The organism is Streptomyces sp. NPDC051561 (assembly GCF_044454195.1).
In the GTDB taxonomy this organism is placed as follows: Bacteria; Actinomycetota; Actinomycetes; order Streptomycetales; family Streptomycetaceae; genus Streptomyces.
On the sequence record NZ_JBITDM010000007.1, the window covers coordinates 278,326 to 334,551 of the forward strand.

A 56,226-nucleotide genomic window follows, 5' to 3' on the forward strand; every position below is an offset into this window, starting at 1 on the left:
CCGGCCATGAGTCCGACGAGGACCGTGGAGAGGAGGAGCAGCACGGTCGAGAGCTTGGTGGCCCCGGTGGGCGGGAGCGCGGGCGCGGCGTCAGGGGCAGGCGGCGACGGCTGGTACCGCTGCGGGGGTAAGGAAGCGGTGGGGCGCGGCGGTACGGGTCCGGCGGGGTGCGGGGGTACGGGCCTGGCGGGGTGCGGGGGCCGGCTCCCGGCCGGGGGGTGGCTCATGGCGGATTCCTCAAGTGAGTGGTCGGGGTACTGCTTGCCCTTGGCGCGGACGCCTGATCCTGGCACTCCCCCGGGTACCGCGCCACGGTCCGGACCACCCTGTTTCAGCAGCCGCAGTCGGCGGCGTCGACCGGTGCGGTCAGCGGGTCGGCGTCGCGGGTTTCGCGGCCCTCCCAGGTCTCGGTCTCGAAGCCCTCGCGGATCCAGTACTCGATGCCGCCGAGCATCTCCTTGACCTGGTAGCCGAGTTGGGCGAGGGCGAGCGCGGCACGGGTGGCGCCGTTGCAGCCGGGGCCCCAGCAGTAGGTGACGACCGGCACGCACTTGTCGAGGAGGCGGACGGCCTGCTCGGGGATCAGAGCGGTGGGGAGGTGGAGGGCGCCGGGGACGTGGCCCTGGTCCCAGGAGGCGGTGGAGCGCGAGTCGATCACCACGAAGCCGGGGTCCTCGCCCGTGGCGCGGGCGTCGGCCAGCGCCGAGGCGACGTCGGAGACATCGGCGTGGAAGGCGAGGCAGGCCCCGAAGTACGCGGCAGCGGCCTCGGGGGACGCGGGCGGCACCCGCAGCACGGAGTTGGCGGCGGCGGAGACGGCGGGTGCACCGGGAGCGACAGGAGCGGCTGCGGAAGTCGTGTTCGTCATGGCTCAAAATCTATGAGCGGTGATCGTTTCTCTGAAGTGGATTGCCCCGGCACTTCTCTTGATCTGCCGGTGATTCCCCTGTTGTCTGTGCCCATGACCGGATATTCACCGGACGCCACGGACTGGCGCATCCTGGAAGCCCTGCAGCGGGAAGGCCGCGCGACGTTCGCCGAGTTGGCGCGCACTGTCTCGATGTCGTCGAGTGCGGTGACCGAACGGGTCCGCAGGCTGGAGGAGGCGGGGGTGATCTCCGGGTACTCCGCGGTGGTCGAGCCCCATCGGCTGGGGATGCCGATCCTGGCGTTCGTACGGCTGCGTTATCCGCACGGCAACTACAAGCCGTTCCACGACCTGCTGGACGCCACGTCCGAGGTGCTGGAGGCGCACCACGTCACGGGCGACGACTGCTTCGTACTGAAGGTCGCGGCCCGCTCGATGCAGCACCTGGAAGAGGTGTCCGGCCGGATCGGGGCACTCGGTTCGGTCACCACCAGCGTCGTCTACTCCTCTCCGCTGCCGCGCCGCGCCATCAGCCCCTGAACCGCGGAGCACCGGACCCACCGCCGCAGCCTCCCGCTCACAGGTGGTGCCGCACCGCCGACCCGTCCCGCCCCTTCACCACCTCCAGCCGGGTGCCGATCCGCTGCCGCAGATCGACGACATGGCTGACGATGCCGACGCTGCGGTCCCGCTCGCGCAGCGAGTCCAGTACGTCGATGACCTCGTCCAGGGTCGCCTCGTCGAGGCTGCCGAAGCCCTCATCGATGAAGAGGGTGTCCAGGCGGACCCCGCCCGCCTCCTCCGTCACCACATCGGCGAGCCCCAGCGCGAGCGCGAGGGACGCGAAGAAGGTCTCGCCGCCGGACAGGGTGGCGGTGTCCCGCTCGCGTCCGGTCCAGGCGTCGACGACATGCAGTCCGAGTCCGGCGCGGCGCCCGCCGGTTCTGGCGTCGGAGTGGACGAGGGTGTAGCGGCCCTGCGACATGCGGTGGAGGCGGGCGGTCGCGGCGGCGGCGACCTGTTCGAGCCTGGCGGCCAGGACGTAGGACTCCAGGCGCATCTTGCGTTCGTTGTCGTGGGAGGTGCCCGCGGTGAGTCCGGCGAGGCGGGCCACCCGGTCGTACTCCTCGCGCAGTGGTCCGAGCCGCCGGGTCTCCTCCTCGGCCTGCCCAGACAGCCGGGCCAGCGCCGCGCACCGTTCCTGTGCCGCGTCGTACGCGGAGGCCGCGTCGCGCTGCTGCCGGTCGGCGGCGGTCACCCCGGCGAGCGCCCCGTCCAGGTCGGCGGCCGGCCGGTCGGCGGCTTCGGCCGCGTCGGTCTCCCGCAGCCGTTCGGCGACCGCTGCCCGTTCGGCCTGCCAGCCGTCGATGCGGCGCTGCAACTCGCGCTGCCGTACGTCGTCCAGGAGGGCCGAGGCCGCTTCCTCCGGTGTGGTGAACCCCGCTTTGAACGCGGCGTCCGCGAGCCGGTCGTCGGCCGCCTTCAGCTGCGTGGCCGTCCGCTCGTACTCCCGTACCGCCTCGGCCGCCTCGGCGAGGATGGAGACCCGCCGCTCCAGCCGTCCCGCCTGCTCGGCGACGCTCCCCGCATCCCCGCGCACCCGCTGCAACTCCTCGTCCAGTACGGCGAGTTCGCCGTCCATGGCTTCGCGGCGGGAGACCCGGGCGGCACTGCGCCGCTCGGCCTGCTGCTGGGTGTCGACCCGTCGACCGTGCTCGCGTTCGGCCCGGTCCAGGGTTTCGCGGGCGGCGTGCATGTCGGACGCCCGCTGGTGTGCCTCGGCGTGCTCGCCGCGCAGCTCTCCGGCCAGTGCGGCGAGTTCGGTGACGGTGGCGTCCGAGGCCGCGGCCCCCGCGGCGGCGTGGGACTCCCGCAGCCGGGACAGTGCGGTCTCGGTCCGGGACCGCTCCTCGTCCGCCCGGACGTACGCCGACTCGGCCCTTTGCTCGGCATCCCGGTCGACATGTCCCGCTCCGGCCCGCGCGGGGGCGGGGTGTGCGGTGGCACCGCACACCTTGCAGGCCTCGCCGTCGCGCAGGCCGTCGGCCAGCTCGGCGGCGATTCCGCTCAGCCGCCGCTCGCGCAGGTCGTGCCACCGCTGGCGGGCGTCGGCCGCCGTGTCGCGGGCCGCCCGCAGCCGGTCCTCGCCGACCGCGACCCGCTGTTCCAGTTCGTCCCTGCGGCGGGCCGCCTCCAGCCTGGCCCGTGCGGGTTCGAGCTGGGACTCCAGATGTCCGGCCCGGGTGGCTGCCTCCTGAGCGGCCTCGATGCGCTCCTGGTGCCGCCTTCGTACGGTGTCCCAGTCGGCCAGCCACTCCGCGGCCTCCTGGAGGAGGTCGTCGTCGGCGCGGGCCTGCCGGTCGAGGTCGGTGCGCTCGGCCCGGACGAGGGCGCTGCGCTGCTCGGCCCGGCGGGCGGAGTCCAGGCCGCCGAGTTCCTGCCGTATCCCCCGTTCCTGCTCGGCCAGTTGCTCGGCGCCCGCTTCGACGAGGTGGGGCGGCAGCTTGGCGCGGGCCGCCTCGTGGGCGCGGTGGGCGTCGCGGTGCTCCTGTTCGGCGGCGTTGCGCAGCCCCAGCGCGGGGGCGACCCGTTCCGCGGCACGGGCCAGGTCCTGCCGGCGGCAGAGCCCGTCGAACTCCTCGTGGTGTTCCTCCAGCACCTCGGCCCGCCGCTCGGTCTCGGCGAACCGTGCCTGGAGCCTGGCCAGTTCGCGGGTCTCCTCCAGTGCGCGGCGGGCGGCGGCCCGCCGGCTCTCGGTGGCCAGCGCGGCGGCGGAGGCGATGTCGCGTCGTTCGCGGGCGCCGCTGCGGGCGACGGCGGCCCAGCCGAGCACGGACTCGGCGAGTCCGGGGTCCCCGGGCTTCTGGTCGGGTGCGGGCCAGTCGGCGGCCGCCGCCCCGCCCGCCTGCGCCATCCGCTCGGCGAGCGAGAGCAGCTTGTCGTCCCCGGCCTTGACCTGCTGTTCGGCGGCGCGGCGCAGTGCGGTCAGGCGGTCCTCGACGGCGGCGAAGCGGCGGGTGTCGAAGAGCTTGCCGAGGAGCTTGCCGCGGGCTTCCGCGTCGGCGCGCAGAAAGCGGGCGAACTCGCCCTGCGGCAGCAGCACCACTTGGCAGAACTGCTCGCGGCTCATCCCGACGAGCTGCCCGATCTCCTCACCGATCTCCTGGTGGGAGCGGCTGAGCGCCCGCCATTGACCGCCCTGGACGTGGTACTCACGCAGCCAGCTCTGGGCCTTTTCGGTGGTGAAGCCGTCGCCGCGCTTCTTGGGGCGCTGCTGGGCGGGCTGCCGGGTGATCTCCAGGCGCCGCCCGCCGACGGTGAGGTCGAGCACCACCTCGGTGCGTACCCCAGGGTCCGCGTGGTCGCTGCGCAGGGTGAGCCCGCGCGTCTCTCGGGCGCCCGGCACCGACCCGTACAGCGCGAAGCAGACGGCATCGAGCACGGAGGTCTTGCCCGCACCGGTCGGCCCGTGCAACAGGAAGAGCCCGGCGGCCGACAGGGTGTCGAAGTCGACTTCCTGGACGCCGCCGAAGGGCCCGAAGGCGGTGATCCGCAGGGAGTGGATTCTCATCGGGCCACCTCGTGCAGGGTCTCTTCCACCCGTACGTCGTCGAACGCGCCCCGCAGCACCGCCCGTTCGTGCGCGTCCGCGCCGCTGCCGCCGCGCACATGCGCCACGAAGTCCTCCGCGATCTGCTGGTCGTCGCGCCCCTTGAGCCGCTGGGCGTACGAGACCTGAGGGTCGTCCGGGGCGCGTTCGGGTGCGAAGACCAGGCTGAGGACGTGCGGGAAGCGGGCGGCGAGCCGGGCCATCGGGTCGTCGGGGCGGACCGGGTCGGTGAGGGTGGCCTCGACCCAGGAGTCCTCGTGCCGGTCGAGGGCGGGGTCGTCGAGCAGCTCCTGGAGGTGTCCGCGCAGGCGGGACAGGCCGCGGGGCACCGGGCAGTCGAGCCGTTCGTCGCCGACGACCGTGCCGTCGGGGCCCAGGTCGATCAGCCACATGGTCTTGCGGTGGTCGACCTCGGAGAAGGAGTAGGCGAGCGGCGAGCCGGAGTAGCGGACCCGCTCGGAGACCCGTTGCGAGCCGTGCAGATGACCGAGGGCCACGTAGTCGACGCCCGCGAACACCCCGGCGGGGACTGCCGCCACTCCCCCGACGGTGATGTCCCGCTCGCTGTCGCTGGGCTCGCCGCCCGCGACGAAGGCGTGCGCCAGGACCACTGAGCGGGTGCCCGCCGGCCGTGCGGCGAGGTCGGCGCGGACCCGGTCCATCGCCGCGGCCAGCACGTCCTCGTGCCGTGCCTTCGCGGCACCCAGCTGCTCCCGTACCAGCGCGGGCTCCAGATAGGGCAGCCCGTAGAAGGCGACTTCGCCGTGCGCGTCCGACAGCACGACGGGAGTGGCGCAGCCCGCCGGATCGGTGCGCAGGTGGATGCCCGCGTGCTCCATGAGGCCCGCGCCCACGCCCAGACGCCGGCCCGAGTCGTGGTTGCCGGAGATCATCACCGTGGGCACTCCCTCGGCGGCGAGCCGGTGCAGGGCCCGGTCGAAGAGCTCCACGGCGGCCAGCGGCGGCACCGCCCTGTCGTACACGTCCCCGGCGACCAGCACCGCGTCCACCTCGTGCTCCCGCACGACCTCGACCAGGTGATCCAGATACGCGGCCTGCGCGTCGAGCAGCGCCACCCGGTGGAAGGACCGGCCCAGATGCCAGTCGGACGTATGCAGAAGCCTCATGGTTCACGAGAGTAAAGGGAGGGTCCGACAACCCGTGCGGCAACGGGGGAATCCACCCCACCCCTGACCTCAGGCGTCGCCGTACGCCTCGCCGCCCAGCTCGAACCCGGCGGTGCCTGCCGTCGCGTCCGCGAGCCATCCGCGGAAGGCCTCCACATCGGCGTCCGGCAGCCCGATCTCGATCGTCACGCCCTCCGCGTACCGCACCTCGCGCACCGCCCGCCCGGTGGCCCGCAGGTCGTTCTCCAGCTTGCCCGCGCGCTGGTGATCGACGGTCACGGTGGCGAGGCGGAACCGCTGCCGGGTGAGGGTGCCGAGCTCGTCCAGCGCTTCACCGACGACACCCCCGTACGCCCTGATCAGGCCACCGGCGCCGAGCTTCACCCCGCCGTAGTAGCGGGTGACGACGGCCACGACGTAACGCATCTCACGTCGCATCAGCATCTGGAGCATCGGCACCCCGGCGGTGCCGCCCGGCTCGCCGTCGTCGCTCGCCTTCTGGATTCCGGCGTCGGCGCCGACGACGTACGCGAAGCAGTTGTGCGAGGCGGTGGGGTGTTGCCTGCGGATGCGCGCGACGAAGTCCTGCGCCTCCTGCTCGGTGGCGGCGGGTGCGAGGGAGCAGAGGAAGCGCGAGCGGTTGATCTCGGCCTCGTGCATGCCCGCGGCGGCGACGGTCCGGTACTGCTCCTGCATGCGGCCCACCCTATGCGGCGGCGGAATTCCGCGCCCCACCGGTACGTTCTGACCAGCACAGAGGCCCGGCACAGAGGCCCAGCACATAGGCCCGGCGCAGAGCCATCACGAAGCCCCAGGAGGCACCGCATGTACGGCGAGAAGGAAACCGTCCGCAAGATCCTCACCGAGAGCGGCGACACCTGGGCGGTGGTCGGCCTCTCCAACAACCGCTCCCGCGCGGCGTACGGCGTCGCCGAGGTCCTCCAGCGCTTCGGCAAGCGGATCGTCCCCGTCCACCCGAAGGCCGAGGAGGTGCACGGCGAGAAGGGTTACGCCTCGCTCGCCGACATCCCCTTCGAGGTCGACGTGGTGGACGTCTTCGTGAACAGCGAACTGGCGGGCGCGGTCGCCGACGAGGCGGTGGCCAGAGGCGCGAAGGCGGTCTGGTTCCAGCTCGGCGTGGTCGACGAGCCGGCCTACGAGCGGACCCTGGCGGCCGGTCTGGAGATGACCATGGACCGCTGCCCGGCGATCGAGATCCCCAAGCTGGGCTGAGCCACCGGCCCCCGGGGAGCCCCGCCTACCGTACGGACGGGCACGGCCGTCCGTACGCGGCGGCCCGCGCCTCGAAGCCTGGCGGCAGCCAGCCGTGGGAGAGCAGTCGGGGGTGGGCCGGGAAGGCCGCGTGGGCGGCGAGTACGAAGATCAGGGACGCCCAGAGGCTGTGCAGGCGGACCGTGGTGTAGCCCTTGCCGTGGATGTCGTGGAAGGCGCACTCGAAGGTGTCGGGGGCGGCCAGGTCCATCGTGGCGAGCCCGGACCAGGGGAGGTCGAGCCAGGACTGAGGGTGGCCGAAGATGGCCCGCCGGTCGGTGACGGTGACTTCGCCGTGGCCCTCCAGGACCCAGCGCGACTGGGCGTTGGCCTGTGCCTGGCTTCTGCGTGAGGCGTTGCCCATGGCGTTGACGGCGAGGGCGCCGACGACGAAGCCGGTGGAGCCCATGGCCATGGTGCTGGTCTGGGTGTAGGAGCCGTCGCCGAGGGGGCGGAAGGTGGAGCGGGCGGCCGGGCCCGCGGCCAGCGAGAGTTCGCCCGGGGCCAGGCGGGTGGTGGTCGGCAGGGGCGGGCGGTGCGGGAGGTTTCCCTGCGCGAGGTCGTGGACGACGCCGCAGGTGTAGAGCAGGTGGTCGTCCATCGGGCCCCAGGGCGGGCCGGCCGGTACCGGGGGCTGTCCCTGGTTCTGGGCGGGCAGCTGCCCACCGTGCCGCACCGGGAAGGTGTTCTCGTCCACGGGTCCCCCGTTCCACTGCCGTCTTCAACGTCCGCCATCGTAAAGCTCACCCGGCATCGTAGGGCTCCCCCGGCTGCCTCGCGCCACGGCCGCCCCGACGAGCTCATCTGACCGGCGCGATGGCCACCGCCATCGTCAACTCCACGGGCTGGTGGCCGTCGTTGCGGTACGCGTGCGGGACATCGGCCTCGAAGGACGCCGACGCACCGGCCGGCACCGCGTGGGGCGTGCCGTCGACGACCAGGGTCAACTCGCCCGCCGTGACCCGCAGGAGTTCGGTGCTGCCCGGGGGGTGCGGGTCGGAGAGGCTGGTGTCGCCGGGCATCAGGAGCCAGGTCCACAACTCCAGGGGCCCGCGTTTGTCGGTGCCGACCAGCAGGGTGGCGTGGCTGCCCGCCGCGGTGGACCACATCCGTACGGACTGCTCGGCCGTCATCACCCGGACCTGGGCGCTCTGTTCGTGGTCGAGGAGGGTGCTGATGCTGATGCCGAGGGCATCCGCCAGCTTCACCGTCGTCCCCACGCTGGGGTTGGTGCGGGCCTGCTCGATCTGGATGATCATGCCCCGGCTGACGCCCGCGCGGGTGGCCAGCGCGTCCAGCGTGAAGCCCCGTTCACCGCGCCAGCGCTTGAGGTTGCGGGCGAGCGACTGGGTGAGCTGGTCGAGGTCCGACACGTTCCGTCCGTCTCAGAGAGGGCCAGGAGTCAGCGATGGCCAGGAGTGACTGCCGTCCACTCTCTTGGACGGCCGGTTCACTTTACTGGAGCACCGGCTCCGGAACCGAGGATCGGCCGGGACGGGTGGGATTCAGGATGCCTCGTGGTCCAACTCGGCCAGCGCGACCAGTTGTTCGGGGGTGATGTCAGCCGGTATCGGCACCGGTGCGGGGGTACGCAGCGGAGGCTGCCAGCCATTCTCCTTGTCCCAGCTGCGGACCACCTTGGCGGGCGCCCCCGCCACCACCGAGTGGTCGGGCACCTCTCCCCGTACCACCGCGCCCGCGGCGACCACGACGTTACGTCCGAGCCTGGCACCCGGCAGGATGACCGCCCCGGTGCCCACCCAGCAGCCGGGGCCGATGGATACCGGATCCACCCGGGGCCACTGCTTGCCGATCGGGGTCTCGGGGTCGTCGTAACTGTGGTTGGTGGACGTCACATAGACGTTCGGCCCGAAGTAGCAGTCGTCGCCGATGGTGATGGTGGTGTCGGCGATGATGTGGCTGCCCCGGCCGAGGACGACGCCGTTGCCGAGGGTGAGGATGGGGTCGGGGCCGAGGTCCAGGTCGGGCATCATGCCGGCGGTGAGGGTGACGCTCTCGCCGACGATGCAGTAGTCACCGAGGTGGATCCAGCGCTCGCCGAAGACGGTGCCCTGCGGGAACGCGAGCTTGGTGGCGTGCCCGATGGAGCCGAACCGCAGCCGTCCGGGTCGCTCCGCGCTGACCGCTCCGGCCTGCTTCACCAGCCGCCAGCCGCCCTGCACGGCCCGGGTCGTCGCGCGGCGCCGCGCACCGGAGAGGTCGGCGAGTACCGCGCGGGCGGTCTCGGCGGACCGGGCGAGAGCGGCGGCCCGGGCGGCGAATGAGAACGTGTTTCTGTTCTTCGGCACCCGCACACGGTAGTCGGCGGCGGGCGGGGTGTTCAGTGCGACTTCCTGTGATCTTCACCCCACCGCCTCGGTACGGCGAAGGGCCGTCCGGCGCACTGGGACGATGCGCCGAACGGCCCCACGGTCTTCCGGTCAAGCGGTGGTACGGGCCGGGATCAGAGCAGAATGCCCAGTCCCAGGCCGACGCCGACGCCGACGCCGCCGTGGTGGTGGTGCCACGGGTCGTCCGAGCAGTACCAGTGACCGTGGTGACTCCAGCAGCGGTCCGCCGCTGCCGTCGATTTGGCCGTCTGATCCACCGTGCTTGCCGCAGCGACGCCGGTGAGGGGTGCGAGAGCGATGACGGCCAGGGCCGAAGCCGCCACCGCACGTCCGACTATGGTGCGCATGCCTGTCTCCTGTGTGACGAAGAATGGGACGAAAATAGGCATACCGTGCACGATGCGGGCTATTGCGGGGCTGACCGGGTTACGTCCATTCGGATCTGTGGCGCCGCTGGACGCAGTAGTTCGGGTGGCGGTCCCTGACGATCTGTGCGGGGTGGGCCGTCGCCGGCGGTACGGGAGCGGGGAGGCCGTCCGGGCAAGGTGCGCCAAGGCTTCCGCGCCGGGTGCGCCTGGCCTTTCGGGCAGGTTCCTTTCGGGCAGGCTCCTTTCGGGCAGGCTGGGGCCCGGCCTTCCGCGCCGAGGCGTCTCAGCCCCGCTCGCGGACCGCTTGCGCGTGCTGTGCGGCCAGCTCGCGGTACATGAGGGCGTTGACCTTGATGCCCTCGCGCTCCTCCTCGGTCAGTTCACGCCGCACTTTCGCCGGTACGCCCGCGACCAGCGAGCCCGGCGGGACCCGCATGCCCTGCGGGACCAGCGCCTGGGCGGCGACCAGGGATCCGGCGCCGATCACCGCACCGTTGAGGACGGTGGCGCCCATGCCGACGAGGACGTCGTCCTCGACGGTGCAGCCGTGCAGTACGGCGTTGTGGCCCACCGAGACCCGTTCGCCGACGGTCACCGGGAAGCCGGGGTCGACGTGCACCGTGCAGTTGTCCTGGATGTTGGAGTCGGCGCCCAGCACGATGGGACCGCAGTCGGCGCGCAGCACCGCGTGGTACCAGACGCTGGCCCCCGCCTCCATGGTGACCTCGCCGACGACCACGGAGGTGGGGGCGGCGAAGGCCTCGGGGGCGAGCTGGGGCGTCCTGCTGCCCACGCTCATGATCAAGGGCTGACCTGCTGTCTCTGCCATGCCGTGCTCCTTCGTCGGTACTCGGGTCCGCTGCCGCGCCGCTGTCCTGCCGGGCACCGTAGACGACCTCCGCCGGACGCCGTGGAGCGGGGGTGGCGCGTCGGCCGTCTCCCGAGGCCGGCCTTCGGAGTTACTTGCCGCTGCCGAGGGTCATGCCCTCGATGATCCGGCGGCCGAGCCAGAGGTAGACAAGGAGCAGCGGCAGTACGACCAGACCGATCGCGGCGAACAGCCCACCCCAGTCGGCGCCGCTGAACTGCACCCGGGACATGAAGCCGAGCAGGGCGAGCGAGAGGGTCTGCTGCTGCGGGTCCTGGAGGAAGATCAGGGCCAGCATGCCCTCGCTCCAGTGGCCGATGACGTTGAGGATGACCAGGGTGACGATGCCGGAGCGGGCCAGCGGCAGCATGATCTGCCAGAACGTCCGCCACGGGGACGCCCCGTCGAGCGCCGCCGCCTCCTCCAGCTCCGCCGAAAGGCTGCGGAAGAACGCGGTGAGGAAGAAGACCGCGAAGGGCACGGAGGTCGCGATGTAGACCAGGATCAGCCCGCTGAGGCTGTTGACCAGGCCGATCTGCGACATCGCCACGAACAGCGGCAGCATGATCGCCTGCACCGGGATGCCCAGGCCCATCGCGAGGAACGAGGTCATCGGGGCCGCCGAGCGGGCACCGAACCTGCTCAGCGCGTACGCCGCCGGGGCGGCCACCGCCACCGTGCCGACGGCGGTGGCCGCGACCACCACAAGGGTGCGGACGAGGGCCGGGCCGAAGTCGCCGACCTCCCAGGCGCGGGCCCAGTTCTCCAGCTGCCAGCTCTCGGGCAGTCCGAACGGCGTCGCGAAGATCTCCCGCGCGGTCTTGAACGAGGACAGCGCCATCCAGGCCAGCACCAACAGGTCGAAGGCGACCATCGTCCAGACGAAACCGTGCACGAGGTGTTGGGCGCGCGGCATCCGCAGCTTGCGGGGAGGCCGCGCGTGCAGCACCGGACGGGGCCGCTCGGGGCGGGACGGAGTGGGGCGGGACCGATCTGGCGGGGACTGATCCGGGCTGGACCGTTCCGGGCGGGGCAGGGTGCGGTGGGCCATGGTCAGAACTCCAGGGACTCTCGACGCGTGACCCGCCGGGTCAGCACGATCAGGAGGACGATCAGTACGAGCGTCACGACCGTCGCCGCGGCGGAGGCGCCGAACCTGGCCACACCGGTCGGCTGGAAGGCCTCGGCGAAGGCGTACAGGGACAGCGTCCAGGACTTGGTGGTCGGGGTGGATCCGGCGGCGCCGGCGAAGACGTACACGAACTCGAAGATCTTGACCGCGCTGATCACCCAGAGGGTGGCGCTGACCGCCACGGCGTCCCACATCATCGGCAGCGTGACGTGCCGGAACTTCTGCCAGGCGTTGGCGCCTTCGAGGTCGGCAGCCTCGTAGAGGGTGATCGGGATGCGGTCCACGGCGGCCATCAGGATGGTCGTGTAGAAGCCGGTGTTGATCCAGACGAGGCCGATGCAGATGACGTGGAAGAGGTTGTCGTCGGCGAGCCAGCGCGGCGGGGTGTCGACGCCGACGGCGGACATGATCTTGTTGATCAGGCCGTCCGCCTGGAAGAGGAAGCCCCAGAGGATCGAGATGGCCAGCGCGGAGACGGCGTTGGGGAAGAAGATCACCGCGCGGACGAACTTCCGGCCCGCCATCTCGCGCAGCACCGTGGTGAAGAAGAAGCTGAGCAGGAAGGTGAAGAAGCCGACGCCGAAAAGGATCAGCAGGGTGTTGCCGAAGGAGGACGCGAAGACGTCGTCGTACCAGAGGCGCTTGTAGTTGGCGAAGCCCACCCACTCGACGGGCCCTGAACCGGCCCACTTGGCGAAGGACAGCACCAGGGTGAAGCCGGTGGGCAGGACGATCGCCAGGATGTAGAGGATCATCGCCGGGCCGACGAACGGCAGGAAGAGTTTGCGGCGGGCCCGCTGGAGCGGACTTGCCGTCTCGTCCCTTTCCTTCCCGGTCTCGTTCTTCCTGGCCTCGCCCTTCCTGGCCCCGGTCTCCCCGGTCTCGCTCTTCGCGGTTCTTACGTCGTGTGTGTCGGCCGGGGCCGTGGTGCTCATCAGCCGTTGGCCTTCCACCAGTTGACGGTGCTCTTCTTCAGCTCGGCGACATATCCGGCGGCGTCGATCCGGCCGGACATGAGCTTCTTGCTGAGCGGCTGAGCGATCTTGGTCTCCCAGTCGGACATGCCTTCGGCGCCGTCCTGCGCGACATGGATGGAGCCCGCGTCCCTGAGTGCCTGCTGCGAGCCCTGGAGGTCCTTGACCGCGGGGACGTCCGCGCGGACGGTGAGGGACTTCTCCTCGGTGGCGAGGCGGTCCATCCACTTCTTGCCGAGGAAGAACTGGATGAACTTCTCGGCGGCGCCGCCGTTCCTCGCCTTCCTGGGGATGCCGTAGCCGTAGAGGCTGGCCTGCTCAGAGTCGTGCCCGGCGGCAGTCGTGGGGAACGGGAAGGAGCCGTACTCGAAGTCCCTGCCCGCGATCTCACCGGTCTCGGAGGGGCCCCAGGTGCCCATGTAGAGGAAGTCGGCCTTGTTCTGCGCCCACTTCTGCTGGATCGCCGGAAACTTGCTGGCATCCCAGCCGCTGACGAAGTACCCGCCCTTGCCGATCTTCTCGGCGTTCCGGGCCGCCTTCAGCACCTCGGGCCTCTCGAAACCCTCGCCGGACCGGTCCTCCAGGACCTTCTTCCAGTTCCCCGCACCCAGCTCGCGGATCATCAGGGTGGAGACCCACTGGTCGACATAGGTGAGGATGTCGCCGTCCAGGGCCAGCGGGGCCTTTCCGGCCGCCTTGCGGCTGTCGAGGACGGCGATGAACTCGTCGAAGCTCCGCGGGGGCTCGGCCGCGACCTCCGGGAGCTGCTTCTTGTTGTAGAAGACCTGCCAGGTCTGGACGTTGGTGGGGATCAGATAGGTCTGGCCCTCCTTGTCCTTCACCAGGTCCTGGTACGCCTTGGGAACGGTCTCACCGACGGTCTTGGTCTCGCCGGTGATCCTGGCGTCGTACACACCGGACAGATCACGGGCGTTGCCGGTCGCGGCCAGGGTGTCGCGGATCTTGAACTGGCTCTGGTCGACCAGGTCGGCCGCCACGTTGCCGCCCACCAGGGTCGGCTGGAGCTTGTTGAGCACCTCGCGGCCCTGGAAGACCAGCTGCACCTTGATGCCGGTCTCCTTGGTGAAGGCGGCGACCGCGTCCCTGATGACCTTGGCGCGGGGCTCGTCCTCCTTGTACATCGACCAGTACGTGAACTCCTTGGAGTCGGCGCCGCCGCTGCCGACGCTGCCACCGCAGGCCGTGAGGGTCATGGCCAGAGCGGCTACGGCAAGGAGAGCCGTGCTCCTGGTCGTGGTACGAAGTCTCATGGGACACCACCGTTCTCGGGCGCATGCGCAGCAGGCACCGAAGGAGGACCAGCAGGGGAAGGAAGGAATGACCCGGATTCTGTTGCCGCCGCTGCACTAAGGTCAAGACATTCGTACGAATGAATTTTCCGTGACTCGCTCGATACATACGCTGATACATCCCTTGGAGGCTCGATGACCGCCCCCCGGCAGCCCGCCGCACGCGGGGAGAAGTTCCGCCGCCTCGCCGAGGAACTGCGCCGCGGCGTCGCCGAACTGCGCTGGCCGGACGGCCGTCTGCCCACCGAGCAGCAGCTCGCCAAGGAGCAGGGGGTCAGCCTCAACACGGTGCGCAGGGCGGTCGACCTGCTGGTGGCCGACGGCCTGGTCTACCGGCGGCAGGGTTCGGGGACGTACATCGCGGGCGAGGCGGCGCAGGGCGCAGGCACTTCTTCCGGTTCGTCGCGGCCCGGTCCCGTGGTGGGTATCTGCGTGCCGTCGATGACGTACTACTATCCCCGGATCATCGCGGCCATCGAGGCCGAACTGACGCGCGGTGGCGCCCAGATGATGATCCGCAGCACGGGTTACGACGCGACCCGGGAGCGGTCCGCCGTCGAGGGGATGCTGTCCGCGGGGGCGACCGGACTGCTGCTGGTCCCCGAGCTGGAGCCGGGGGCGGATCCGATGCCGCAGCACGACGCGGTGCGCTCGCTGGGGGTGCCGGTGGTGATGGTGGAGCGGCGCTTCGCGACTGCCGCCGACCACCATGAATTCGTCTGCTCGAATCATTCCGCCGGGGCGTATGTCGCCGTCCGTCACCTGGTCGCGCTGGGCCACACCCGCATCGGCTACCTGCAGCGCCACAGCCCGTTCACGGCGGACGCCGTTGCCGCCGGATTCCGTACGGCGCTGGCGGACTCCGGGCTCGACCCGGCGGACGCCCCGTACGCGGGACGGGCCAGGTGGGACCTCCCGGACGCGGACGCCTTCCTCGACGAACTGCTCGCCGCCGGCGCGACCGCGGTGGTCTGCTTCGCGGACCGGGAGGCGGCCCTGCTGGTCTCGGCGGCCAGGCGGCGCGGGCTCGCAGTCCCCGGGGACCTTTCGCTGGTCGGGTACGACGACGAGGTGGCCGAGCTGTCCGAGGTGCCGCTGACCGCGGTCTCCCCGGCGAAGGCCGAGGTGGGGCGGCTCGCGGCGCGCACCCTGCTGCGCAGGATCGAGAACCCGTCGGCGCCGGTGGTGCAGCAGCTGGTGGTGCCCCGGCTGGTGGTGCGGGACTCCACGGGGCCCGTCGGCGACTAATTCATTCCTCACAATGGGTTGTATTTGAGGGTTGAATTGCAGAGGGTGAGGGCTCAGCTCCCCGGACCAGCGAGGTAGTCATGCCCTCAGCAGTGCCCCCCACAGGTGCCGTACGGCTCGGACTCGTCGGTGCGGGCGGCGCTGCCCGTCTGCACGCCGAGGCTGCCCTCGGCCTGCCCGGGGAGGCCCGGGTGAGTGCCGTCCATGACCTCGCCGACGACCGCGCCCGCTCCCTGGCCGACCTCACCGGCGCCAAGGTGACCCGTGGCTTCACGCAGATGCTGGACGAGGGCCTGGTCGACGCTCTGGTGGTGTGCACCCCGCATGCCCTGCACGCCGAGCCGGCGCTGGCGGCAGCCCGCGCGGGCGTCCCGGTACTGCTCGAAAAGCCGATGGCGACCACCCTCAGCGACTGCGACGAGGTCTCAACAGCCTTTGCCGAGGCGGGTGTTGCGCTCTTTCTCGGACATATTCAGCACTATCTGCCGCTCACTGCCGCCGCCCACCGGGCGGTCCGCGAAGGGCTGATAGGTGCCCCGGTGTCGGTCGTCGACCGCCGGGCCACCGACTACCGGCCCGGCCACCGCCCGGCCTGGTTCTTCGACCCCGCGCTCGCGGGCGGCGGCGCCGTGATGAACATCGGCGCTCACTGCATCGACCGCGTCACCTGGATCACGGACGCCCGCCCGCTGTACGTGGACGCCCGGATCGTTGGCCGGGGCGGCACCGTGGAGACCGAGGGCCTGCTGCACCTGGCGCTGGCGGGTGGCATCCGGGCCACGGTCTCCGTGACGGCCGGGGCGCTCTCCGACCTCGACGAGTTCGAGATCACCGGTGAGCTGGGCACCTTGAGAGCCTCCAAGGCCGAGGGGCTGTGGCTGGCGGACGGCTCGGGCACACCGCGCGAGCTGCGTGCGCCCAGCGACACCAACGACGACGTCGCCCTCGCCTTCAGCGAGCAGCTGCGCGACTTCACCGCGGCGGTACGGGGTGAACGGCCGCCCGCGGTCACCGCCCGCACCGGCCGGGACGTGGTCGCCACGGTGCTCGCGGCGTACGCGTCGGCGGCCGGCGGCACCGTACAGAAGGTCTCCGAGCCTGAGGCCCCTGCGGCGGGTTGAGGAAACCCTCACGGCGACGCCCCCGGTACCGTTCAGGCGCCGGGGGCGTGCACAAGCTCCGTAGAGCTGCCGGAAGTCAGTCGACGGCGACCGGCACGGGATCCTGCCGCTCGGCGTCCGCCTTCTCCGCTTCGGACTTCTCCGCCTCCGCCTTCTCCGCAGCCTTCTTCGCCCGGTTCTTCAGCACCAGCATCGACGCCAGACCGAAGAGCACCGCGGCGACCAGCCCCAGCCAGGAGAAGCGCTTCAGCCATGCCTCCGCGACCACGCCCACCGAGTAGATGACGGCCGTGGTGCCGCCCGCCCAGACGATGCCGCCCAGGACGTTGGCGATCAGGAACTTCCAGTAGGGCATGCGCAGCACACCCGCGAGCGGTCCCGCGAAAATCCGCAGCAGGGCGACGAAACGGCCGAAGAAGACCGCCCACATGCCCCACTTCTGGAACGACCGCTCCGCCATGGCGATCTGGGCCTCCCCGAAGTGTCTGGGGAATCTGTTGCCCATCCAGGCGAGCAGCGGCCGCCCGCCCTTGCGCCCGATGGCGTACCCGATCGAGTCACCGATGATCGCGCCCGCCGTGGCGCACGCACCCAGGATGTACGGGTCGATCTCGCCGTGCTGCGAGGCCAGCAGTGCCGAACTGACGAGGACGATCTCACCGGGCAGGGGAATGCCGAGACTCTCCACACCGATGACCACCCCCACCAGGATGTAGATGCTGACCGCGGGCACGGTCTCCAGCCATTCCTGGACGTGCAAAGCCTGTTCCTCCGTCGTGCGTGGATCTTCCGCTGTCTGGCCCACAGGCAGACTGCCCGGCCCGCGCCGTGTGGCGCACGCCGGGCAGCCTACCCCCGCCGGTCACGCCGTGGCGGCGGCGTCCCAGAGGTCGCACAGGTGGTCGGAACCGACTTTTGAGTCAAAGGTGTTGCCACCGGCCGAATCGGTCTTCAGTGAGAGGACGGTGCCGGGGGTGCGGTTCTGCGTCGGCATGTCCGGCTGCCCGGCGGCTTCGGGTCTGCCGTCGCGGATGAAGGAGCCCCAGTACTCAACCATCTGCCGCGACAGCTTGCGCTGTGCGGCGTTGAGCGGAGTGTCCAGACCGAAGTGCTTGAAGAGGTACTGCACCTCGTTGACGTGCGTCGCGCCGAAGTCGAACGGGACCGGCTGGTTGCGCATCGAGGCGAACGGCGGGGAGGTGCGGTCCGCGAACTCGTAGGTGTGGACGGTGGTGTGGGTGGCGGCGGCCCGGTTCAGCCGCAGCGCGCTGCACGCGAACAGCTGGTCGCCGATGGCGGTGCCGAGCGCGATCGTCGGCGACCGGTGGGCGCTCGCCGGATAGCGGGCGGCCACCTTCTCGCCGAGTGCCGGCCCGAAGTACGCCCTGACGGCGGCCGGGTAGGCCTCGGTGGTCAGCGGCCTGCCTCTGCCCTCGAACGCGCTGAAGGCGAACAGTCTGCCCTCGTCCTTGTTCGCGCCGTTGAGCACCGGCACCCGCGCGGCTTTCCCCTCCTTGAAGGCCGCGAAGGGCTGCACGGGCAGGAACGAGCCGCCGACCACCGGACTCCAGGAGAACCCGTTCTGTGCCTCCAGGATCTCCTTGGAGCTCTTGCCACGGAGACAGGCGAGCGCCGTCCCCGCGTCCTTGCAGCCGAGCTTGGCTGCGAACGCCGTGCCCTGCTCGGCTGCGGTCTTCTTCGGCCTGGCCGCGCAGTCGTTGTACGCGCCGCTCTGGATGATCCCGGCGCGGAACAGTCCGCGTGCGGTGGGCGAGGCCAGCTGCGTACAGACCGAGAGGCCGCCGGCCGACTCGCCCGCGAGGGTCACCCTGGCGGCGTCACCGCCGAAGTGACGGGCGTTGGCACGCACCCAGCGCAACGCCTGCTGCTGGTCCTGGAGACCGAAGTTGCCGGAGGTGCGGTCCTTGGCCTCGGCGTCGAGACCGGGGGTGGCGAGGAATCCCAGCGCGCCCAGGCGGTAGTTGACCGAGACGACGACCGTGCCGGTGGAGTTGGCGAACTCGTCGGGGACGATGTCCTGGCCCGCGCCGGCCGTCAGCCCGCCACCGTGGAACCAGACCATGACGGGAAGCTTGCCGTTCCTCGGCATGCCGTTCTTCCGCACGCCGTTCTTCTGCACGCCGTTCTTCTGCACGCCGTTCTTCGACCCGGCCGGCTGCTTCCTCGGTACGTACACATTGAGCGCGAGGCAGTCCTCGGTGTAACTGGGCTCCTCGTAGCCGGGGTCCCAGCTCTTCGTCTGGACGCACTTGTCTGCGAAGCGCGTCGCGTCACGCACGCCCCGCCAGGCGGGCGCGGGCCGGGGCGCCTTCCAGCGCAGCTCCCCCACCGGCCGCGCGGCGTAGGGCACACCGAGGAACTGCTGACCCTCGCGGGTGCTCTCGCCCCTGATCAGACCGGATTCGGTCCGTACGACCGGCCCCCGGTCACCCAGCGGCGCCGCCTGCGCGGACAGCGGTACGAGGGCGGTGGCGGCCCCCAGTGCGAGGGCGGCGAGTGCCGGCAGGGTCCGGTGTGCGCGTGGCCCGGGTGTATCGATCATGGCCGCTGCCTCTTCGTTGAGGAGATGGGGCGTATACACGTGCCAACTGTGGTGCGGAGTGCAGCCCTTGAAGGCGGGGCACGCCGTGGTTCGCGACTGGTCCGTGAAAGTTAGGGCCGGTCAACGTGACAGTCAATAAGTTGAACGGGAAACCTATGTATGACCCATGCGGTGGACCGGCGAAGGGGCGGCGCCCCACCTCCGCCGAGGTGGAGCACCGCCCCTTCTCAAGAACCGCACCGTTCCCGCAAGAACCGCGCGGCGCCTACCAGAACCGCACTGTTCCTACTTGTTGGGACGCAAGGTCCACACCACCGTCATCTCGCCCGTTACGGCGCCGTCCTCACGCGTGATCGCGATCTCGACGGGGAACTCCGGGCGCTCGCCCGCGTCCAGCTCCGCCACCACATCGGCGATGGGGCGGCCCAGCGTCGCGGTCGCGGTGACCACTCCCATGGCGAGCTTCTTGTAGCCGATCTCGGCCTTGACGGCCAGCGGCACGGCGCGCGTCAACTGATCACCGAACGCAGCGATCACAATCGCGCCGCTCGCCGACTCGGCCAGCGTGAACATGGCTCCGGCGTGCGGTCCGCCGACGTGGTTGTGGTAGTCGCTGTGGTCCGGCAGGCGGACGACGGCCCGCTCCGGAGTGGTCTCCAGGAACTCCAGGCCCAACGTGCGGGCCATCGGCACCGTGGCGGCGAGCATCTCGCCGACGGACATCTGATCTGCGCTCATGGGCAGCGATGTTACCCACGAGTAGGAGTTGTTGGCCATCCCCCGGACGTCAGGGCTGTGTCACAGGAGCCGGACCGGTGGGGGCGGCGGTAGCCCCGATGCCCCCTCCCCTCTATGGTTACTCGCCATGTGGCCAGGACAGCAGCCGCCCGGGGGCGAGCAGAACCCGCAGCACAACAATCCGTACCCGCAGCCCGGGTACCCGAGCACCCCACCGCCCGGCCAGCAGCCGGCCGGTGGTCAGTCGACGCCACCGCCGGGTCCGCCGGCCGGTGGTTACCAGCAGCCCACTCCCGCACCGGGGTACGGCTACCCGGCCGCCGGTTCGGTTCCGACACCGCCGCCCAACCCGTACCAGGACCAGTACACGACTCCGGCTCCGCCCGGACCCGTCGGTCCCGGCGGCCCGAACAACCCGCAGGACGAGCGCAAGAAGAACCTGATCACCGCGGTGGTGGCAGGTGCCGTGGTGCTCGCCGCACTCGTGGGCACCACCGTCTTCGTCCTCAAGGACGACAAGGGCGGTGACCCGCAGCCGGTGGCGAACGGCAAGAACGCCTCGCAGTCGCCGGCCGCTCCGAAGCAGCAGCCGTCTGCTCCGGCCTCAGACCCGGCGGGCTCCGTCACCGGCGACACCGGCAACCCGCGCGGTGGCGCCGAGGCCAAGCCGACCGTTCCGGGCTGGAAGGTCGTCACCAACGCCAAGCACGGCACCGTCTTCGAGGTGCCGCCGGAGTGGAAGGTCGAGTCCGCCGGGCTGATCGTCGGCTTCGAGGACGAGAAGAACCCGACCGGCAAGCCCGTGGTCGGCATGTCCGCTCCCGCCTCCCTCAAGGACAAGTGGTGCGAGGACGACGACGACCACGACGGGAAGATGGAGTCCACGGGCCTGTCCCGGGTCGGCACCAAGGGCGCCAACGGCGCCAAGAGCACCAATGAGGTCGCCGAGATCCAGTCGGGCAACTGGGTCTTCGCCGGGTACGACCAGAAGCGGACCGGAAAGATCACCGTGGGGAAGCCCAAGCCCTTCACCACCACCTCCGGCCTGGTCGGCAGCATTTCGTCGGCGACCGCGACCGGTGTGAAGAAGCCCAACAAGTGCGACACCGACGGCAAGTCCACCGCCTTCGGCTTCAAGAACGCCAAGGGCGACTACGCGGCCTGGGTGCTCTACAGCGCCAAGGGCGTCGAGGACGAGGTCCCGGACGCGACCATCATGAAGATCCTCGGCACGCTGCGTCTGGCGGGCTGACCCCGGCAGGCACTTGCACGCCTGTCTCGGGGCACACACCGGTGACAGGACACACGTCGGCCACAGGACGCACAACGGAAACACCCGTTCGGTTTGGCATCCCGGGGCGGTGGGAGCGATAGTCCCTCAGTGACTTCTCCCGCCGCCCCGCCGTCGTCCCCCGCGCGCCGCCGCCCGCCCTGGGCCGGCCGCAACTACTCGCTGCTCACCGCGGCGGCGGTGGTCACCAATCTCGGTTCCAACGGCGCGCTCATCGCCGCCTCCTTCGCGGTGCTCGCGGCCGGCGGCACCGCGGGAGACGTCGGTCTGGTCGCGGCGGCCAGGACCGTACCGCTGATCCTGTTCCTGCTGATCGGCGGCGCGGTCGCGGACCGGTTGCCGCGACACCATGTGATGGTCGCGGCCAATGTCCTCAGCTGCGTCTCCCAGGGGCTGTTCGCCGTTCTCGTCCTCACCGGCACACCTCAGCTGTGGCAGATGATGCTGCTGGCCGGGCTGGGCGGGGTGGGGCAGGCGTTCTTCGGTCCGGCGGCCGAGGGAATGCTGCTGTCGACGGTCACCGGGGAGCAGGCGGGGCGCGCCTTCGCGGTGTTCCGGATGTCGATGAACGGGGCCGCGATCGGCGGAGCCGCGCTGGGCGGTGCGATGGTCGCCGCCGTCGGGCCGGGCTGGGTACTGGCGATCGACGCGGCCGCGTTCGCGGTGGCGGGGGCGATGCGGTCGTTCCTCGACGTGAGCCACATACCGGAGCGGGTCAGGAGCAGCGGGCTGGTCGCGGATCTCCGGGCGGGCTGGCAGGAGTTCTCCTCGCGGCCCTGGCTGTGGGGCATCGTGGTGCAGTTCTCGGTGATCAACGCGGTGGTCGCGGCGGCCGAGGCGGTGTACGGGCCGCTGGTCGCCCGGGAGCACCTGGGCGGCGCGGCGCCCTGGGGCCTGGCGCTGGCCGGGTTCGGAGCGGGGACGGTGTGCGGTGCGGTGCTGATGATGCGCTGGAAGCCGCGGCGGCTGCTGTTCTCCGGGCTGCTCTGTGTCTTCCCGCTCGCGATGCCGTCGGCCGCGCTGGCGATTCCACTGCCCGCCTGGGCGCTGATCGCGGTGATGTTCGCGACCGGGATCTCGATCGAGGTGTTCGGGGTCTCCTGGATGACGGCACTGCATCAGGAGATCCCGGAGGACAAGTTCTCCCGGGTCTCCGCGTACGACTGGCTGGGGTCGCTGGCCATGGTGCCGATCGCCACGTCCCTGGCGGGCCCGGCTGAGGACGCCTTCGGGCGTTCCGAGGCGCTGTGGGGTTCCGCCGGGCTGATCGTGCTGCTGACGGCTCTGGTGCTGTTGCTTCCGGATGTACGGAATCTTCGGCGGCGAACCCCCGGACCGGTGACCGCGGCCGCCCCGGAGCTCTCCCCCGAGCCGACGCTCACGCCTCTTCCCGCCCCGTCCCCTTCCGCCACGCCCTCCCCAGCCGCCTCACCCGACGCTGAAGGCCCCGTCGGGCGGCACGGGTGAGGGCACCGCGTCGGCGTCGGCCACCGGCGGGGCGCCCTTGACGAAGCGGACCAGCGCCGCCCCGTGCTCGACCCGTGCGGGGAAGGCGTCGGAGGCGGTGCGGCGGGCCAGGGCGGCGGTGTCCAGGGGGTGCTGCGAGGCGACCAGCACCGCGTTGCCGAACCGTCGGCCGCGCAGCACCCCGGGTTCCGCGATCAGCGCGAGTTCCGCGAACTCGCCCCGGAAGGTGGCGAGTTGCGAGCGGAGGAAGTCGAAGGGCGTACCGTCGGCGAGGTTGGCCGCGTAGATCCCGCCCGGCCTCAGCACCCGGGCGGCGGCGCGGACGTAACCGATCGAGGTGAAGGCGGCGGGCACCCGTGAGCCGCCGAAGACATCCGCGATGAGTACGTCGGCGGAGTCGTCCGGCGCCGCCTCCAGCCAGGCCCGCCCGTCCGCCCCGTGCACCGTGATCCCCCTGCCGCCGTCCGGTAGCGGGAGGTGCTCGGTGACCAGGGTGAGCAGCCCCCGGTCCGCCTCGATCACGTCCTGGCGCGAACCGGGGCGGGTCGCGGCGACGTAGCGGGGCAGCGAGAGGCCGCCGCCGCCGAGGTGGGTGACGTCGAGGGGTTCGCCCGGTGCGGCGGCGCTGTCGACGACATGGGCGAGCCGGCGCGCGTACTCGAATTCGAGATACGTCGGCTCGTCGAGGTCGACGTACGACTGGGGTGCACCGTCGACCGTCAGCAGCCAGGCACGGTCGCGGTCGACGTCGGGCATCAGCCGGGCGGTGCCGCCGTCGACTTCCCGGACGACCGGGATCGGATCCTTCATCCGGTCATTGTCCCCCGGCTCGCGTCGTACGTCCTCGGCCGTGCGGGACCTCCGCACGGCTGGATCCGGGCACGGCGTGTTCGGGGTCGCTCGCCGGGGCAGCCCCGGCGAGCGGCACGCCGGGCACGCGGCACCTGAGCGCCCGCGGGGGAACGCCGTCCCGCCGCATCGAGCGGCGGGACGGCCCTCGCCCCAACTGCCTTTCCCCTACAGCACTTCGGTGACCGTGCCGGCCCCCACCGTGCGTCCGCCCTCGCGGATCGCGAAGCCGAGACCCGGCTCCAGCGGGGTGTCCCGGCCGAGCTCCACGGTCATGGTGACCGTGTCGCCGGGCCGGGCGGCGCCACCGGCCTCGGTGAGGTCGATGTCACCGACGACGTCTCCGGTGCGCAGGTAGAACTGCGGCCGGTAGCCGGACACCACGGCGGTACTGCGCCCGCCCTCGCGCGCCGACAGGACGTACACCTGCGCCCGGAAACGGCGTCCCGGCGTCACGCTCCCCGGCGCCGCGACCACGTGTCCGCGTCGTACCGCGTCCCGTGGCATGCCGCGCAGCAGCAGCGCCACGTTGTCCCCGGCCTCCGCGGACTCCATCGGCTTCCCGAAGGTCTCCAGGCCGGTGACGGTGGTCGGCTGCGGACCGCCGTCGGCCCCCAGCACTTCCACCCGGTCGCCGACCCGCACGGTGCCGCGCTCGATCGCCCCGGTGACGACGGTGCCCCGGCCGGTGATGGTCAGGACGTTCTCCACCGGCAGCAGGAACGGCGCGTCCACATACCGCTCGGGCATCGGCACATAGGTGTCGACGGCGTCGAGCAGCGCCTCGACGGCGGCGACCCAGCGCGGGTCGCCCTCCAGGGCCCCCAGGCCGGAGACGCGGACCACGGGGGCCGCGTCGCCGCCGTAGCCGTTGGCGGAGAGCAGGTCGCGGACCTCCAGCTCGACCAGGTCGGTGAGCTCGTCGTCGCCCGCGTCGGCCTTGTTGAGGGCGACGACGATGTGGTCGACGCCGACCTGGCGGGCCAGCAGGACGTGCTCGGCGGTCTGCGGCATGATGCCGTCGAGCGCCGAGACGACGAGGATCGCGCCGTCGAGCTGGGCGGCGCCGGTGACCATGTTCTTGACGTAGTCGGCGTGACCCGGCATGTCGACATGGGCGTAGTGGCGGGTGTCGGTCTCGTACTCGACGTGACTGATGTTGATGGTGATGCCGCGCGCGGCCTCCTCCGGCGCCCGGTCGATCCGGTCGAACGGAACGAACGTGCCGGTGCCACGCTCGGCGAGGACCTTGGTGATGGCGGCGGTGAGGGTGGTCTTGCCGTGGTCGACGTGACCCATGGTGCCGATGTTGAGGTGCGGCTTGGTGCGGACGAATGCCGTTTTGGACATGACGAATCGGTTCCTGTTTCTACGAAGCTGTGTGTCCACGGATGCGCGTACGGATGCGTGGTGGGACCCCGGGGCCGGCCGACCCTCCCCTTTCGGGGTCCGTCGGACGCGATCCGAGGAGGGTCAGCTTCGGGCGCCGTCGAGGGGCGCTGCGGCAGGTGCGACTGCGGGAGGCAGGACTGCGAAGGATTCGAGGACTGCGAGGAGTTCGGTGACGGCAGCCTTCGGCGCGGCCGCGACTGCGGGCCGTGCTGCGAGGAAGGCGTACCGGAACATGTGCTTGATCCTGCCCTGAGGCACGGTCCCGGTCGAACGATTTATTCGGGCCCGGGCGCTGACCGGGACGGCCCCGCGGACCTTGTACGGAGCGGAGGCTGACCTCCGGTCAGAGGTTCTTCAGCGCCTCGCGCGCGGAGAGCGGCGACAGCACGTCCCGGTACTGCCCGACGAAGTCGCGTACCGCCGCCGGATCGGTCTTGGCGTACTCGCGCAGGCACCAGCCAATGGCCTTGCGGACGAAGAAGTCGGGGTGGCCCGCCTGGCGCAGGCAGTAGGCGAAGAGACGGGTGGTGTCGGTGGTGTCCTTGTGGCCCAGCTGGTGCAGGAGGGCGGTGCGGGCCACCCACATGTCCGGATCCTCGATCCAACGGTCCATGACGGACCTCAGCTTCGGATCGGCGCTCACCAGAGGGCCGACGACACGGGCGGCGAGGAGATCGACGGTGTCCCACCAGGAGTTGGTGACGACCAGTGTGCGGATCACGGGCAGGAAGCCGGCGGAGAGGCTTTTCGCATGGCGGCGCAGGTAGTCGACGGCGAAGTACCGGTACTCGCGCTCCTCCAGCGCCCAGCAACGGAGCGCGATCGCCGTGCAGTCCCGCTCGTCGGGGCGCGGTGTGCCTTCCAGCACAGTGCGCGAGAGGGCGCGGCGCTCGGGGGTGGGGATGCCGAGGAAGGGAGAAATGTCCTTCATGTACGCCCTGACCTTGGCAGCCCTGGCCGGATCGGCACCCTTGGGGTACACCGTGGGGGAAATGTCCTTCATGTACGCCCTGACCTTGGCAGCCCTGGCCGGATCGGCACCCTTGGGGTACACCGTGGTGAGCCGGTCCAGGACGGTGTCGGCCAGTGCGCTGTCCGGAACGGACCCGGTGGATCGGCTCATGAGGTGCACATTACGGCGATCACACACACATGTCGGCTACTCTCCCCGGATGCTCGACCCAGTCACCAGGACCACCGCTTCACGCGAAGACACGGACGCCCCGTGCGACGACCGTCGCACCGCAGGGCGCGGCGCGCGCTGCGCGAGAGTGCTGCTGTCGCCCTGGTCGCGGCTGGCGCTGCTGGTGGTCGTACTGGCGTCCGCGGCGACCGCCGTGGTGCTGTACGAGCCGCAGAAGATGCTGGCCGACGGCTGGCCGCCGCAGCTGGGCGGTGCGACGGCGGCGGTGCTTTTCGGGGTGGGGTACGGACTGTGCACGGTGGCCTTTGTCCCCCGGCCGATCCTCAATCTGGCGGCGGGCGCCCTCTTCGGTACGGCGCTGGGCCTCACCACCTCCATCGGCGGGACGGTGCTCGGCGCCGGAATCTCCTTCGCGCTCGGCCGGCTGCTCGGCCAGGACGCGCTGCGGCCGATGCTGCGCGGGCGGATCCTGCTGACCGCCGACGGGGTCATGAGCAGGCACGGATTCCGGTCGATGCTGGCGATCCGGCTGTTCCCCGGGGTGCCGTTCGCCGCCGCCAACTACTGCGCGTCGGTCTCGCGGATGCGGTATCTGTCGTTCCTGGCGGCCACCGGGCTGGGCTCGATCCCGAACACCCTGGCCTACGTCATCGCGGGCAGCGAGGCCTCGTCGCCGATGTCTCCGGCCTTCCTGATCTCGATGGGGTTCATCGTGGTGTCCAGCGTGGCCGGGGCAGTGGTGGCCTGGCGCAAGCGGCACTCGATCGGGCGCCCCAAGGCGCAGCAGGAGGCCGAGGGCACCGACGTGGCGCAAGGCCCGCGTCGTATCCCTGCGCTGTCTCTCTCGAAGCGCTGAGGACTGCCCCTCTCGAAGCGCTGAAGCAAAAGGGGCCGCAGCGGTGAGGCGGGTGGCCCCCGGGGCACGGAAGCGGGGTCGCACGCAGCATGGAATCGGGCCGCCCGGCTGAGCACGGCCGGGTGAACAGCCGGTCCCGACACGGGGTCACGCCGTCCGCCCGTTGATCACCCTCCGGCCATCTTCCGCGGGTACGCTGCGCACCACTCACCCCACCCTCCGCACGGTGCACGGCTGTCGCCAGGACGCACCCAGATCAGGGACGGCGCCCTCCTTCATGAACTGGTTCGAATCCATCATCCTCGGGCTGGTGCAGGGACTCACCGAGTTCCTGCCGATCTCCTCCAGCGCCCATCTGCGGCTGACCGCGGCCTTCGCGGGCTGGCAGGACCCGGGAGCCGCGTTCACCGCGATCACCCAGATCGGCACCGAGGCGGCAGTGCTGATCTACTTCCGCAAGGACATCGGGAAGATCCTCTCCGCCTGGTTCCGCTCGCTGCGCGACAAGTCGATGCGCGCGGACCACGACGCCCAGATGGGCTGGCTGGTGATCGTCGGCTCGATCCCCATCGGTGTGCTCGGCGTGACGCTCAAGGACCAGATCGAGGGCCCGTTCCGGGATCTGCGGCTGATCGCGACCACGCTGATCGTGATGGGCATCGTGCTCGGAGTCGCCGACCGGCTGGCCGCGCGGGCCGAGCAGGACTCCGGCCGTCACACGGCGGGCAACCACCGCAAGACCCTCAAGGACCTGGGCATCAAGGACGGTCTGATCTACGGCTTCTGCCAGGCGCTGGCCCTGATCCCCGGAGTCTCCCGCTCCGGCGCGACCATCAGCGGCGGCCTGCTGATGGGCTACACGCGTGAGTCGGCGGCCCGCTACTCCTTCCTGCTCGCCATCCCGGCCGTACTGGCCTCGGGGCTGTACGAGCTGAAGGACGCCGGCGAGGGCCATGTCGCCTGGGGGCAGACGGCCCTCGCGACGCTGATCGCCTTCGGGGTCGGCTATGCGGTGATCGCCTGGTTCATGCGGTACATCACCACCCGCAGCTTCCTGCCGTTCGTCTACTACCGGATCGCGCTGGGCATCCTGCTGTTCGTGCTGGTCGGCACGGACGTCCTGAGCCCGCACGCGGGCGAGTCGGCGGGTTAGACGTACGGAGCCCGGGTCGCCACCCCACGGGCTCTCGGGGGCTACTTCTTCGAGGCGACCGCGGCGGCCGCGTCCACGACGCCGAGGCCGAGCTTCGGCAGCTTGTCCGGGTTGCTGGCCGTGCTGCGGATGGCCGTCATGATCTGGTCAGGGGTGCGGTCCTGCTGGTGCAGCAGGGCGGCCACCGCCGAGACATAGGGGGCGGCCATCGAGGTGCCGTCCAGTGCCCCGTAGCCGCTGGTGTTGCTCTTGGTCTCCGGCGTCGTGTACGTCGGCAGGGTCGACAGGATCTTGACTCCGGGCGCCGTCACCGCCTGTTCGGCGCCGAAGTTGGAGAAGGCGGCCGGCTTGTTCGCCGGGCCGCTCGCGCCGACCACCAGGACCGGAGTCAGCGGCTTGTACGGCTGGAGGGCGGTGCCGTCGTTCCCGGCAGCCGCGACGACGACCGCGCCCTTGGCGTGGGCGGCGGTGATGGCCGCGTTGAGGACGCCGCCCTTGAGCAGACGGGCCATCAGGCCGGACTCGCCGAGGGACAGATTGATGACGTGGGCGCCATGGTTGGCCGCCCAGATGATGCCCTTGGTGATGTTGGCGTCGGTACCGCTGCCGTCCGCGCCGAGCACCCGTACCGGCATGATCTTCGCGCCGGGAGCGCCGCCGGCGATGCCGATGCCGTTGTCGGTCGCGGCGGCGGCGATGCCGGAGACATGGGTGCCGTGGCCGTTCTGGTCGGTCGGGTCGTCGTCGTTGTCGACGAAGTCGTGGCCGTCGACCAAGCGGTCCTTGAGGTCGGGGTGCTTGAGGTCGGCGCCGGTGTCGACGACGGCGATGACCGTCTTGTCGCCGTCGGCCGTCTTCCAGGCGTCCGGCAGCTTGAGCGAGTCGAGCGCGTACTGCTGGTCGCGCATCGGGTCGGGCTTCTTGTCGTCGCTGCCGCAGCCGGTGGCCAGGACCGCCGTGGCCACGACGGTGGTGGCCAGCAGAACGGATGTCGTACGCCGCATACCCATGTGAGCACCTTCGGGAGTGACTGAACGGTGACCGAGAACAGCTGCCGCAAATAACGTCCGATTGATTACGGAATGTGCACTTCGGTCGATCGTAGGAGCGCCGCACGCAGGCCGCACTGCGAGCACCTCGTGCCCCACGGGCCCTTGGCGGCACGCTTCCCCTGCCCGAGACTGTGCCGATGACCCAGCGTGTGGAGCTCGCGACCGTAATCGACCGGCTGGCCATCGACGCGGTGATCACCGGTTACGCCGTGGCCGTCGACGATGCCGACTGGTCGGCGTACAAGGCCCTGTTCACCCCCTCCGGCCGGGCCGACTACCGCTCGGCGGGCGGCATCGAGGGGCCCGCGGTGGAGGTGGCCGGGTGGCTGGAGGAGATGCTCGGGCTCTTTCCCGTACGCCAGCACCTGATAGTGAACCGGCGCCTCCATCTGGAGGAACTCGACGGATATACGGGGGACAGTGCCGAGGTCCAGGCGGACTACTGGAATCCGATGCGGCTGGACCGGGCGGCCGGTACGAAGGGGTCCACGGCGCCGAACTTCGTCACCGGTGGTCGCTACACCTTCAGCCTGCGGCGCTGCGACGACGGCTCCTGGCTGGTGGACCGGGTCACCGTCCACGAGAAGTGGCGGCAGTCGGACGTCGGCGCCGCGTCGCAGGCAGGCACGGGCTGACGGCACGCGACTCCCTCGCCGCAATCGGCTCCATCGGCTCCCGCGTCTCCCTCGTCTCCCCTGTCCACCGGCGCCGGCTGACGCCTCCCGTCCTCCCCGCACCCGGGCACCGCTGACGCCCACTGTCCCCGGCCGCCCGCCTCCCTCACACTGGAGGCAACACTCCGGTGGTGAGGAGGCGCGGATGCCGAAGTACGGGGTGTCCGGCGGGCCCGGGGGCGGTGGCGCCGCCCTGTCGTGGCGGCGGCGGCTCGCCACTTCCCCGTGGCGGCGCGGGCCCGGCTCTCCCTGGTGGCGTGGGTTCGCGGCGGTCCTGGCCGGGGCGCTGCCCGCGCTGGCCTTTCCCGCCCCCGGTCTGTGGTGGTTCGCTTACGTCGCCCTGGTGCCCTGGATGCTGCTGGCCCGCTCCGCGCCGACCGGACGGCGGGCGGCGCTGGACGGGTGGCTCGGTGGAATGGGCTTCGTGGTGGCGGTGCACCACTGGCTGATGCCGAGCCTGCATGTGTTCATCGTGGCACTGGCGGCGCTGGTGGGTCTGCTGTGGCTGCCGTGGGGGTGGCTGGTGCGGCTGATGCTGGGCGGCCGGCCGGCCGTGTCGCGGGCGCTGGCCGCCGTGGCGGTGCTGCCCTCGGGGTGGCTGATGGTCGAACTCGCCCGGTCCTGGGAAGGGTTGGGCGGCCCATGGGGGCTGCTGGGGTCCTCGCAGTGGGATGTCACGGCCGCGCTGCGGCTGGCCTCGCTCGGCGGGGTGTGGCTGGTGACGCTACTGGTCGTGACCGTGAACACCGTGCTCGTGGTCCTGCTGACGCTGCCGTACGCCCGTACCGCGGCCGCCTTCGCCCTGCTCGCCACCGCCGTGCTGGCCGGGGCCGGCTGGCTCTGGGCCCCACGCCCGGCACCGCAGCACACCGCCCGCATCGCCGTCGTACAGCCCGGGATCTTCGACGGCATCGGCTCCACCGAGCAGCGGCTGGCCCGCGGCGAGGAGCTGACCCGCGCCCTGGCCGGGCAACCGGTCGACCTGGTGGTGTGGGGCGAGAGCAGCGTCGGCGAGGACCTGACGGCCCGCCCGGACGTGGCCCGGCGGATCGCCGCACTGTCCCGGCTCGTCGGTGCGGACATCCTGGTCAATGTGGACGCCCGGCGCTCCGACCGGCCCGGAATCTTCAAGTCCTCGGTGCTGGTGGGGCCGCAGGGGCCGACCGGGGCGCGCTACGACAAGATGCGGCTGGTCCCGTTCGGCGAGTACGTCCCGGCGCGCGCCCTGCTCGGCTGGGCGACCTCGGTCGGCAAGGCGGCGGGCGAGGACCGGATGCGGGGCACCGAGACGGTGGTGATGCCCTTGCCGAACGGGCTGCGGCTCGGCCCGCTGGTCTGCTTCGAGTCCGCGTTCCCCGACATGAGCCGCCGTCTGGTGCGCGACGGCGCCCAGCTGCTGATAGCCCAGTCGGCGACCTCCACCTTCCAGGACAGCTGGGCGCCCGGGCAGCACGCCTCGCTGGCCGCGCTGCGGGCCGCCGAGAACGGCCGGCCCATGGTGCACGCCACCCTCACCGGGGTGAGCACCGTGTACGGACCCGACGGCGCCCGGCTCGGCGAACCGCTGGGCACCGAGCGGAGTGCCGCCGCCGTCTACGACGTACCCCTGGCGACCGGCCGGACCCCGTACACCCGGTTCGGGGACTGGGCCCTCTGTGCGGCGATGGCCGTGCTCGCGCTGCTGCTGGCGTCGGAGGGCCTACGGAGCCTCAGGAAGCCTGCTCCCGAACCGTCCGTACCACCCGCTCGCACAGTTCATGAGTCGCCAGAGCGTCCCGCGCGCTCAGCTGCTTCCCCGCCCGTACGGCGTCCAGGAAGCCGGTGACGGCCTGCTCGATGCCGCGCTGGCGGGCCACCGGGACCCAGTCGCCGCGACGGCGGACGCTCGGCTGGCCCTTGTGGTCGATGACCTCGGCCAGGTTGACCACCTGACGCTTGGTGTCCTGGCCCGCGACTTCGAGGATCTCCTCGGTGGAGCCGCTCATCCGGTTCATGGTACCGATGGCGGTGAAACCGTCGCCGGAGAGCTGGAGCACGACGTGGTGCAGCAGCCCGTCGACCGTGCGGGAGCGGACGTCGACGTGGTCGATCTCGCCGGGGGCCAGGAAGCGCAGGGTGTCCACGACGTGGATGAAGTCGTCGAGGACGAAAGTGCGGGCGTCCTCGGGCAGGCCGACCCGGTTCTTCTGCATCAGGATCAGCTCGCGCGGGTGCTCGGCGCACTGTGCGTAGCCGGGTGCCAGGCGGCGGTTGAAACCGACGGCGAGGCTGACCCCGCGCTGCTCGGCGAGCTCCACCAGCCGTACGGAGTCGGCCAGTTCGTAGGCGAGCGGCTTGTCGACGTACGTCGGGACGTCCGCCTCCAGGAGGCGGGTGACGATTTCGGGGTGGGCGATCGTCGACGCGTGCACGAAGGCGGCGTCCAGTCCCTGGGCGAGCAGCGCGTCGAGGGTGGTGTGGGCCCGCTCGGCCGGCACCCGGTGGGCCTCGGCGACCCGGGCGAGGGTGGCGGGGGTCCGGGTCTGGAGGTGCAGCTCCGTCTCCGCCAGGGTGGCGAAGACCGGCAGGTAGGCCTTCTGCGCGATGTCGCCGAGCCCGATGACGCCGATCTTCACGGGTGTCTCCCTCTGTGGCGCTATGCCTGGTGCGCCTGTCGTGCCTGGTGGACGGGTGTCCGGGCAGCATACGTGCGCTGCGGAGGCTGCCAGTCGCAGACTCCGTCGAAGGCCCGCAGGGCGAGTGCCGAGGGGCCGAGGCTCGCCAGCCTGAGCAGGGTGTCGCGGACGGCGGCCGCGGGTGCGCTGTCCAGCATCGCCAGCTTGGCGATCTTCGCGGACTTGGCGACGATCCCGGTGGTACGCGGCAGCCGGTCGGCGGTGAACGCGGCCAGTGCGGCGCCCAGTTGTGCCTGCGAGGCGGCCGGGTCGAGGTGCTGGCCGAGGACGACGCCGTCCTCGATGGACTGGTTGCCGCCCTGGCCCATGGTGGGGCACATGGCGTGCGCGGCGTCGCCGATCAGCACGGTGCGGCCCTTGTGGAAGGTGTCCAGCGGGGTGCTCATGTGGAAGACGTCGTGCCGCAGGACCTTGGCGTCCTCGGCGGCGGCGAGGATCTGCGGCACGGGGTGGTGCCAGTCGCCGAAGCGGCGCAGGAGTTCCGCCTTCTCTCCGTCGGTACTGCGACCGCCGACGGCCGCGTGGGCGGCGGCGTAGGCGTAGATCCGGCCGTCCTTGAGGGGCTGGGTGCCCCAGAGCCGGCCGCGCCCCCAGGTCTCGTGCGGCGGGAAGGGCTCGGCGGGGGCGGGGACGACGACCCGCCAGGTGGTGAATCCGGCGTAGACGGCTCCGGGGTACGCCGGGAAGAGGACACCGCGCACACCCGACCTGACACCGTCGGCGCCGATGACCAGGTCGGCCTGGAGGTCGCCCGCTTCGGTACGGACCACGGCGGGCCGCCCGCCGGGCTCGCCCGCGTCCACCAGGGTGGCGGCGGCCCCGGTGCGGACGATGTCCCCGGGCAGTGCGGAGCGCAGGACGTCCACGAGGGTGGCGCGGTGCAGCAGGACCAGCGGGCCGCCGAAGCGTTCGCTCGCGGCGGCGCTGTCGGTACGGGAGAGCCAGCGGCCGTTCGGAGCGCGCATCCCGCCCTCGCCCTGCCAGGCGGCCAGGTCGCGGACCGTGCCGCCGAGACCGATGACGTCCAGGGCGCGCAGCGAGTTGGGGGCGAGGCCGATTCCGGCGCCCACCGGGTCCAGCGACTCGGCCCGTTCGAGAACGGTGACCTGCCAGCCCCGCTGGTGCAGGGCGACGGCGGCGGTGAGGCCGCCGATGCCGCTGCCGACGACCACCGCACGGGCTTGCTTCTGCTGGGACATGGTTGACCCCTCCAGGGAAACTACATCTGTAGTGACGTGCTGCACGCTACTACAGATGTAGTTCAGACGGTAGATTGGCCTCATGAACGCACGCACCGCACCCCCGTCGAGCTTTGCGGCCCCCGCCCCGACCCGGGCCGAGCGGATCGCGGACGCCGCGCTGAAACTCCTGGTGGAACGGGGGATGCGCGGCCTCACCCATCGGGCGGTGGACGAGGTGGCGGGGCTTCCGCAAGGGTCGACGTCGAATTACGCACGCACCCGGCAGGCACTGCTGGAGGCGGCCGTGCAGCGGCTGGCGGTGCTGGAGTCGAAGGCGCTCGGGCTGGGCGAGCTGCCCGGGGCCGGGACCGAAGCGGGAGCGGGTGCCGGCGCGGATGCGCGGCCGGACCTGGAGGAGCTGCTCGGCGTCCTCGCGGGCCTGCTGCACCGGCATCTCACCGGACACCGGGACATGCTGGTGGCCCGCTACGAGCTGGGCCTCGAAGCCACCCGGCGGCCAGAGCTGCGGAAGGTCTACGACGCGGCGGGGCGGAGCAGGTTCAACGAGCCACTGGTGGCGATGATGACCGCGGCCGGTTCGCGGGAGCCCGAGCGGCACGCGTTGTCACTGGTCGCCTGGGTGGAGGGGCTGATGTACGCGTGCGCGGCGGGCTCCTACCACTCGGCGGTTCCCTCCGAGGAGGAACTGCGCACCGGATTCGGCGAGTTGCTGCGCGGCATGCTGGGGTCGCGGTAAGAGCCTGTGTCTAAACCCCGGTCGGATCAGCGAACGTCGTCTGGTGCGTGCGATCGCAAGGCGCTGGAAGGTCCTCGTAGCGGAGCTACTAGGGCATTTCGGCAACGCCGCGAGCGTGCGTGCCAGACGGCGGGCGCCCGGCCGGGGTTTAGACACAGGCTCTAAGCACGGACGGACCCCGTCACTCGTGTGGGCCAATATCGGTCCCTCGGCTTCCCCAATCGGGGCCGGGATCAGCAGAGTTGCGCGGGTGCACCGAACAAGAACCGTGACGAGAACCGCAGCGACGTTCCTGGTGGGGGTGGCCGTGACGGCCGCCTCGGGCTGTATGGCCGCCGACCGGGGCGAGCCCGACGCCGTACCCCGGCAGCCATCGGCACCCCGGTCCCCCGCTGCTCTGCCGCCACAGCCCGCCGGACAGGGCGGACAGCCGGAGCGGCTCGTCGAGGCGCCCGTCCACGAGGTGCTGGAGGCCGCCCTGCTGCCGTCCGAGCTGACGCCGCCCACCTCCGAGCCCCGGCAGCCCGCCGCCGGACCGCAGCAGAAGCCCCGGCCCGCCGCTCCCCCGAAGCCGCGCCGGACGGGCCACCGCACCGCCCCCGAACCGGACGGGCCCCGCCCCCCTCACCGGCCGCCGCACCACGAGGCGGACCCGCCGGCCGCCCTGCCGGAGGTGCCGGTCAGCGCCGCCGACGTCTGCGCACTGGGCACCGGATACGGCGGCTGGAGCCCGAACAGCCCGAAGGCCCGCATCTGCCGCGACACATACGGGAAATGAGATACGGGGCGGACGGAGGGGTGCCGGGGTGATTGGCCCCAGCCCCCAGCCCCCAGCCCCCAGCCCCCGCACTCCGCCCCTACTCCCCCGCCAACCGCTCCTCCAGCCGCCCGATCTCCGCCCGCACCCCGTGCCCGTAGCTGTCCTCCACCAGGACGGCACAGGATTCCCGCGCCCGTCGCAGATGGCTCCGCGCGGCCTCCGGGCGCCCCAGTTTCGCGTAGTCCCTCGCCAGACCGAGGTGGAGCGACGGATGGAATCCGTCCAGCCCTGCCGCCGCCGCTTCCCCCGCGGCGCCTTCTGCCGCCGCCAACGCCCGCAGGTCCCAGAGCAGTTCGTCGCGCGGGTCGTCCTGGGCGTCCGCCATGTAGTGCGCCAGCAGACACCGGTGCCCGGGGTCGCCCCGGGCACCGATCTCTTCCCACAACGCGCCGAACCGGCTGCGCGCCTCCTCCCGGTCACCTGCGTGGAGCAGCATCGCCGTCTGCCCGATCCGGGTCATCACGGCATCCTCCGACGCCTCCTGCTGCTCCACCACTCCGGCCGCCCTCCGCTGAGCTGCTCCCGCACGGCCCGGACGCTCCGCTGCGCCCGTCCGCCGTGGCCGCATACGACGAGGTATCCGACGTAACGGAAAGCTAGCCGCAGCCACCGGCAATCGGGCTCAGGCTCAGCCCAGGTCCGGGACGGTCCAGTCGATCGCCTCGTGGCCCTGCTCCGCGATCGCCGCGTTGATCCGGGTGAAGGGCTGCGAGCCGAACCACTTCTTGGCGGACAGCGGCGAGGGGTGCGCGCCCGCCACCACGGCGTGCTTCTCGGTGTCGATCAGCGGCAGCTTCTTCTGCGCGTAGTTCCCCCAGAGCACGAAGACCGCCGGGTCCGGGCGCTCGACGACCGCGCGGATCACGGCGTCGGTGAACTTCTCCCAGCCCTTGCCCTTGTGCGAGTTCGCCTCGCCCTTGCGGACCGTGAGCACCGCGTTGAGCAGCAGGACGCCCTGCTCGGCCCACGGCATCAGATAGCCGTTGTCCGGAATCGGGGTGCCCAGCTCGGCCTGCATCTCCTTGTAGATGTTGCGCAGCGACGGCGGAGTCCTGACGCCGGGCTGCACGGAGAAGCACAGACCGTGCCCCTGGCCCTCGCCGTGGTAGGGGTCCTGGCCGAGGACCAGGACCTTCACCTTGTCGTACGGGGTGGCGGCGAGGGCGGCGAAGACGTCCTCACGCGGCGGGTAGACCGGCCCCTTCGCCCGTTCGTCCTCGACGAACTCCAGGAGCTCCTTGAAGTAGGGCTTCTGCAGTTCCTCGCCGAGGACGCCGCGCCAGGACTCGGGCAGCATCTGGGTGTCGGTCACGTCAACAACCTCCGGTAAACGATCCGTTCTCTGTTCCGAGAACCTACCGGCCACCACTGACAACGCCGTCCGCGAGCCCCGGCGCCCCCTCCGGGCACCGCCGGTGCGGCGCCGCCCCGCCTAGTCCCAGCTGGTCTTGCGGTACAGCTCCCACACCTGCATCACCGTCTGCGGGTCGAGCGCCCGCTCGGTGCCTCCGATGTCCTCGGAGGCGGCGACGTACATCTTGCCCTGCCAGAGCGGCAGCAGCCGGATGTCCTTCTCCAGGACCTCCTGGGCCCGCACGAAGTACGGCAGGGCGCGCTTGCGGTCGGCCTCGCTGCGCGACTTCGGGAGCAGCCGGCCGGTGATCTCGGGCGAGAGGTACGGCGTGGAGATCGCGTTGCGCTCCCCGACGAAGGGGGAGACGAAACTGTCCGGGTCCGGGTAGTCCGGCGCCCAGCCACGGCCGAAGACCGGGAACTCGCCCTTCTGCACACCCTCCTGGAAGAGTTTCCAGGGACGTCCCTGCACAGTGACGCGGAACAGCCCGGATTCCTCCAGCTGCCGCTTCAGTTCGGCGAATTCCAGCGCGGTCGCCGAGCCGTAGCGGTCGGTCGGGTACCAGAGGGCCAGCGGGACGACCCCGCGGACACCGGCCGCGCGCAGGGTGCGCTTCGCCGCCTGCGGGTCCGGTTCGCCGTAGCTGTCGAAGAAGTTGGTGGTGTGGCCCGCGATGCCGGCCGGGACCATGGAGTACAGGGGTTCGGCGGTCCCCTTGTAGACCTTGTCGACGAGCGCGCGCCGGTCGACGAGCTGGGCGATGGCCCGCCGGACGGCCGGCTTGGCGGCGTTCGGGTCCTTGGGGTTGAAGACCAGGTAGTGGATCTCCGAGCCGGGCGACTCGGTGACCTTGACCGGGCCGTTCACCTGCTGCTGGAGGGCGACGACCTGCTCCGCGGTGAGACCTCGGAAGGTGGCGTCGATCTGCTTGGCCTTGAGTGCCTGGACCATCTTCGCGGAGTCGTCGAAGTAGCGGATGGTGACGTTCTTGTTCTTCCGGTCGGCGAAGCCCTTGTACGTCTCGTTGCTCACCAGGTCCGCGCCGGAGTCCTGGCCCTCGGGACGGTAGGCCTGCACGGTGTACGGCCCGGAGCCCGTCACCGTGTCGCCGGAGCGCAGCCCGTCGGCCGGGTAGGCGGCCGGGCCGACCAGCGACATGCCGGGGGTCGCGAGGACGAACGGGAAGGTGGCGTCCGGCTTGTTGAGGCGGAAGACCACCTTCACCGGGCTCTGTACCTCGACCTTGTCCAGGCTGGAGAGCAGTTCCCGGGGGCCGCCCTCGGCCTTGATCCGGACGATCCGGTCGAAGGTGTGCTTGACGGCCGCCGCGTCCAGCGCGGTGCCGTCGGAGAAGGTCAGTCCTGGCCGGAGCTCGCACTCGTACACGCGGTGCGTCCGGTCGGCGAAGTCGCACGCCTTCGCCGCGTCCACGGTGGGTTCCGAGCTGCCGGTGGGGTAACTCAGCAGGGTCTGGTAAACGTTGCGGTAGAGCTCCCAGGAGCCGTCCCAGGCCCCGGCGGGGTCGAGGGTGCTCGGTTTGCTGGTCGTACCGACGGTGATCTTCCCGTCCGACCCGGCACTGTCATCGGTCAGCACCCCGCAACCTGCCAGCAGGGATATGGATATCAGGGCTGCGGCCGTCCGCATTCTCCTGGCCCGGTAAAGCACGCGCGCACACTCCTAGTTCGGCCGAGGGATCGGCAGAACATACCGCAACGGCCCGCCGGGGCAAGGGGGTTGTCCGGCGAGCCGTTCACAACTCGGGAACGATCAGTTCCGTCAGCCCACACCGGCGTTGAGGAAAATCCCCCCATCCACCACAAGTGTCTGTCCGGTGACCCAGTCGGACTGGGCGGAAGTGAGGAAGGCCGCGGCTCCGCCGATGTCGGCGGGCACGCCGAGGCGGCCGAGCGGGTAGGCTGCGGCGGCTTCCTCCTCGCGGCCCTCGTACAGCGCCTGGGCGAACTTGGTCTTGACGACCGCCGGGGCGATCGCGTTGACCCGTACCGCCGGCGCGAACTCGTGCGCCAGCTGGACCGTGAGGTTGATCATCGCGGCCTTGCTGATGCCGTACGCCCCGATGAACGGCGAGGCCGAAACCCCGGCCACCGACGCGATGTTGACGATCGCGCCGCCGTTGGCGCTCTGCCAGGCCTTCCAGGTCTGCTGGGCGAAGCCGAGCGCCGAGAGGACATTGGTCTCGAAGACCTTGCGGGCGACGTTGAGGTCCATCTCGGCCATCGGGCCGAACACCGGGTTGGTTCCGGCGTTGTTGATCAGGTGGTCGACCCGGCCGAAGGCCTCCATGGTGCGCTCGACGGCCACCGCTTGGTGGGCCTCGTCGTGTGCCTTGCCCGCGACCCCGATCACCCGGTCCGCGCCGAGCTTCTCGACGGCCTCCTTGAGGGCGTCCTCGTTGCGCCCGGTGATGCACACCCGGTCGCCACGGGCGACCAGCGCCTGGGCGATGCCGTAGCCGATGCCCCGGCTGGCGCCGGTGATCAGCGCGACCTTGCCGCTTTCCTGCACTTCTTCCGCCATGTGTGAAGTCCCTTTGTGGTGAGAGCCGATGTCCGGGGGGGGTCAGTTGAGCGGGCCGCCCGCGACGTACATGACCTGACCCGAGACGAAGCCTGCCGCGTCGCCGGTGAAGAAGGCGATGGCGTTGGCGATGTCCTCGGGGAAGCCGACGCGCTGCACCGGGATCTGGGTGGCCGCGGCGGCCTGGAAGTCCTCGAAGCCCATGCCGACGCGCTCGGCGGTCTGCGCGGTCATCTCGGTGACGATGAAGCCGGGGGCCACCGAGTTGGCGGTGACGCCGAACTTGCCGAGCTCCTTGGCGAGGGTCTTGGTGAAGCCCTGGAGTCCGGCCTTGGCGGCGGCGTAGTTGACCTGGCCGCGGTTGCCGAGCGCCGAGGAGGAGGACAGGTTGACGATACGGCCGAACTTGGCGTCGACCATGTGCTTCTGGCAGGCGCGGGACATCAGGAACGCACCCTTGAGGTGAACGCCCATGACCAGGTCCCAGTCGGACTCGCTCATCTTGAAGAGCAGGTTGTCGCGCAGTACGCCCGCGTTGTTCACCAGGATGGTGGGCGCGCCCAGCTCGGTGGCGACCCGGTCCACGGCGGCGGTGACCTGCGCCTCGTTGGAGACGTCGCAGCCGACCGCGAGGGCCCTGCCGCCGGCCGCGGTGATCTTCTCGACGGTGTCCTTGCAGGCCGCCTCGTCGAGGTCGAGTACGGCGACGGCACGGCCCTCGGCCGCGAGCCGGATGGCGGTGGCGGCGCCAATGCCGCGCGCCGCACCGGTGACGATCGCTACGCGCTGCTCGGTGGTGGACATCCTGTGTTCTCCTCGCGATGGGGGACCGCTCGACCGCTGAGCAACCGCTTAGTAGGCCCAGCAGACGAGACGCTAGAAGCCACGGCACCCGGTGTCAACGGCCGCTCGGCCACCCGACGAAGATCACACGTGTGAAGCGCGGGGCCCGCGTGCGCGCAGGCGGAGGCCCGCGCACGCGCACGAGGCCCTCAGCGCACCAATACCTCGAACAACCGGGCCAGTTCCGCCTCGGGATCGGCGGTCAGTCCGGTGTGCACGGGCCCTGGCTGTACGACGGCGGAGCGCGGCGCACTCAGCCAGCGGAATCGCCGCCCCGGATCGTCGCCCGCCGCCTGACCCGCCGGGTCTCCGCCACCGCAGACCCTTGCGACGGCGCCGAGCGCGGCCCGTACTCCCCTCACGTCCGCCTGCGGGTCCAGCACGAGGAGCTTGGCCTCGTCCAAGTGGGTGAGGGCGGCGGCGTACGACTTGGCCCGGCAGTAGACCATCACCCCGGCGTTGAACATCTCGCCACGCTCGACCCGGGGCACCACGCGGACCAGGGCGTACTCGAAGACGTACCGCTGGACGGGGGCCCTCCCGGTGCCGCTCTGCTGCTCACTCACTTGGCGCCGCCGTCCTGCTGGGCCTGCTCGGCCTGCTTCTGCTGGTCCTTCGTGGGGTGCGGCCACGGCTTGACGTGGTCCGTCAGCCAGCCCGGCGCCTGCGAGGGGCGGTCCTTGGTCGGCGCTTCGAGGGTGATCCGCTCGTGGATGGTCGCGGCGCGCGGCAGCAGTGCGTCCACATAGGCGCGGCGCAGCTGGTCGGGGCTGTCGAAGCCGGGCTCGTCGGTCAGCCATACGTCGGGCACCTGGGCGGCGACCTCGGTGAGGAGTTCCTCGGTGACCAGGGGGGCCAGGTCGCGGGCGGCGGTCGCGATGTCGGGGCGGAAGCGGGCGAGTGCGTGGTCGGAGGCGTTGTAGGGCTTGGATGCGGCGGCCTGGGCGGTGGGCCAGTTGTGCTGCCAGATCATGGTGGCGCCGTGGTCGATGAGCCACAGGTCGCCGTGCCAGACCATCATGTTGGGGTTGCGCCAGGACCGGTCGACGTTGTTGATCAGTGCGTCGAACCAGACGACCCGGCCCGCCTCGGCCGCACTCACCTCGTACGCGAGCGGGTCGAAGCCGATCGATCCCGGCAGGAAGTCCATCCCGAGGTTCAGCCCGCCGCTCGCCTTGAGCAGCTCCTGCACCTCCTGGTCGGGCTCGCCGAGCCCGATGACCGGGTCCAGCTCCATCGCGACCAGCCGGGGCACTCGCAGCCCGAGCCGGCGGCCCAGTTCCCCGCAGACGACCTCGGCCACCAGGGTCTTGCGGCCCTGGCCGGCGCCGGTGAACTTCATGACGTACGTTCCCAGGTCGTCGGCCTCGACGATTCCGGGGAGCGAGCCGCCCTCACGCAGGGGCGTGACGTAGCGGGTCGCGATGACTTCGGTCAGCATTTTCTCAGGCTATACGGCACTGCATCCTGCACATCCACGGAGCACCACCGAGCACCTTCGACCGGGCCAGGCTGCCCCGGACGCCCCCCGCCACGGCGGGGCGGCGGGGCGCGTCCGGGGAGGTGGTTCCGGGGCTCACTGCTGGGCGAGATCCAGGATCCGGATGTTGTCGTGGTGGACGACGCGCGTGGGCACGTCCCCCTTCTCGATCGACTCGTCGGGACGGTAGAGACCCCACTTGAGGTAGCCGAAGTCGGTCGGGTTCTCGGGGTGGAAGGTCTGCACGTCGTCGTACGTCTTGCGCAACGTGAAGTCCGGTTCGCCCGGCATCCGGGTGGAGATCCTGTAGTAGCCGGTCTTGTCGTCCGTCCAGCTCACGTCCACCCGGAAGCTCATCCACTTGTTGACGTACGGCCGGAAGTCGTCGACCACCGTGGCCTGCAGGCCAAGGATCGGCGACCGGAAAGCGATGCTGTTCCGCTTGGTCATCAGGTAGAAGGACGGCTTGTTCCCACCGGCGTGCTTCCCCTGGAAGAAGATGTCGCCGGTCTGCGAGTCGCCCGGTTCGTACGTCTTCCAGTCCTTCAACAGGACGTCGAACTCGTACCGGTGCTTGTCGCCGACGTGGATCTGCCCCGCCGGGAGAGCGTTGGTGGCGCTCTCGCTGCGCGGGGCCCCGTCGGACACGTAGTCGGGGTTGCCGAGCGTCACCTTGTGGGCGATCGCGTGGTCGTCCCCCGACTTGACGACGTACGAGGCGTCCTTCGCCTTGGCGTGTGTCGTGGTCAGGCCGGGAATGCCCGAATTCAGGCTGCCGTCCTTGTAGTTGACGTCCAGCAGGGGCGCGGCGCTGCGGGCCTCATCCGTCGCGGGCCGGGCCGTCTCCTCCTGGCCTGCCTGGGCGGTGGCCAGACACACGAGGGTCAATGTCCCTGCCAGCCCTGCGGCGGCAGCGATCCTCGTCTTCCTCTTCCGCGTCGACCGGTGCGTCGTCCTGCCGTGTGCGTTCGCCATGTTCAGCTCGCCTTCCGGTCGTCGATGCACACGAGGTCGTGCCCGCGCAAGGTGTAGAGCCTGCCGTCACTGTCTGTGTTCACGTGCGGGCCGCTGTACCAGGCGCCGTTGATATCGGGTACGACCGTGCTGACGGCGAAGGTCTTCGGGTGGAAGCGGAAGAGGGTGGTGTCGGAGACGCCGTAGACCATTCCCCGGCTGGTGACCATGGCCGCGAATCCGGGACAAATGTCGCCGTGATCGGCGGTGTGGACCACCTTGCGGGTCTTCAGGGCGATGACGAAGAAGCCGCCCTGCCTGGTGAGTCCGTACAGGTTGGCGCCCTGGACCGCCAGCGCGGCCACGCCCGCGGGCAGGGACGTGGGCAGGTCGGTGCGCCACAGCTCCTTCCCGGCGACCGGGTCGAAGGCGACGATCGTGCCGCGCGGCCCCTTCGTGGTGGGGTTGTCGCCGCCGAGGTAGGCGACGCCGTCCCGGGTGGTGACCGCGCGCACGAGCTGGATGTCGTCGACCGGGTTGATGAAGGCCTGCTTCTTGCCCGTCTTCGGCGCATACGTCCACAGCGAGCCGCCGCCCTCGGTGTCGGACTGCGCACCGACGAGGAGCAGCCGGTTGACCGGGTCGTGGCAGACGTCGAGCGGCCGGTTCTGTTCGCTCGGGAACGAGGCGAGCTGGTGGGGCTGCTTGTCCGCAGAGGGGTCGTACGTCCACATGCCCTGCGAGCTGTACTGGCCGGTGTAGAGCACTCCGGCCAGCAGCTCGGCGTCCTTGGCCTCACCGGGCGCCCGGAGGTTGAGCACCTTGCCGGTGCGCGGCTCATGGCGTGCGATGACGTTGTTGCCGCCGACGAAGACGTACCTGTCGTCGGAGGCGATGCCCATCGCGGTCTGATGGCTGAGCGGGGCGCCCGCCTTGCCGAGCTCGGTGATGACGGAGGTACGGGCAGCCAGGTCGATCTCCCCGACGAAGCCGTAGCCGGAGACGACGCTCAGTTTCCCGTCGACGTGGTCGAGGCCCCAGATCTCGCCGAGGTCGGGGCCTTCGAACTCGACGGAGGCGAGCGCCCTGGTCGCCGTCGAGTAGGAGTGCAGACCGGCGTCGGACGCGAAGTAGATCGTGTCGCCGTCCGCCGTCAGGGTCTTGGCCACCTTGCCCTCGGTGGTTTTCACCGTGTACGAGGAGAGGTCCGCCAGGTCCATGACGGCGAGCTTGGCGGGCTCGGTCGATCCCGACGTGCTGACGACGAGGTGGTCGCCGACGACGGCGAGTTCACGCACGCTGGGGTCCTTCTCCAGCTCCGTCGGCGTGACGTTGCTGAACGTGCCCTTCGCCCGGTCGTACGCGTACAGCGACGCCTTGCTCGCATCGCCGCCGCCGGCCAGGAGGCTGCCGGCCCCGAAGAAGACGGTCGTGTCCGTGGCCGCGACGGCCTTGGCCAGACCGGCCTTGGGGTCGGGGATGCCGAGGCTGGTCGTCCTGCCGTCGGCCGGGTCGTACATCCACAGGGCGGGGGCCTTCCCGGGGACGCCGCCCACGGCGTACACGGTGCCGTCGGGGGCGACGGCCAGTTCGCGGATGTCGCGGTCCCCGGTCCGGCCGACGCCCACGGCGGGCTTGTCCGGGGTGCGCAGGTCCCACTGGTAGAGGTTGGGCTTGCCCTCGTCGCCCTTGGTGAGGATGCCTGCGTACAGGTACCTGCCGTCCTTGTCGGCGGCGAGTGCCTGGATCGAGTGCCCGTAGCCGAGTTCGGTCCGCGAGACCACCTTGCGGGTCGGCAGGTGGAACGCGATCACCTGGGTGGGGGTGATGTTGCGTGATCCGATGTAGACGGTGTCACCGACCTGGATCCCGCTCATGAGCGCGAACTGGGTGAGGGCAGGACCGAGGTCGGCTATGCGGGTACGGAAACCGTCCGGCGCGGCCTGGGCGGGTGCGGTGAGCAGCGGTGACGCCATCGCCGCGAGGCCGATGCCGCCGCCTGCCCACAGTACGCTGCGCCTGCTGATCGGCTTTGAATGGTGCACGTGAACTCCTTTGGTCGTCCGTGCGGGACTTGTGGGGGGGGTGAGCGCACAAAGGGTGAGCGGAGCTCACGGGAAGGCGCTGCTGGCCGGTGGGTGGGAGCGGTGCGTGGGGGCACCGCTCCCACCCGTCAGGCCGACGTCGCCAGGGCCGCCTGGTGCACGGCGTGGGCGAACGGTCTCTGTGCGCAGTAGCGCTCGACCTCGTCGAGGGCACTGCGGGTGATGCGCCGGAGCTCGCCGCCGAGCGAGCCCGCGATGTGGGGGGTCAGCAGAACGTTGGGCAGGGAGTAGAGGGGTGAAGTGGGGGGCAGCACCTCCGGTTCGGTGACGTCGATGACCGCGTGGATGCGGCCGGTCGCGGCCTCGGCGGTGAGCGCGACGGTGTCGACGAGCGAGCCACGGGCCGTGTTGACGAGCGTGGCGCCGTCCTTCATCGCCGCCAGCCGGCGCGCGTCCATGAGGTGACGGGTCTCCGGCAGGGCGGGTGCGTGCAGGGAGACGACGTCCGAGTCCGCGACCAGTCGGTCCAGGCCGACATGGCGGGCGCCGAGCTCCGCGGCCTGCGCCGCGTCGACGTACGGGTCGGCGAGCAGCAGGTCGAGGTCGTACGGCCGCAGCAGTTCGAGCACCTTGCGGCCGATGAGCGAGGCACCGACCACGCCCACGGTCCTGCGGTAGTTGCCGAACCCGGGGAAGCGCTGCGACCAGTCGGACACGTCACGGTGCTCGCGGTAGAGACCGCCGATCTCCAGGACGCGCTTGTTGGCGAAGAGGATCGCGGCGACGGTGTACTCGGCGACCGGTACGGCGTTGGCCGCGGCCGCCGACGACACCACGATTCCGCGGTCCCAACAGGCTTGCGTCACATGGTGCTTGACGCTGCCCGCGGCGTGCACGACCGCCTTCAGGGCCGGTGCGCGGGCCAGTACGTCCTCGTCCAGGACCGGACAGCCCCAGGAGGTGATCAGGATTTCGACCTCGTTCAGGGCCGGCTCGTCGTCGAAGTCCTCGGCCAGATGGTCCGGATCGATGTCGGCGTACGCCGTCAGACGCTGCCTCTCGGCGGGCGGGAACAGTGCGTCGCGGTGCCGGCGGCCCATGGCGAACAGGGCGCGGGGCCGGGGGGCCACGGTCGGGTACATGGGGAAATTCCTCACGGTCGTGGCCTACTTGACGGCGCCGGCCGTCATGCCGGACTTCCAGAACCGTTGCAGCATCAGGAAGACGATGATCAGCGGGACGACGGACACCAGTGAGCCGACGACGGCCAGCAGGTAGTCCTCGGGGTGGCCCTGGGAGAGTGCGGAGGAGTACCAGACGTACAGCCCGAGGTTGACCGGGTAGAGGTCCTGGTCGGACAGCATCACCAGGGGCAGGAAGAAGCTGTTCCAGATCTGGGTGAACTGGAAGAGGAAGATGGTCACGAAGCCGGGCGCCATCATCGGGAGGGCGATCCGGCAGAAGGTCTTGAACTCCCCGGCGCCGTCCATCCGCGCGGCCTCCAGGACTTCGTCGGGCACATAGGCGCCGCTGAAGACGCGGGCCAGATACACGCCGAACGGGAAGACCAGACCGGGCACGAACACGCTCCAGAACGTGTTCACCACGCCCGCCTCGGCGGCGAGCAGGTACAGCGGGATCGCCAGGGCCGTGCCGGGCACCATCACGCCGAGCAGCACGAGGGAGAACAGCCGCTCCTTGCCGGGAAAGGCGAGCTTGTCGAAGGCGTATCCGGCGGCGACGCTGAACAGCGACGCCAGCAGGGCGCCGATACCGGCGTACTCGACGGTGTTGAGCACCCAGCGGAGATAGACGCCGTCATCGGCCGCGAACAGCTGGTCCAGGTTCTCGGCGAGGTGGATCTCGTTGCCGAGCGCGAAGCCGTTCGTGCCGAACAGGTCCTCACGGCTCTTGGTGGAGGACAGCAGCAGCCAGGTGAGGGGCAGCAGGGTGTAGAGGGTGGCGAGACCCAGCATCGCGGTGACACCGGCCCTGGACAGCAGGACCGACCGCGGCTGCGGGGAGCGCCGCCGCTTCGGGGGCCGCGGGGCGGGGGCCACCGCGGAGGCGGAGGCGGAGGCCTCGGGGTCGAGGAGGGAGGAGTGGGTCACGGCTTGCTCCCGCGGCGTGAGATACGGGTGACGACGAACGACAGCACGGCGGCGAACACGGCGATCAGCAGCGAAGCTGCTGCCGCCAGGCCGAAGTCGTTGTTCTGGAAGGCGGCCGTCTGGACGTACATGTTGGGTGTCCAGGTGCTGCCGATCGCGCTGGAGGCGCTGTAGATGACCTTGGGCTCGGTGAAGAGCTGGATCGACCCGATGACCGTGAACAGGACGGCCAGCGCGATCGAAGGGCGGATCATCGGGACCTTGATGGACAGCGCCGTGCGCAGGGCGCCCGCGCCGTCGACCTTCGCCGCGTCCAGCGTCTCGCGGGGCACGGCCTGAAGGGCGGCGTAGAAGATGACCATGTTGTAGCCCATCCACTCCCACACGGCGATGTTGGCCGCCGAGAAGACGGCGTTGTCGGCGGAGAGGAAGCTGATGTCGATGCCGCCGGATTTCAGCAGGTCGATCACCGGGCTCAGGCCGGGTGTGTAGAGGTACACCCAGATCAGTGCGGCGATGAGACCCGGTACGGCGTGCGGCAGGAACAGCGCCAGCTGGAAGAAGCGCCGGGCCTTGGCCAGGCCGGTGTCCAGCAGCAGGGCGAGGGCGAGGGCGCCGCCGATCATCACGGGGATGTAGAGGGCGCAGTACGCGGCGACGACGAGGAAGCCGTCCAGGAACTGCGGGTCGCCCAACGCCTTCGCGTAGTTGCCCAGGCCGGAGAAGACGCTCTGCGTGCCGCCGAACCCGAGGCCGGAGGTGCGGGTGGTGAACAGGCTCAGCCAGGCGGCGTACAGCAGCGGGGCGAGGGTGACGACCGAGAACAGGACGAAGAACGGAGAGAGGAGCAACGTGGCGGTACGGCGCTGTCCACGGGTGGAGGGGGATGCCATGACGGCCTTTCTGGGTGATGCGTGGGGCGAGTGCTACGGAGCGGTGACCTTCATGCCGCGCTGCCTCATGTGCTCGACGGTGGTCTTCTCGGCATCCGAGAGCACCGTGGGCAGGTCCGCCTTGCCCTCGGCGACCTTGGGGAGCTCGTCCACGATGGCGGTGTTGGTGGTGCCCATGACCGGGCCCCAGGTCCAGCCGCGCGGGATCGCCTTGTAGGACTGAGCCCCGATGGCGTAGACGTCCTGGCCGCCGAAGTACTCCGTCCCGAACGCCTCCTTGGTGACCGGCACGAGCTCCGGATCGGCGGGGAACATGCTGCTGGTGCCGGACTTCACCCAGGCCTTCATGCCCTCGGGGTCCGTGGTGATCCACTTGATGAACTCGGCGGCGGCACCGCTGTTGTCGGACCCCTTCGGGATCACGAAGGACGAGCCTCCGTACATGCCCGAGGCCGGCTTTCCGTCCCAGGTGGGCACGGGAGCCACGGCCCACTTGCCCTTCTGGTCGGGGACGGTCGCCTGGAGCGCCCCCGCGCACCAGCTCGCGCAGACGTAGGCGACGGTCTGGTTCTTCTGGACGCTCGTCCAGAAGGGATCCAGGGTGCTCAGCGAGCGGACCAGGTCCTTGCGGGCCAGGTCGCCCCAGTAGCCGGCGACCTTCTTGGACGGGCCGTCGTCCAGGGTGGCTTTCCAGGAGTCCTTCCCGGCGCTGAACCACTGCCCGCCCGCCTGCCAGCTGAGCGCGGTGAGGAGGCCGGGGTTGTCGGTGTGGAGGACGCCGCCGCGGGCGGCGGGGTCGGCCTTCTTCACCTTCTCGGTCATGGTCCGGTAGGCGTCCCACGTCGTGGGTACGCCGATCTTGTGCCGGGCGAAGAAGTCCTTGCGGTACATCATCATCAGCGGCGCCGCGTCACGCGGAACGCCCCACGTCCGGCCGCCGAGGTTGACGAGTTGGCGCGACGCCTCGGGGAACCGGTCCTCGACCAGGGAGCCGAGCGATCCGCTGAGATCCTCGATCTTCCCCTGGGCCGCGAACTCCGGCAGGTTCGGGTACTCGACGACCGCGACGTCCGGGGCGGTGCCCGCCTTCACCGCGTTGGTGAGCTTGGAGTAGTACTCCTGGCCCGAAGGAACCGTTTCGAAGGTCACCTTGATGTCCGGGTGGCTTCGGTTGAAAGCCTTCGCCACCTCGTCGGACCCCTTGACGAAGGACCAGAAGGTGACCTTTCCGGTCTTCCCGGCCGGCGACGCGCCCTGGTCCGTCCCGCCACCGCATGCGGTGGCGAGCAGCGCAAGGGCGGTGGCGGAGCCGGCCAGGGCGACCGTGGTTCTGCGAAGCATGATGTACACCGATCGTTCGCGGGGGCGTTGACCGGAATCATTAGCCAGTAAATTGGCTTCGTCAATGCTTCAGGCTTCATTCGAAGCAAAACGAAAGCACATGATGTGATCCGAAGCCGGTCCCGGCCCCCCGCGCTACGCGCCTTCGACCGGCTCAGGGGCGGCCCCGCTGGACTCCCGCACCCGCAGCTCCGGGCGGAGCAGCAGCTCGGCCAGCGGGGCCGCCGGATCGGCGATGCGCCGCCGCAGCAGGTCGACCGCCCACGCCCCGACAGCCCGCTTGGGCGGCGCCACGGCGGTGAGCGGCACATCGCTCAGCTCGGCGACCTCGTCGTCGTACGTCACGATGGCCAGATCCTCAGGAACGCGCAGGTCACGCGCCTGCAGCAGACCGACAAGGGCGACGGCGTCGAGGTCGTTGTGGACCAGGGCGGCCCGGAGGTCGCCTGCCTCGACCGCCCGCACGAGCTCCTCGAACCAGTCGGCCGACGTCGTCCCGTCGGCCGGATCGATGCCGTACTCCGGGCCCGCCGTCAGTTCCAGGGCCCGGCACGCGGCCGCGTAACCCTCGCGGATCAGCGGCGTATTGGGGCTCTCCTCCCGCGCGACCAGAGCGATGCGCTCGTGCCCCAGCTCGGCGAGATGCCGGACCGCAAGGCCCGCACCATGGGCATGGTCGGACGCCACCTGCTCCAGCCGGCCGGCCTGGGTGCCGACCCTGCGGTCCACGAGCACGACCGGAATATCGAGCTCCGCCAGCCACTTCTCGGCCAGTTCCACGGGCTCCAATCCGGCGCGCGGCATCAGCAGCAGGCCTTCGACACCCGCCGAGATCAGCCGTCGCACCTGCTCCCGGTTCTCGGTCAGCGTCTCGCCGGACACCGCGAGCACGATGCGGACGCCGTGCGTGCGCGCCGCGTCCCGCACCCCTCGGATGATCTCGGGGTAGTAGTAGCTCCCGGGCGGAACGATCAGCCCGAAGGTGTCCCCCTGCCGCATCGCGGGCCGGGGGGCGGCAGTTCCGGCCGGGTCGGCCGAATGCGCCGCGGCCTGGGACATGACACCTCCGTGCACCCGGACGACCAGCCCCCGGCCCGCCAGATCCCGGACGTCCTGCCGCACGGTGACGGCGGAGACCCCCATCTCCTCCGCCACGTCCTTCACCTTGACCGCCCCCCGGCGCTCGACCAAGCGAAGAAGGACCTCACGCCGCTCTTCAGCCAGCACTCACGTGCCCCCTCTCTTCACAAGTGAAGCCATTTGCTTTCACTCGACAAGTGAAAGGTATCAATCAGAGGGCGGCGTCTGTCCGGTACTGACATGAGCCACAGGCCGGCCCCGGACGTCCTGCTCTACACGCCGGCCAGGACCGCTCGCAGGTGCGCCCGCAGCGTCGTCCGCAGGCGCTCCACACCGAGCGATCCATGCGGTGTCACCGAGTCCAGCACCAGCCCACCCAGGAGCGCGACGAGGCGTTCGGCCTCTTCGGCCGGCTCGCGCACCTCAAGTACCCGCAGAGACTCCGTGACGACCTGCCGCAGGTCGACGGCCATCTGCTCGGTCACCGGCCGGAAGTCCGGATGCACCCGGGCGGCGACGATGAACTCGGTCAGCACGATCGCTTCGGTACGGCGTTCCTCGTCGACCGGGAGCAGTTCCTCCAGCCGTTCCTGCAAGGCACCGACCGCGGACTCGCCCGTGAGACCGGCCAGGGTGCCGGTCTCGAAGCGCGTGAGCCGCTCCCCCATGCGCGTACCGACGCTGGTCACGGCCGCTACCAGCAGGCTGCGGTGATCGTCGAAGTAGTGGCGCACCGAGCCGATGTTCAATCCGGATTCGGCCGCGACCTTTCGCAGGGAAATTCCGCTGAGGCCTTCGGCGACGAGGAGACGGAAGGCCGCCTCGATAACGTCTTTGCGTCTCTGTTCGAGGTCGATTCGAGCTGGCATTTCCACACAATATCGCAGGCGTGACAAAACAGGAGTCGCGCCTTTTGTCGGGAGCGCGGGCCACCTCGCCGGCGCAGGCCACCTCGCCGGCGCGAGCCATTCTCGACAGCCCGGTTCACCCCCGGCGGCGTACCACCCGTTCCTCGTCCCACACCGGTTCCGGCGGCTCGTAGACAGTGCCGTCGGAACCGAAGACCAGGAACCGGTCGAAGTCGCGGGCGAACCACCGGTCGTGGGTCACCGCGAGCACGGTCCCCTCGAAACCGCGCAGTGCGTGCTGCAGCGCCTCGGCGGAGACCAGGTCGAGGTTGTCGGTGGGCTCGTCCAGCAACAGCAGTGTCGTGCCGCCGAGTTCGAGCAGCAGGATCTGGAACCGCGCCTGCTGGCCGCCGGACAGGGAGTCGAAGCTCTGCTCCGCCGCCCCCGCCAGCTCGTACCGGGCCAGCACCCGCGAGGCCTCCTCGCGGGGCAGCCCCTCCCGGCGCTCGTCGCCGCGGTGCAGGACGGACACCAGTGTCCGGCCCGCCAGGTCGGGCCTTCCGTGGGCCTGCGCGAACCATCCCGGACGCACCCTCGCGCCCAGCCGGGCCGCTCCCCGGTGCGCCACCGGTTCGACGGGAAGACCGCCCACCGGTTCGTGCCCGTCCTCGGGGGAGCTGCCTCCGGCGGCGAGCAGCCGCAGGAAGTGCGACTTGCCCGAGCCGTTGGAACCGAGCACGGCGACCCGGTCGCCGAACCGGAGCTCCAGGTCGAACGGCTGCATCAGACCGGTGAGTTCGAGGCCGTCACAGACCACGGCCCGTTTGCCGGTACGCCCGCCCCGCAGCCGCATCGACACCTGCTGCTCCCGTGGCTGCGCGGGCGGCGGCCCCGCCTTCTCGAACCTGTCGAGCCGGCTCGTGGCGGCGCGGTACCGCGAGGCCATGTCGGAGTTGTAGGCGGCCTTCTGCTTGTACAGCTGCACGAGGGCCTTCAGCTTGGCGCGTTCCTCGTCCCAGCGGCCGCGCAGCTCGTCGAAGCGCGCGAACCGTTCCACCCTGGCCCGGTGGTAGGTGTCGAACCGGCCGGGGTGCACCCAGACGGTGTTGCCCGCAGCGCCGAGCTCGACCGTGACGACGCGCTGCGCCGTACGGGCCAGCAACTCGCGGTCGTGGCTGACGTACAGGACGGTCTTGGGAGTTTCGATCAGACGGTTCTCCAGCCACCGCTTGCCGGGAACGTCGAGGAAGTTGTCCGGCTCGTCGAGCAGCAGCACCTGCTCGGGGCCGCGCAGCAACGCCTCCAGCACGAGCCGCTTCTGCTCACCGCCGGAGAGCGTGTCCACGGCACGCCGTCGGCACCCGTCGTAGGGCATGCCAAGTGCCTGGGTCGTGCACACGTCCCACAGCACCTCGGCGTCGTAGCCACCGGCATCGCCCCATTCGGCCAGCGCGTCCGCGTACGCCAGCTGCGCCGCGGTGTCCCCGCCCGATTCCGGGGCCGCCGACTCCATGGCCGCCTCCGCCGCGTCGACGGTGGCCGCGGCGCCGCGCACACGCGGATCGGCCACCGACAGCAGCAGATCGCGCACCTGGTCCCCCTCGCGGGCGACGAACTGCCGCATGACACCGAGGCTGCCGCTCCGCTTCACCGCCCCGCCGTGGGGTGCCAGGTCCCCCGCGATCATCCGCAGCAAGGTGGTCTTGCCCGACCCGTTGGCGCCGATGAGCGCGGCCTTCGCCCCTTCACCGACCCGGAACGAAATCTCATCGAGCAGGACCTGGCCGTCGGGCAGGCCATAGGAAAGAGAGTTCACATCTATATATCCCACGAGCGGGATATTATCACAGCCGTGATAACCGCCAATCGCCCAGCATTCCGGGGAAATCGGAACACTGGGCGAGCAGGGCCGTCACCGCCATCCGGCAGGCCGGGTCATTCGGAGTGGGGAACCGCCTTGACCTCGGAACGGATCCGGAAGGAAGTGGCGATCTCGACAACACCGACGACCACCAGCCACCAGCCGCCGACCACCGTGAGGACGGCGACCGAGCTCAACGGCGAGACGATCAGCACGATTCCGGCGATCGCGCTGAGGATGCCGAGGCAGATCTGCCAGCCCCTGGCGGGCATCGCCGAGTCGGATGCGGCGGCCACCGTCTGAGTGATACCCCGGAACAGCCAACCGATCCCGATCCACAGGGCGAGCAGCAGCAGTGACTGCATCGCGCCGCGGAAGCAGAACAGGCCGAGCAGGATGGACAGCGCACCACTGATGAAGGCCATCACCCGCAACGCCGTGGAGACGTGCGTACCGAAGGCCGAGACCAACTGCATCACACCGCTGACCACCAGGTAGACGCCGAAGAGCACGGCCACGGCGACCAGGGTCGCGCCCGGCCAGACGAGCACCATGACGCCCAGGACGATGGTGGCGAGCCCGGCGGCGAGCACCGCCTGCCAGGCCCCTCTGCCGAGCCGGTGCAGCGGCCCCTCCTCGGGGCGCGGGCCCCAATTCTGGGATCCCCCGGAAGCCGGAGGCGGGGACTGGGGCGGGGGCGGGGGCGGGGGTGAAGCCTGATCCGTGGCCATGGAGTGACTCCTCTGCCGAAGTTCCGGGGCGCCGGGGCGCCGAAGTACCGAAGTGCCGGGGCGCCACATGCGCGGGAGGCGCCCGAGGGGCGGGGGCGGGGCGGGGGCGGCCCAGGCAAGCGGGCCGGAGTGCCACCGTGCACCCCACGAGAACCCACCGTGCACCCCACTAGAACAAAGAGTCACCAAACGCGCACCACGAGTGAATCCGCATGCTCTCTGAACATGCCGAACAGTAACCCCATTGCTACTTTGTGCGACATGCCTCACTTTGCTCCGCTTTCACCCCCCTTCCCCGGGAGCTGACGACCATGGGCGTACTCAAGGACCATCCCGAACTTGCGCTCTTCCTCTGCCTGGCCCTCGGCTACCTGGTCGGCAAGCTCCGCGTGGGTCCCATCACACTCGGTGGCATCTGCGGCACGCTGATCGTGTCCCTGTTGATGGGTGCCTGGGCAGAAGTGCAGGTCTCGGGCGACGTGAAGAACGTCTTCTTCGCCCTGTTCATCTTCTCGCTGGGCTACATGGCGGGCCCTCAGTTCTTCGCGAACCTCAACCGCAAGAGCCTGCGCTTCTTCGTGCTCTGCTTCATCGAGCTGGTGAGCGTCCTGGGCATCGCCTTCGGCCTGGCGAAGGCCTTCGACCTCGACGTCGGCACCGCATCCGGCATCCTCGCGGGCGCCGCCACCGAGTCGGCGGTGGTCGGAACGGCGACCGAGGCCATCGGCAAGCTCAGCGACCTGACGCCGGACCAGATCACCCAGTACCAGGGGCACGTCGCCACCGCGTACACCGTCTGCTATCTCTTCGGCCTGATCACGATCGTGCTCTACACCAGCCAGATCATGCCGATGATGATGCGCATCAACCTGGCCGACGCCTCCCGCGAGCTGTGGGAGAAGATGCGCGGCGGCGGCGGACAGGGCTCCCTGGAGTCCGACGAACGCGCGGCGCTGCCCGGCCTGGTCGGACGCACCTACCTGGTGACCCACGCGGACGGCCGCACCATCGGCGACCTGGAGACGGGTCTCGACGGCCGCATCACGGTCGAGGCGATCAAGCGCGGCAGCAAGGTCTACCCGGCCGCCCCGAACTTCCGGCTCTCCCTCTCCGACCTGGTCCTGATCGTGGGCCGACGGGCGAACATCATCGAGGCGGGCCGGCTCATCGGCCCGGAGACCCCGGGCATCCCCGGCCTCGACACCCCGCTCACCTCCCGCCAGATCGCGGTGACGGACAAGGCCACCCACGGCCTGACCATCGACCAGCTCCAGGCGCAGCACCCGGAGTTCATCAAGGACGGCGTGTACATCACGGACGTCCTGCGCGGGGACCAGCAGCTCCCCGCCAACGGGGACACGGTCGTCCACCGGGGCGACGTCCTCACGCTGGTCGGCGCACGTTCCGGGCTCTCCAAGCTGGTCGCCAAGATCGGCGCGGTGGTCAAGAACGACGCCACCGACTTCATCTACCTGGGACTGGGCATCGTCGTCGGTTCCCTGATCGGCCAGCTCGTGGTCAAGCTCGGCGACATCCCCCTGTCGCTGGGCACCGGCGGCGGCTGTCTGATCTCGGGGCTGCTCTTCGGGTGGTTCCGCTCCCGATCGCAGACCTTCGGCGCGTTCCCGCCGCAGGCGGCGAGCACGCTCAAGGACATGGGCCTGGCGCTGTTCATCGCCTGCACCGGCCTGGTCTCGGGACCGCAGGCGTGGCCGCTGCTCAAGGAGTACGGCGCGCTGCTGCCGTTCGCCGGCATCGCCATGGTGCTGGTACCCGCGACGCTCTCACTGATCGTCGGCCGCAAGCTCCTGAAGATCGAGAAACCTCTGCTGGTCGGCGCCATCGCGGGTCAGCAGTGCTCCACCCCGGCCATCACCTCCATCACCCAGACGGCCCAGAGCTCGGTGCCGATGCTCGGCTACACGATCACCTACACCCTCTCCAACTTCCTGCTTCCGCTGACGGGGCCCATCCTCGTCGGCGTACTGGGGGCCTGACATGATCGACTTCCTGGTGCGCGACATCTTCAAGCCGCACCCCGAACTGCTCGTCTTTCTGGTCGTCGCCCTCGGCTTCCTGGTCGGGAAGATCCACTACAAGACGATCGCGCTGGGCGCGGTCACCGGCTGCCTGGTGATGGGGCTGCTCTTCGGCGCACAGCTGAAGGTGCCGGTCAACGGCACGGTGAAGGACCTGTTCTTCATCATGTTCCTGTTCGCCCTGGGCTACAAGGTCGGCCCGCAGTTCTTCCGCGGCCTCAAGAAGGACGGCCTCCCCCAGGTGGTCAACGCGGTCGTCGTCTGTGTGACCGGCCTGCTGGTCGCCTGGGGCTTCGCCGCGATGCTGGGCTACGGCCCCGGGCTCACCGCCGGCCTGATGAGCGGCTCACTCACCCAGTCCGCCGCGATCGGTGTCGCCCAGGACGCCATCGGCACCCTGCCCGGCATCAGCGCGGGCGACGCCAAGAACGAGGAGAACCTGGTCGCGGTCGGGTACGCGGTGACGTATCCGCTGGGCACGATCCTGTGCGCGATGCTCCTGGCCAACGTGCTGCCCAGGCTCTACCGCCGCAATCTCGCCAAGGAGAGCGCGGACCTGGCCAAGGAGATGGACGCTCCGAACGACAACCCGGACCTCGGCGGCGGCTACTACGAGGTCGTCCTGCGCGCGTACCGGGTGGAGCGCCCCGACCTGGTCGGCCGCACCATCGAGGACTTCGAGAACCAGCAGAAGGAACTCGGCCGCCGCATCTACCTCACCCAGGTCAGACGCGACGGCCAGATCCTGGAGCATTCCCAGTCCCTCGCCCTCCAGCAGGGCGATGTGGTCGCCCTCAGCGCCCTGCGCGGCGACCTGGTCGACTACGACGCCCGCACCCATGTCGGCGGCGAGGCGGACGACGTCGAACTCCTCGGCTACCAGACCGAGCACCTGCACGTCGTTGCCTCGGAGAAGGCCCAGCTCGGAAAGACCATCGCCGACCTGCGGCGCGAGCCGTTCATGGTCGGGGTGTACGTCGACAAGCTGTACCGCTCCGGCTCCGAGTTCCCGTACCGCCTCAGCACCCAGCTGGAGCGCGGCGACACGCTGATCCTCACCGGCCCCAAGCGCCTCGTCGACCCGGCGGGCAAGGAGATCGGCAAGCCGGTCCCGACCAGCTTCGCCACCGACATGATCTGGGTCGGCCTGGGCATCTTCCTCGGCGGCTGCATCGGCATCCCCGCGCTCACCATGGGCGGAGTGCCGATCTCGCTGTCCACCTCGGGCGGCGGCCTGATCATGG

General features: G+C 70.6%; 54 protein-coding genes (2 of these 54 cut by a window edge). 14 read left to right on the top strand and 40 right to left on the bottom strand.

What is annotated here, in order from left to right; translation table 11 throughout:
* Positions 1-227, bottom strand: the start of a protein-coding gene (locus tag ACIA73_RS18960) for a DUF1772 domain-containing protein (RefSeq protein ID WP_399439700.1). Its footprint begins 439 nt before the window's first position; 227 of the gene's 666 nt are visible here — the first part of the coding sequence; its start codon is at positions 225-227; its stop codon lies off the left edge, out of view.
* Positions 228-331: 104 nt separating this feature from the next.
* The gene (locus ACIA73_RS18965) at positions 332-868 is read right to left on the bottom strand and encodes a rhodanese-like domain-containing protein (protein WP_399439701.1); all 537 of its coding nucleotides are present in this window, start codon (positions 866-868) and stop codon (positions 332-334) included.
* 93 nt (positions 869-961) lie between these two features.
* On the opposite strand from ACIA73_RS18965, the gene ACIA73_RS18970 reads away from it, so the two are divergent.
* Positions 962-1,408, top strand: coding sequence for an Lrp/AsnC family transcriptional regulator (locus ACIA73_RS18970; RefSeq protein WP_399439702.1), 447 nt, complete (start codon positions 962-964; stop codon positions 1,406-1,408).
* Positions 1,409-1,445: 37 nt separating this feature from the next.
* On the opposite strand, the gene ACIA73_RS18975 is transcribed toward ACIA73_RS18970, so the two are convergent.
* From ACIA73_RS18975 to ACIA73_RS18985, 3 genes are all read right to left on the bottom strand, one after another.
* A complete protein-coding gene (locus ACIA73_RS18975; protein ID WP_399439704.1) occupies positions 1,446-4,439 on the bottom strand; it encodes an AAA family ATPase in 2,994 nt (997 codons plus the stop codon).
* Positions 4,436-5,605, bottom strand: a complete 1,170-nt coding sequence (locus tag ACIA73_RS18980) for an exonuclease SbcCD subunit D (RefSeq protein WP_399439705.1) — start codon at positions 5,603-5,605, stop codon at positions 4,436-4,438. Before ACIA73_RS18980 ends, ACIA73_RS18975 begins: the two co-directional genes overlap by 4 nt.
* A 69-nt stretch (positions 5,606-5,674) precedes the next feature.
* Complete coding sequence (locus tag ACIA73_RS18985; protein WP_399439707.1) at positions 5,675-6,301, bottom strand: YigZ family protein; 627 nt, start codon at positions 6,299-6,301, stop codon at positions 5,675-5,677.
* A 129-nt stretch (positions 6,302-6,430) separates the two neighbouring features.
* Between ACIA73_RS18985 and ACIA73_RS18990 the strand changes: the two genes are divergently transcribed.
* Entirely contained in the window at positions 6,431-6,838 is a 408-nt protein-coding gene (locus ACIA73_RS18990; protein WP_399439708.1) for a CoA-binding protein, read from the top strand.
* Between the two features lie 25 nt (positions 6,839-6,863).
* On the opposite strand, the gene ACIA73_RS18995 is transcribed toward ACIA73_RS18990, so the two are convergent.
* The 8 genes from ACIA73_RS18995 to ACIA73_RS19030 all read right to left on the bottom strand — a co-directional run bounded on the left by ACIA73_RS18995 (position 6,864) and on the right by ACIA73_RS19030 (position 13,841).
* Complete coding sequence (locus ACIA73_RS18995; protein ID WP_399439709.1) at positions 6,864-7,574, bottom strand: hypothetical protein; 711 nt, start codon at positions 7,572-7,574, stop codon at positions 6,864-6,866.
* A gap of 103 nt (positions 7,575-7,677) precedes the next feature.
* Positions 7,678-8,250 (bottom strand): helix-turn-helix domain-containing protein, encoded by a 573-nt coding sequence (locus tag ACIA73_RS19000; RefSeq protein WP_399439710.1) that lies wholly within the window; start codon positions 8,248-8,250, stop codon positions 7,678-7,680.
* A gap of 132 nt (positions 8,251-8,382) precedes the next feature.
* Positions 8,383-9,186, bottom strand: a complete 804-nt coding sequence (locus tag ACIA73_RS19005; protein ID WP_399439711.1) for an acyltransferase — start codon at positions 9,184-9,186, stop codon at positions 8,383-8,385.
* 155 nt (positions 9,187-9,341) lie between these two features.
* Entirely contained in the window at positions 9,342-9,575 is a 234-nt protein-coding gene (locus ACIA73_RS19010) for a hypothetical protein (protein ID WP_399439712.1), read from the bottom strand.
* A 304-nt stretch (positions 9,576-9,879) separates the two neighbouring features.
* Positions 9,880-10,395 (bottom strand): gamma carbonic anhydrase family protein, encoded by a 516-nt coding sequence (locus tag ACIA73_RS19015; protein ID WP_399439803.1) that lies wholly within the window; start codon positions 10,393-10,395, stop codon positions 9,880-9,882.
* 160 nt (positions 10,396-10,555) lie between these two features.
* Positions 10,556-11,515, bottom strand: a complete 960-nt coding sequence (locus ACIA73_RS19020; protein WP_399439713.1) for a carbohydrate ABC transporter permease — start codon at positions 11,513-11,515, stop codon at positions 10,556-10,558.
* A 2-nt stretch (positions 11,516-11,517) separates the two neighbouring features.
* The gene (locus ACIA73_RS19025) at positions 11,518-12,531 is read right to left on the bottom strand and encodes a carbohydrate ABC transporter permease (protein ID WP_399439714.1); all 1,014 of its coding nucleotides are present in this window, start codon (positions 12,529-12,531) and stop codon (positions 11,518-11,520) included.
* A complete protein-coding gene (locus tag ACIA73_RS19030; RefSeq protein WP_399439715.1) occupies positions 12,531-13,841 on the bottom strand; it encodes an ABC transporter substrate-binding protein in 1,311 nt (436 codons plus the stop codon). Before ACIA73_RS19030 ends, ACIA73_RS19025 begins: the two co-directional genes overlap by 1 nt.
* A gap of 174 nt (positions 13,842-14,015) precedes the next feature.
* Here ACIA73_RS19030 and ACIA73_RS19035 point away from each other — a divergent pair, with 174 nt between their 5' ends.
* Positions 14,016-15,128 (top strand): substrate-binding domain-containing protein, encoded by a 1,113-nt coding sequence (locus ACIA73_RS19035; RefSeq protein WP_399439716.1) that lies wholly within the window; start codon positions 14,016-14,018, stop codon positions 15,126-15,128.
* An 80-nt stretch (positions 15,129-15,208) separates the two neighbouring features.
* Positions 15,209-16,249, top strand: a complete 1,041-nt coding sequence (locus tag ACIA73_RS19040) for a Gfo/Idh/MocA family protein (protein ID WP_399439717.1) — start codon at positions 15,209-15,211, stop codon at positions 16,247-16,249.
* Positions 16,250-16,325: 76 nt separating this feature from the next.
* Here ACIA73_RS19040 and ACIA73_RS19045 read toward each other — a convergent pair whose 3' ends face one another.
* The 3 genes from ACIA73_RS19045 to ACIA73_RS19055 all read right to left on the bottom strand — a co-directional run bounded on the left by ACIA73_RS19045 (position 16,326) and on the right by ACIA73_RS19055 (position 19,535).
* Positions 16,326-17,009 (bottom strand): DedA family protein, encoded by a 684-nt coding sequence (locus ACIA73_RS19045; RefSeq protein WP_399439718.1) that lies wholly within the window; start codon positions 17,007-17,009, stop codon positions 16,326-16,328.
* 102 nt (positions 17,010-17,111) lie between these two features.
* Positions 17,112-18,812, bottom strand: a complete 1,701-nt coding sequence (locus ACIA73_RS19050) for a carboxylesterase/lipase family protein (protein WP_399439719.1) — start codon at positions 18,810-18,812, stop codon at positions 17,112-17,114.
* A 285-nt stretch (positions 18,813-19,097) separates the two neighbouring features.
* Positions 19,098-19,535: a DUF4442 domain-containing protein gene (locus tag ACIA73_RS19055; protein WP_399439804.1), complete on the bottom strand. Its 438-nt coding sequence runs from the start codon at positions 19,533-19,535 to the stop codon at positions 19,098-19,100.
* 142 nt (positions 19,536-19,677) lie between these two features.
* Here ACIA73_RS19055 and ACIA73_RS19060 point away from each other — a divergent pair, with 142 nt between their 5' ends.
* Both ACIA73_RS19060 and ACIA73_RS19065 read left to right on the top strand, forming a co-directional pair.
* Entirely contained in the window at positions 19,678-20,802 is a 1,125-nt protein-coding gene (locus tag ACIA73_RS19060; RefSeq protein ID WP_399439720.1) for a hypothetical protein, read from the top strand.
* 129 nt (positions 20,803-20,931) lie between these two features.
* Complete coding sequence (locus ACIA73_RS19065) at positions 20,932-22,308, top strand: MFS transporter (RefSeq protein ID WP_399439721.1); 1,377 nt, start codon at positions 20,932-20,934, stop codon at positions 22,306-22,308.
* On the opposite strand, the gene ACIA73_RS19070 is transcribed toward ACIA73_RS19065, so the two are convergent.
* From ACIA73_RS19070 to ACIA73_RS19085, 4 genes are all read right to left on the bottom strand, one after another.
* The gene (locus ACIA73_RS19070) at positions 22,270-23,118 is read right to left on the bottom strand and encodes a spermidine synthase (protein WP_399439722.1); all 849 of its coding nucleotides are present in this window, start codon (positions 23,116-23,118) and stop codon (positions 22,270-22,272) included. The genes ACIA73_RS19065 and ACIA73_RS19070 overlap by 39 nt on opposite strands.
* 207 nt (positions 23,119-23,325) lie before the next feature.
* On the bottom strand, positions 23,326-24,507 hold the full coding sequence (gene tuf / locus ACIA73_RS19075; protein ID WP_399439723.1) for an elongation factor Tu: 1,182 nt from the start codon (positions 24,505-24,507) through the stop codon (positions 23,326-23,328).
* 123 nt (positions 24,508-24,630) lie between these two features.
* Positions 24,631-24,783, bottom strand: coding sequence for a hypothetical protein (locus ACIA73_RS19080; protein WP_399439724.1), 153 nt, complete (start codon positions 24,781-24,783; stop codon positions 24,631-24,633).
* Positions 24,784-24,892: 109 nt separating this feature from the next.
* Positions 24,893-25,672 (bottom strand): DNA alkylation repair protein, encoded by a 780-nt coding sequence (locus ACIA73_RS19085; protein ID WP_399439725.1) that lies wholly within the window; start codon positions 25,670-25,672, stop codon positions 24,893-24,895.
* A 49-nt stretch (positions 25,673-25,721) separates the two neighbouring features.
* Here ACIA73_RS19085 and ACIA73_RS19090 point away from each other — a divergent pair, with 49 nt between their 5' ends.
* Positions 25,722-26,549, top strand: coding sequence for a TVP38/TMEM64 family protein (locus tag ACIA73_RS19090; RefSeq protein WP_399439727.1), 828 nt, complete (start codon positions 25,722-25,724; stop codon positions 26,547-26,549).
* Between the two features lie 277 nt (positions 26,550-26,826).
* A complete protein-coding gene (locus tag ACIA73_RS19095; protein ID WP_399439728.1) occupies positions 26,827-27,702 on the top strand; it encodes an undecaprenyl-diphosphate phosphatase in 876 nt (291 codons plus the stop codon).
* A 41-nt stretch (positions 27,703-27,743) separates the two neighbouring features.
* Here ACIA73_RS19095 and ACIA73_RS19100 read toward each other — a convergent pair whose 3' ends face one another.
* Positions 27,744-28,706, bottom strand: a complete 963-nt coding sequence (locus ACIA73_RS19100) for a S8 family serine peptidase (RefSeq protein ID WP_399439729.1) — start codon at positions 28,704-28,706, stop codon at positions 27,744-27,746.
* A gap of 185 nt (positions 28,707-28,891) precedes the next feature.
* On the opposite strand from ACIA73_RS19100, the gene ACIA73_RS19105 reads away from it, so the two are divergent.
* Both ACIA73_RS19105 and lnt read left to right on the top strand, forming a co-directional pair.
* Positions 28,892-29,389, top strand: a complete 498-nt coding sequence (locus ACIA73_RS19105) for a nuclear transport factor 2 family protein (RefSeq protein WP_399439730.1) — start codon at positions 28,892-28,894, stop codon at positions 29,387-29,389.
* A gap of 184 nt (positions 29,390-29,573) precedes the next feature.
* Entirely contained in the window at positions 29,574-31,253 is a 1,680-nt protein-coding gene (gene lnt, locus ACIA73_RS19110; RefSeq protein ID WP_399439731.1) for an apolipoprotein N-acyltransferase, read from the top strand.
* Here the strand turns inward: lnt and ACIA73_RS19115 are convergent.
* Complete coding sequence (locus tag ACIA73_RS19115; protein ID WP_399439732.1) at positions 31,138-32,043, bottom strand: Gfo/Idh/MocA family protein; 906 nt, start codon at positions 32,041-32,043, stop codon at positions 31,138-31,140. The two genes, lnt and ACIA73_RS19115, sit on opposite strands and share 116 nt — an antisense overlap.
* Positions 32,044-32,063: 20 nt before the next feature.
* Entirely contained in the window at positions 32,064-33,302 is a 1,239-nt protein-coding gene (locus ACIA73_RS19120) for an FAD-dependent monooxygenase (RefSeq protein ID WP_399439733.1), read from the bottom strand.
* 82 nt (positions 33,303-33,384) lie between these two features.
* Between ACIA73_RS19120 and ACIA73_RS19125 the strand changes: the two genes are divergently transcribed.
* Both ACIA73_RS19125 and ACIA73_RS19130 read left to right on the top strand, forming a co-directional pair.
* Complete coding sequence (locus tag ACIA73_RS19125; RefSeq protein WP_399439734.1) at positions 33,385-34,041, top strand: TetR/AcrR family transcriptional regulator; 657 nt, start codon at positions 33,385-33,387, stop codon at positions 34,039-34,041.
* Between the two features lie 268 nt (positions 34,042-34,309).
* On the top strand, positions 34,310-34,819 hold the full coding sequence (locus tag ACIA73_RS19130) for a hypothetical protein (RefSeq protein WP_399439735.1): 510 nt from the start codon (positions 34,310-34,312) through the stop codon (positions 34,817-34,819).
* 79 nt (positions 34,820-34,898) lie between these two features.
* On the opposite strand, the gene ACIA73_RS19135 is transcribed toward ACIA73_RS19130, so the two are convergent.
* From ACIA73_RS19135 to ACIA73_RS19215, 17 genes are all read right to left on the bottom strand, one after another.
* On the bottom strand, positions 34,899-35,357 hold the full coding sequence (locus tag ACIA73_RS19135) for a hypothetical protein (RefSeq protein ID WP_399439736.1): 459 nt from the start codon (positions 35,355-35,357) through the stop codon (positions 34,899-34,901).
* Between the two features lie 132 nt (positions 35,358-35,489).
* Positions 35,490-36,173, bottom strand: a complete 684-nt coding sequence (locus tag ACIA73_RS19140; RefSeq protein WP_399439738.1) for a uracil-DNA glycosylase — start codon at positions 36,171-36,173, stop codon at positions 35,490-35,492.
* A 120-nt stretch (positions 36,174-36,293) separates the two neighbouring features.
* The gene (locus ACIA73_RS19145; protein WP_399439739.1) at positions 36,294-37,862 is read right to left on the bottom strand and encodes an ABC transporter substrate-binding protein; all 1,569 of its coding nucleotides are present in this window, start codon (positions 37,860-37,862) and stop codon (positions 36,294-36,296) included.
* A gap of 132 nt (positions 37,863-37,994) precedes the next feature.
* The gene (locus tag ACIA73_RS19150) at positions 37,995-38,756 is read right to left on the bottom strand and encodes an SDR family oxidoreductase (protein WP_399439740.1); all 762 of its coding nucleotides are present in this window, start codon (positions 38,754-38,756) and stop codon (positions 37,995-37,997) included.
* Positions 38,757-38,798: 42 nt separating this feature from the next.
* Positions 38,799-39,560 carry a 3-oxoacyl-ACP reductase FabG gene (gene fabG, locus ACIA73_RS19155; protein WP_399439741.1) on the bottom strand — a complete coding sequence of 254 codons (762 nt, stop codon included), beginning with the start codon at positions 39,558-39,560 and terminating at the stop codon, positions 38,799-38,801.
* Between the two features lie 188 nt (positions 39,561-39,748).
* Positions 39,749-40,165, bottom strand: a complete 417-nt coding sequence (locus ACIA73_RS19160; RefSeq protein WP_399439742.1) for a DUF3037 domain-containing protein — start codon at positions 40,163-40,165, stop codon at positions 39,749-39,751.
* The gene (locus ACIA73_RS19165) at positions 40,162-41,040 is read right to left on the bottom strand and encodes a HipA family kinase (RefSeq protein WP_399439743.1); all 879 of its coding nucleotides are present in this window, start codon (positions 41,038-41,040) and stop codon (positions 40,162-40,164) included. The genes ACIA73_RS19160 and ACIA73_RS19165 overlap by 4 nt, the downstream gene beginning before the upstream one ends.
* 135 nt (positions 41,041-41,175) lie before the next feature.
* Entirely contained in the window at positions 41,176-42,054 is an 879-nt protein-coding gene (locus ACIA73_RS19170) for a heparin lyase I family protein (RefSeq protein WP_399439744.1), read from the bottom strand.
* A gap of 2 nt (positions 42,055-42,056) precedes the next feature.
* Entirely contained in the window at positions 42,057-44,078 is a 2,022-nt protein-coding gene (locus ACIA73_RS19175) for a PQQ-binding-like beta-propeller repeat protein (protein ID WP_399439745.1), read from the bottom strand.
* Positions 44,079-44,206: 128 nt separating this feature from the next.
* On the bottom strand, positions 44,207-45,220 hold the full coding sequence (locus tag ACIA73_RS19180) for a hydroxyacid dehydrogenase (RefSeq protein WP_399439746.1): 1,014 nt from the start codon (positions 45,218-45,220) through the stop codon (positions 44,207-44,209).
* A 24-nt stretch (positions 45,221-45,244) separates the two neighbouring features.
* Positions 45,245-46,189 carry a carbohydrate ABC transporter permease gene (locus ACIA73_RS19185; RefSeq protein WP_399439747.1) on the bottom strand — a complete coding sequence of 315 codons (945 nt, stop codon included), beginning with the start codon at positions 46,187-46,189 and terminating at the stop codon, positions 45,245-45,247.
* The gene (locus ACIA73_RS19190; RefSeq protein ID WP_399439748.1) at positions 46,186-47,082 is read right to left on the bottom strand and encodes a carbohydrate ABC transporter permease; all 897 of its coding nucleotides are present in this window, start codon (positions 47,080-47,082) and stop codon (positions 46,186-46,188) included. The genes ACIA73_RS19185 and ACIA73_RS19190 overlap by 4 nt, the downstream gene beginning before the upstream one ends.
* A gap of 33 nt (positions 47,083-47,115) precedes the next feature.
* A complete protein-coding gene (locus tag ACIA73_RS19195) occupies positions 47,116-48,423 on the bottom strand; it encodes an ABC transporter substrate-binding protein (protein WP_399439749.1) in 1,308 nt (435 codons plus the stop codon).
* Positions 48,424-48,558: 135 nt separating this feature from the next.
* Positions 48,559-49,650, bottom strand: a complete 1,092-nt coding sequence (locus tag ACIA73_RS19200; protein WP_399439750.1) for a LacI family DNA-binding transcriptional regulator — start codon at positions 49,648-49,650, stop codon at positions 48,559-48,561.
* A 125-nt stretch (positions 49,651-49,775) separates the two neighbouring features.
* Positions 49,776-50,372: a TetR/AcrR family transcriptional regulator gene (locus tag ACIA73_RS19205; RefSeq protein WP_399439751.1), complete on the bottom strand. Its 597-nt coding sequence runs from the start codon at positions 50,370-50,372 to the stop codon at positions 49,776-49,778.
* Positions 50,373-50,487: 115 nt separating this feature from the next.
* Positions 50,488-52,182, bottom strand: a complete 1,695-nt coding sequence (locus ACIA73_RS19210) for an ATP-binding cassette domain-containing protein (RefSeq protein ID WP_399439752.1) — start codon at positions 52,180-52,182, stop codon at positions 50,488-50,490.
* 104 nt (positions 52,183-52,286) lie between these two features.
* Complete coding sequence (locus ACIA73_RS19215) at positions 52,287-52,943, bottom strand: HdeD family acid-resistance protein (RefSeq protein WP_399439753.1); 657 nt, start codon at positions 52,941-52,943, stop codon at positions 52,287-52,289.
* Between the two features lie 311 nt (positions 52,944-53,254).
* Between ACIA73_RS19215 and aspT (ACIA73_RS19220) the strand changes: the two genes are divergently transcribed.
* Both aspT (ACIA73_RS19220) and aspT (ACIA73_RS19225) read left to right on the top strand, forming a co-directional pair.
* Positions 53,255-54,940, top strand: coding sequence for an aspartate-alanine antiporter (aspT, locus tag ACIA73_RS19220; RefSeq protein WP_399439754.1), 1,686 nt, complete (start codon positions 53,255-53,257; stop codon positions 54,938-54,940).
* A 1-nt stretch (position 54,941) separates the two neighbouring features.
* Positions 54,942-56,226, top strand: partial view of an aspartate-alanine antiporter gene (aspT, locus tag ACIA73_RS19225; protein ID WP_399439755.1) — the 5' portion only. The gene runs 419 nt beyond the window's last position; the window shows 1,285 of its 1,704 coding nt (coding positions 1-1,285); it begins with the start codon at positions 54,942-54,944; its stop codon lies beyond the right edge, outside the window.

Bases quoted from the DNA above. Each gene is read 5' to 3' on its own strand.
- ACIA73_RS19190 (WP_399439748.1), bottom strand. From the start codon at position 47,082: ATGGCATCCCCCTCCACCCGTGGACAGCGCCGTACCGCCACGTTGCTC.
- ACIA73_RS18970 (WP_399439702.1), top strand. From the start codon at position 962: ATGACCGGATATTCACCGGACGCCACGGACTGGCGCATCCTGGAAGCC.
- ACIA73_RS19170 (WP_399439744.1), bottom strand. From the start codon at position 42,054: ATGGCGAACGCACACGGCAGGACGACGCACCGGTCGACGCGGAAGAGG.
- ACIA73_RS18975 (WP_399439704.1), bottom strand. From the start codon at position 4,439: ATGAGAATCCACTCCCTGCGGATCACCGCCTTCGGGCCCTTCGGCGGC.
- ACIA73_RS19010 (WP_399439712.1), bottom strand. From the start codon at position 9,575: ATGCGCACCATAGTCGGACGTGCGGTGGCGGCTTCGGCCCTGGCCGTC.
- ACIA73_RS19215 (WP_399439753.1), bottom strand. From the start codon at position 52,943: ATGGCCACGGATCAGGCTTCACCCCCGCCCCCGCCCCCGCCCCAGTCC.
- ACIA73_RS19085 (WP_399439725.1), bottom strand. From the start codon at position 25,672: ATGAGCCGATCCACCGGGTCCGTTCCGGACAGCGCACTGGCCGACACC.
- ACIA73_RS19015 (WP_399439803.1), bottom strand. From the start codon at position 10,395: ATGAGCGTGGGCAGCAGGACGCCCCAGCTCGCCCCCGAGGCCTTCGCC.
- ACIA73_RS19070 (WP_399439722.1), bottom strand. From the start codon at position 23,118: ATGAAGGATCCGATCCCGGTCGTCCGGGAAGTCGACGGCGGCACCGCC.
- ACIA73_RS19180 (WP_399439746.1), bottom strand. From the start codon at position 45,220: ATGTACCCGACCGTGGCCCCCCGGCCCCGCGCCCTGTTCGCCATGGGC.
- ACIA73_RS19080 (WP_399439724.1), bottom strand. From the start codon at position 24,783: ATGTTCCGGTACGCCTTCCTCGCAGCACGGCCCGCAGTCGCGGCCGCG.
- ACIA73_RS19105 (WP_399439730.1), top strand. From the start codon at position 28,892: ATGACCCAGCGTGTGGAGCTCGCGACCGTAATCGACCGGCTGGCCATC.
- ACIA73_RS19100 (WP_399439729.1), bottom strand. From the start codon at position 28,706: ATGCGGCGTACGACATCCGTTCTGCTGGCCACCACCGTCGTGGCCACG.
- ACIA73_RS19025 (WP_399439714.1), bottom strand. From the start codon at position 12,531: ATGAGCACCACGGCCCCGGCCGACACACACGACGTAAGAACCGCGAAG.
- ACIA73_RS19205 (WP_399439751.1), bottom strand. From the start codon at position 50,372: ATGCCAGCTCGAATCGACCTCGAACAGAGACGCAAAGACGTTATCGAG.
- ACIA73_RS19035 (WP_399439716.1), top strand. From the start codon at position 14,016: ATGACCGCCCCCCGGCAGCCCGCCGCACGCGGGGAGAAGTTCCGCCGC.
- ACIA73_RS19030 (WP_399439715.1), bottom strand. From the start codon at position 13,841: ATGAGACTTCGTACCACGACCAGGAGCACGGCTCTCCTTGCCGTAGCC.
- ACIA73_RS19020 (WP_399439713.1), bottom strand. From the start codon at position 11,515: ATGGCCCACCGCACCCTGCCCCGCCCGGAACGGTCCAGCCCGGATCAG.
- ACIA73_RS19145 (WP_399439739.1), bottom strand. From the start codon at position 37,862: ATGCGGACGGCCGCAGCCCTGATATCCATATCCCTGCTGGCAGGTTGC.
- ACIA73_RS19165 (WP_399439743.1), bottom strand. From the start codon at position 41,040: ATGCTGACCGAAGTCATCGCGACCCGCTACGTCACGCCCCTGCGTGAG.
- ACIA73_RS19090 (WP_399439727.1), top strand. From the start codon at position 25,722: ATGCTCGACCCAGTCACCAGGACCACCGCTTCACGCGAAGACACGGAC.
- ACIA73_RS19150 (WP_399439740.1), bottom strand. From the start codon at position 38,756: ATGGCGGAAGAAGTGCAGGAAAGCGGCAAGGTCGCGCTGATCACCGGC.
- ACIA73_RS19120 (WP_399439733.1), bottom strand. From the start codon at position 33,302: ATGTCCCAGCAGAAGCAAGCCCGTGCGGTGGTCGTCGGCAGCGGCATC.
- ACIA73_RS19095 (WP_399439728.1), top strand. From the start codon at position 26,827: ATGAACTGGTTCGAATCCATCATCCTCGGGCTGGTGCAGGGACTCACC.
- ACIA73_RS18985 (WP_399439707.1), bottom strand. From the start codon at position 6,301: ATGCAGGAGCAGTACCGGACCGTCGCCGCCGCGGGCATGCACGAGGCC.
- fabG (WP_399439741.1), bottom strand. From the start codon at position 39,560: ATGTCCACCACCGAGCAGCGCGTAGCGATCGTCACCGGTGCGGCGCGC.
- tuf (WP_399439723.1), bottom strand. From the start codon at position 24,507: ATGTCCAAAACGGCATTCGTCCGCACCAAGCCGCACCTCAACATCGGC.
- aspT (WP_399439754.1), top strand. From the start codon at position 53,255: ATGGGCGTACTCAAGGACCATCCCGAACTTGCGCTCTTCCTCTGCCTG.
- ACIA73_RS19055 (WP_399439804.1), bottom strand. From the start codon at position 19,535: ATGTCCGTCGGCGAGATGCTCGCCGCCACGGTGCCGATGGCCCGCACG.
- ACIA73_RS18980 (WP_399439705.1), bottom strand. From the start codon at position 5,605: ATGAGGCTTCTGCATACGTCCGACTGGCATCTGGGCCGGTCCTTCCAC.
- ACIA73_RS19125 (WP_399439734.1), top strand. From the start codon at position 33,385: ATGAACGCACGCACCGCACCCCCGTCGAGCTTTGCGGCCCCCGCCCCG.
- lnt (WP_399439731.1), top strand. From the start codon at position 29,574: ATGCCGAAGTACGGGGTGTCCGGCGGGCCCGGGGGCGGTGGCGCCGCC.
- ACIA73_RS18990 (WP_399439708.1), top strand. From the start codon at position 6,431: ATGTACGGCGAGAAGGAAACCGTCCGCAAGATCCTCACCGAGAGCGGC.
- ACIA73_RS19195 (WP_399439749.1), bottom strand. From the start codon at position 48,423: ATGCTTCGCAGAACCACGGTCGCCCTGGCCGGCTCCGCCACCGCCCTT.
- ACIA73_RS19060 (WP_399439720.1), top strand. From the start codon at position 19,678: ATGTGGCCAGGACAGCAGCCGCCCGGGGGCGAGCAGAACCCGCAGCAC.
- ACIA73_RS18965 (WP_399439701.1), bottom strand. From the start codon at position 868: ATGACGAACACGACTTCCGCAGCCGCTCCTGTCGCTCCCGGTGCACCC.
- ACIA73_RS19040 (WP_399439717.1), top strand. From the start codon at position 15,209: ATGCCCTCAGCAGTGCCCCCCACAGGTGCCGTACGGCTCGGACTCGTC.
- ACIA73_RS19050 (WP_399439719.1), bottom strand. From the start codon at position 18,812: ATGATCGATACACCCGGGCCACGCGCACACCGGACCCTGCCGGCACTC.